Origin of the sequence: Ereboglobus sp. PH5-5 (genome assembly GCF_029504805.1) — a bacterium.
In the GTDB taxonomy this organism is placed as follows: Bacteria; Verrucomicrobiota; Verrucomicrobiia; order Opitutales; family Opitutaceae; genus Ereboglobus.
In genome coordinates this window covers 230,686-288,356 of record NZ_JAQFIT010000001.1, presented here as the reverse complement: position 1 = coordinate 288,356, position 57,671 = coordinate 230,686, and the positions used below count along the sequence as shown (strand labels likewise).

The following is a 57,671-nucleotide window of genomic DNA, read 5'->3' as shown; positions in this document are numbered from 1 at the left end:
GTTTGCTTATCCGTGCATATCCGTGTAATCCGTGGTCAAAAATGAATGATGACATCCTTCAATTGCGGCTGCGTCGCGTTTAGTTTGTGGCGACAATGAGAATTGGGGGAATTTTGAATGCAAATCACGATGGCTGGGGCGAAAAATAAACAGTAATCAGGCCATTATCTTTTTGGCGGCTATGGTTAAAATATTTCTACATTTTCATTAAGAATATGCTCCCCTTTTTCCGCATTTGTTTTCGGCGTTTTAACTCTTTGCGATCATTGTTGATCGCCATAATAATCACTCCTTCAGCAATTAAAAACAATATTACGTCCTTGATAGTTATAAATCGGATATCCTGGAATGATAAAAAAACCATCAGTCCGAAAACAGCGATTCCGAATAAAAAATACATTGCTATTCTGAATTTGATAAAATCATCGCTGCAATCAAAAATACTTTTATATTTTTTCATTTTATCAGGATCAAAAGGGAGCCGTCTCGAGTTTTGTTGATTTTCACGATCAGGGGGCGAGGCTCGTTGGCCTCGTCCGGCGGCTGAAAGCCGCCGCTCCTTGCGCAGGCGGCGGTTCGTGCGCGGGTAGTTATGTGTTCGGCTTCTTTTTGCTGAAGAGCAGGGGGACGATCAGGAGGAAGGAGAGCGTCGAAGCGATCACCCAGAAGGCCGAGGCGTGGCTAAAATCGTAGACCTTCACGCCTTCGACGATTGTTATGCGCGCGTCGATCAGCTTGCCGCTAATGATGTCCTGGCAGCCGGCGGCGATGTAACTCGCGAGGCCGACAACGCCCATCGCCGCGCCCGTGGCCTTGCGCGGCACGAGGTCAACCGCCATCAGTCCGCCGAGGAAACAGATGAGCACGCCGATGGATATGCCAAAGAGGATCATGCTGATCACGTTCACAACGATGCCGCTGCCGCCATAAAGGAAGAGGATGAGCGAGACGGTGTTGCACACCCCAAAGATGATCGCGGGCAGGCGGCGGTCGCCGCGGAAAAATTTGTCGGAAAACCAGCCCGAGAGCACCGTGCCGAAGATGCCGAGCAGCGCGTTGACGGAAATGAGGTTGGTTGATTCGACGAGGCTGTAGTCCTTTGTCTCCTGCAGGAAGAGCACGCCCCAACTGTTCACCGCGTAGCGCGCCATATACATAAACGCGCTCGACGCGGCGAGTATCCACACGCCGGGCGTGCGCAACGCGAGGCGCTGGAGCGAGGCGGTGCTTTCGGCGGGCGCGGACGCATTTTGTTGCGCGGCCTCGCCCGTGAGCACTTCGACCGGCGGAAGCTTTTGGCTTTCGGGCGTGTCGTGCATGAGCCAGATGATGACAACCACGCCCAGCACGCCCGCGAGCGCGGCGCCCCAGAAGCCCCATTGCCAGCCGACGGCGGAGACAATCAACCCGACGAGCACGAAGGACAAAAACTCGCCGAGGTTGTGGCTCAGGCTGAAGAAGCCGTAAAAGGTGCCGCGCTTTTTCAACGGATACCAGCGGGAGAGCCCGATGACCGCGCAGGGCGAGCCGACGGACTGGCCCCAGCCGCTGATCGCCCACATGGTGGCGAAGATGGCGGTGAACGCGCCGGCGGAAATGACGCCGGTGGTGAAGCCCATCACGCCCATGACGAGGTTGGCGCACGCGGAGAGCGCGAGTCCGGTCGCCATGAAGCGCTTGATGTTGGAGTGGTCGGCGATGAAGCCGTTGAAAAACTTGCCGCCCGCGTAGGCGAAGAGGAGCGCGGAACCGACGACGCCGAGTTGGCTGGCGTCAACCAAGCCGGCGTCGAGCATGGGTTTTTTGACGACGTTGAGCGTGGTGCGGCAGACGTAAAACAAGCTGTAACCGATCGTGCCCGCGAGAAACACCTGCCAGCGCAGGCGCTTGTAGAGCGCGTCCGTATTTTTGTCGTGCGGCAATTGCACGGCGGCGGGCTGGCTGACACGGAAGAAGTTGAGCAGGCGTTTGAACATTGACGATTAAGGTTTAAGTTTAAGGTGGCGGAAGCGGGGTGGTTTGAGGGGGATTTTTTGCCGGAAAGGGGACAGGGTTATGACACAGAGGGCGCGAAGGGCGAGCCAGTTGTTCGGGGAATTTTTGAGGAGTGTCGAAACTCTTTTGTTAGTCCTCAGATGTTCCGAGGCGGCTCTGCCTCAACCGAAGGAATAGCCGCAAAAAGGCGCAAGAGGCGCAAAAAAAACCATGAGGAATTTGTTCTCCCAAAAGTCATTCACTCCCAAAGGCGGGCAAACGCGAACTGGAAGGTTTTTATCTTTGCGCCTCTTGCGCCTTTTGGCGGCTAAAACGGATTGAGTGAATTATTCCCAATCGAGCACGGCGGCGATGGGGGCGTGGTCGCTGGGGCGGATGCCGTTGCGGCGGATGTCCACGTTGGCGGCGGAGGTTGGTTTCAGGCCCTTGCTCGAAAAGATGAAGTCGATGCGCGGCAGTTTTTCCCTCGGGCTGCCCGCCTCCTCGAAGGCCTCGACCAGCGCTTGCGGCGGCGAGTAGGTGACGTCCTCGAACTTGATCGGGAAACCGGTGAGGTATTTGTAGACGTAACCGTCGCCGCGGGAGTCGTTGCGCAGGGAGTTGAAGTCGCCCGTGAGGATGATCGGCGCGGACTTGTCCTTGCGGTTTTTGATGCGGTCCATGATGAGGAGTGCGGATTTCATGCGGGCCTCGGGCACGTGGACGTTGAGGTGGGTGTTGTAGAAATACACTTTTTTGCCGGTGCGCTTGCCGTTGGCGATTTCGTGGAAGAGGCCGTAGCTGACATTGCGGCGCGCGCCCTTGTTGGTGCTTTTGCCGGTCTTGGGATCAATGGGCGACCAGGTGTTTGAGCCGGGGATTTCGGGCGTGTCGGAAAGCCAAAACGTGCCGCTGTCGCCGGGGTCGATTTCCCAGCGGTCCTTGCGCCAGAAGAACATGTTGGACATTGAGATTTCCGTCGGTTTCAGCGTGTTTGGCTCGCCGTTGCACGCCGCGTAGAGCGAGCCGTAGCCGGACTTTTCCATCTCAACGGCGAGCTGGTTGACCTGGTCGAGCACGGGGTCGGGGTTGGTGGAGGTTTCCTGCGTGCCGATGAAGTCGTAGCCCGCGCCGCCTGTCCGGTCGCGCATGATTTCGAGGACGAGCGGCTTGCGTTTGACCCAAGGCTCGCACTTGGCGTTTTTTTCGGTGCTCGGGCGGGAGCCGAGGAGGTTGTAGGTGAGCACGCGCACGGGCTCGGAAAAACCGGTGAGGGCGAGCGCGACGCTCGCGAGCGCGAGCAGGGTGAGACGACGGACGGGGAGCGTGGTTTTCATAATTAAGAAAGGTTTTTTTAACCGCGGATGGACGCGAATGGCCACAGATAAAATGCAAGCGTTCGCGGACGGGACGGAGCCCGTCCCTCCAAGGCCCCGGGGCTTGCCCCGAGGCTCTTTATTTTCCGATTTGCATTTCAATAACCAGCGGCTCGTCGACCGGTTGCGCGGGGATTTCGATTACCTGTAATCCGCCTCGCCGGATGGCTTTCACGGGACGTCCGTTGGCCTTGATGTTTTTGATGCTGGCGGCGGATGTTTCGACGCGGTGGGCGCGGTTGGCGACCTTGCCGTCGAATGTCCCTCCGTTGGGCGTCACCGTCAGCGTGACTTTGTCGCCGGCGCGCTGGTAGCGCAGGGCGGTTGTCGCAAACCTGCCGTCCTCGTATTGGCGCGTGAGGCCGTCGTCCTCGTAGAGCGTGAAGGTGTTGTCGGCGCCGTCGGCGCCCGGATAGACCCGCATCACGAGCGTGTCCAGGGGCGCCGATGCCGGGCGCTCGCGGTAGGGTTGCAGCGGGAGCAGCCAGCCGCCTTTGACATACAGCGGAAATTGGTCGATGTCCTTGGCGACGGTTTTTGTCTGCCCGCCCTCATGGCGCTCGCCGGTGAAAAAGTCATACCATGCGTCGCCCGCCGGGAACCACACTTTCTGTTTTGCGATTTTGTTTTCGCCCTCGCCGGCCGATGTGATTGGCGCGGCCAGAAGCAAGTCGCCGAACATGAATTGCTGCGGGTTTTTGTAAGACTCCGGGCTGCCGCCGTGGTCGATATACATGGCCCTGTTGAGCGGCACCATCGTCCGGTGGGTTTGCCACACGCTTGAGTAAATATAGGGCATCAGCTCGGAGCGCAGGACGTAGGCTTTTTTCATCGAGGCCTCGGCTTGTTTTCCCCAAAGCCACGGGCGGCGGTCGAGCTTGGCGTCGTATTGCGAATGGATCCTCATCGCGGCGCTCATGGCTCCGAACTGCGTCCAGCGGGCGTAAAGCTCGGGGTCCTTGCCGCCGTAGAAACCGCCGATGTCGTGCGCCCAATAATAGCATCCGGCGTTTCCGCTGGTCGCCGTCAGCTCGACCTCGAAGGCCAGCACTTTCCAGTTCGCGTGGGCGTCGCCCGAGAACTGGATGGGATGCCGTTGGTCGCCCCAGCCGGCCCAGCGGCTGTAATTCGCGCCGCGCAGTCCGTTGCGTTGCGATTCCTTGTAATATAATTCGTTGAGCCAGGCCAGGTGCGTGGTCGATGTGCCGCGAACCGTCGGGTAAAGATAATCCTGCTGCCAGTCCAGCCACCAGAAGGCCACGCCCATGTCCCACGATTCCCCGTGCGCGTGCCGCAGGAATGTTTCCATGTAGCGACGGTTGCCCGCGTCGAACATCACTGTCGAGCCGTCGGCGGGGAGGCCCATGTCGGCCATGAACGCCTTATACATGGCCTCGTGGGGGCGGATGCCGTCGTGCGGGTGGTCGTTGAGGGAAATGTATATGTTGTCCTTGAGCAGATCGCCCACGAGCGCCGCCGGGTCGGGTATCAATTTGCGGTTCCATGTGTAGCCAACCCATCCGCGGTTGCTGGCGTGCCCGGTGCCGGCCGTGGCGTCCTGCGTGTGCCAGCCCATGTCGAAGACGAGATTGTCGAGCGGGAAGCCGTGCTGGCGGTATTCATCCACAATCTGCCGGTATTCGTCGGCGTTATAATCCCACCAGCGGCAATACCACACGCCGTGCACGTGGCGGCGGGTCATCGGGACGTTGCCGCTGATGCGGCCCAAGTCGGCAAGCGCGGCGCGGTAGTCGCCGCCATAGAGAAAACAATAAACGTCCTGCACATGGTCCGCGTCGCGGCGCGCGATCCAGTCGTCCTTTATGATGTCCTTGCCCGAGTCGTTGATTATATACCAGCCGTTGCGGCTCAACAGTCCCTCGTCGAGCGGGATGGGACCCGCGACGCGGTCGAGCGTCGAGATCGCGCCGCCGAGGTTGCCGCCCTTGCGATTGCGCAGGGTGAATTTTTTATCGGCTCCGTTGTGCGTGAACCACGCCTCGAAGTTGTGAAGGCCGAAGGGGAATCCGTCGTCGTGAAACTCCATGCGAAGCGCGGAGGTGGTGATGCGGTAGCGTCCCCCGCCAAGCTCCGTGACGGTGAAGTCGTCGCAACGCGCGTCGCGATGATGGGCGAACAGGGTCCGGTCGTTGAGGAACTTGGCGTCGTTGGCGTATTCCAGCCGGAACAGCGTCGGCGAAATAATGGTGACGCGTTTGTTCCCGAACGTCAGCGGATTCCCGTGCAGGGAAAGTGATGCCGCGCCCAGCAATACAAATGCTGCCGACAGGATTAGTTTTTTCATGGAAATACGCGCGCTCATGGTGTGTGTGTGACCGTTTGGAGAATTAGGGAGGATTTGTTTTTGTTGTGATTTGAAATGCAAAAAATGCGGACGGGCGCGACTGAAAACCGTGTCGCGCCCGCGGCCGGTCATTTGCGATTGTTGCCCGGCGAGATTCTCAGCAGGAGCACGCCGTGCGGGTTCACCGTGGCGGAGAATTTGTCCTTTGTCGTGGCGATGTTTTTTTGGCGCCACACGTCGCGGAGGGTTTGGGTTCCGCGCAGGCCGAGCGACTTCAGCGTGAATTCGATTTCGCTTTTTTCCGCGCCCTTGTTAAACAGGCCGACGGCCATCGAGCCGTCCTCAAGGTGCTTGGCGTAAACAACGGTGTCGCCTTTTTCCAGCACCGGCATGGCGAGCAGGCCGAGCGGGTCCTGGTTTATGTCGAGGACCTCGTCGTTGGTGAGGAGGCTGAGCGTGAACTCGTCGATTTGCGCCATGTCGCAACCGAGCAGGAGCGGCGAGGACAGGAGCGCCCAGAGGCTGATGTGCGAGTATTGCTCGTCGGCGGTGAGCTTGGTGTAGTGAAGCGTGCCGCCCGTCCAGCCGCCGACGTGGCCGACGACGAGCATGTCCGGATCGGCCCAGTGTCCGGGGCCGGAAAACGCGGCCCATTTCGATTGCGTGAAGCCGAGGGCGGAGACGCTTTTCCAGGTGTCGCGAATATCGCCGGTGGTGCGATACACGTCCGTGAGGTTCATCCATTTCGGCGCGTCGCCGTAGGGGGCGGAGTTGGAAATGCTGTAAACAATGTCGCGGTCGGTGGCGCGGAGCGCGTCGAGCATTTCCTTGGTGTGGGCGATGTCGTTGGGCGCCCAGTCGTATTTCAAATAATCAACGCCCCACTCAGCCCATTGCGCCACGTCGTTTTTGACGAAGGAGTGTTTGCCGTGCTTGTAGTGCCGCTTGCGGTCGCGCACGGGATTGCCGATGTCGAAGCGGTAATGCTCGTCGTGCTGTTTTTGTTTGATCCAGTCGTGGGTGCCGTCGGCGTTGTCGGCGTAGGAGCCGATGTAGCCCGCGTAGGTGCCGACCCAGGGGCCGGAATAGATGCCGAACTTGAGGCCGAGCGTGTGGATGTCGTCGGCGAGTTTTTTCATGTCGGGAAATTTTTTGTTCGGCTGGATGGCGTTGTGTTTTCCGCCGCGGACGCCCTGCCAGCAGTCGTCGATGTTTATGTAGGACCAGCCGTGGTTGACGAGGCCGGTGGTGACGAAGGCGCGGGCGACGGCGAGGATTTTTTCCTGCGAGACGTCGTTGCCGTAGGCGTTCCAGCTGCTCCAGCCGAGCGGCGGGGTGAGCGCGAGTTTGTCGCCGATCACGATTTTGAAATCGCGGGCGGCCTTGCCGAGCGCATTGACGGCGTGGAGTGTGACTTTGTATTCGCCGGCCGCGGCGACGCGGCCCGTGATGCGGCCGGTGGCGGAATCGAGGCTCAGGCCCGCGGGCAGGTTGTCGGCGGAAAACGTCATGGGCCGGTCGCCGGTCGCCGGGATTGTGTAAAGGAAAACCGAGCCGGGGCGCGCGCCAAACACGCGCGGGCCGTTGATGCGCGGCGTGGCGGGCGGCGGCGGCGTGAGGATGCGCGCGCGCAACGCCTCCATGTCGGGCGCGGGCGCGGTCAGCCGGCCCGGCGTGGCGGGGGCGCGCTTCCATGCCTTGCGGTCGCTGCGGCGCAGTTGCGCGCCGTCCTTTTCGATTTGAAATGTGTAGGCGCCGATGGAGAAGCGTCCGTCGCCGGTTTTGCGCCACTGGCCGCTCTTGACGTCGTCCTTCCAGCTTTCCTCCCAAGTGAAGTCGGCGTGGAATTTATACACCGAGACATTTTCGCCGCTGCGCATGTGCCAGTCGGCGTTGGTGATGACCGAGGTGATGTCGGCGGCATTTTTTGTGTCCGGCGAGGAATGCCCGGTAATGGCGAGGGCGGCGGACGCGAAGGCGAGCAGGGCAAGGTGGATAGTTTTCATAATTTAAAAAATTTATTAACCACGGATTACACGGATAAGCACCGTAGGGGCGTCGCAAGCGCCGCCCGGTTTGTCATCCGTGTAATCCGTGGTTAATATCATATTGTATTATTTGTATAATTTAAGTGAGGCTCGTGAGGTTTGACACAGACAGGAATGCCTGTGCTACCTTGACTACTCCCAATCCAGCACGGCGGCGATGGGGGCGTGGTCGCTGGGACGGATGCCGTTGCGGCGGATGTCCACGTTGGCGGCGGAGGTTGGTTTCAGGCCCTTGCTCGAAAAGATGAAGTCGATGCGCGGCAGTTTTTCCCTCGGGCTGCCCGCTTCCTCGAAGGCCTCGACCAGCGCTTGCGGCGGCGAGTAGGTGGCGTCCTCGAACTTGATCGGAAAACCGGTGAGGTATTTGTAGACGTAACCGTCGCCGCGGGAGTCGTTGCGCAGGGAGTTGAAGTCGCCGGTGAGTATGATCGGCGCGGACTTGTCCTTGCGGTTCTTGATGCGGTCCATGATGAGAAATGCGGATTTCAAGCGGGCCTCGGGCACGAAGACGTTGAGGTGGGTGTTGTAGAAATACACTTTTTTGCCGGTGCGCTTGCCGTTGGCGATTTCGTGGAAGAGGCCGTAGCTGACGTTGCGCTGGCCGCCCTTGTTGGTGCTTTTGCCGGTCTTGGGATCAACGGGCGACCAGGTGTTCGAGCCGGGGATTTCGGGCGTGTCGGAAAGCCAGAATGTGCCGCTGTCGCCGGGGTCGATTTCCCAGCGGTCCTTGCGCCAGAAGATCATGTTGGTGAGCGCGAATTTTTTCGCGACCTTGCTGTTTTCCTCGCCGGAAACGGCCGCGTGGAGCGAGCCGTAGCCCTTCATCGCGTCGGCGAGCTGGTTGACTTGGTGGAGCTCGGCGGTGGGGTGAATCGACGTTTCCTGCGTGCCGATAAAATCGTAGCCCGCGCCGCCGGTTTTGTCGCGCATGACTTCGATGACAAGGGGCATTCGTTTTTCCCACACATCGCATTTGGCGCTCACTTCCCAGCTCGGTTGGGAGGCGAGGATGTTGTAGGTGAGCACGCGCACGGGCGCGGATTGGACGGTGAGCGCGAAGGCCGCGCTCGTGAATGCGAGCAGTGTGAGGAGGATGTTTTTTTTCATGGGAAGGGTTTTGTTTTTAGCCGCAAAGGAGTGTTATTTTGTGGTGAGTTTAACGGCTTCTTTTTCGAGGGCGGGGCGGATTTTGCCGCCGTTGGGGCCGCCCCATTTGCTGATTCTTTGAACCATAAAAACCGTCACGAGGTTTTCCTTGGGCCAGATCGAGAGGTTGGTGCTGTAGGCTCCGCCGTGGCCGTATTTGCCGCCGGGTTCGCCCTTGCCGAGGTTCAGGCCGAGGCCGTAGGCGGTTTTTGTGTGCGGGGGTGTCTGGCGGCGCGTCATTTCGGCGACGGCCTTCTCGCTGAGGAGTCGTCTGCCGTTGAACTCGCCTTTGTTGAGCAGGAATTGTCCGAAGCGCGCGACGTCGCGCGCGCTCGAGAACAGGCCGCCGCCGGGGAAGGGGTGGCGGTTGGCGCGGTCGTTGAGCGGATAGCGGAGGTAGGCGTTGGGCTGCGCGGTGAGCGTGCGCTTTTTCGGGTCGCCGCGGTAGCAGGTGGCGATGCGTTCGACCTGTTTTGCGTCGGGCCAGAAAGTGGTGTCGCTCATGCCGAGCGGGTCGAGGAGGCGTTTTTGCAGGAAGTCCTCGTAGGGCATGCCGCTGACGATTTCGATGATGCGCCCGATGGTGTTGATGTCGGTGTTGGCGTAGGAGTAATCGGTGCCGGGCTCGAAGAGCAGGTCGCTGGCGGCGTAAATATCGACCAGCTTGGAAAGCGGGAGGCGGTCGAAGGTGGGTTTTTCCTCGGGCACGCTGTAACGCAGCCCGGCGGTGTGGCTGAGCAGGTGGCGGATGGTGATCGGGGTTTTCCGGTAAACGGCGGCGGGCGCGGCGGCCTGCCTGGACTCGACCTCGGGCGCGGACGGGTCGCGGGTGTAGTTGGCGATGTCGCCGAGTTTTTCGGATTCCTTGGAAACGATTTTTTGCCGCTGGGCGAACGCGGGGATGTATTTTGAGACGGGGTCGTCGAGCGAGACCTTGCCTTCGTCAACAAGCATCATGAACGCGGCGGCGGTCATGGGTTTGCTCATGGAGGCGATCCAAAACAAACTGTCCTCGCGCATGGGTTTTTTGCCGGCGATGTCGGCCAGTCCGACGGCTTCGCAGGCGAGAACTTTTTTGCCGTCGGCGGCGAGGAAAACGGTTCCGGCGATCGTGCCGTCGTCAACATAAGGCCGCGCGGTGTCGGCAAACGGCCCGGCGCGGAGCAGCGGCGCGAGCGCGAGCGCAATCGCGGCGAGAAGGGAAACGCGGAGGTTGAGGGAGTGTTTTGGGTTCATGATGTTTTTTTTATCCACAGATAACGCAGATGCACGCAGATAAATACCGGGATTCATCTGTGTCCATCTGCGTTATCTGTGGATTATTCTGTTTGGGTTGAAGTGATGCCTCGCGGGGCGAGCGGGATGGTGCCGGCGAGGTCGTTGTCGTAGATTGAAAGCATCCAGAGTATTCCCATCTTGGGATTGGCGCTTTCGCGGATGAGGCCGCGGTTGGGCATTTGGCGGACTTCCCATTCGATGCGGTCGGCGTAAACGCGGAACACGCGATAGGCGTTGGGCCACGACGCGAAGGCCGGGTTCTGGATGCTGGTGATGCCGCGATGGCGCGTGACCGCATTGCTGTGATGATGGCCGTTCAACGTGGCGACGACGTTGGGCGAGGCGGCGAGAACGGCCATGAGTTCCTTGTTCATCGCGGGCGTCTTGCCGAGGTTATAGCCGCTCACGGTCGAAATCCCGCGACGGAGGTGAAACAAATAATGCGAAATGACGATGGTGGGCGTGTCGGTGTCGGCGGCGAGGGTGTCGCGCAGCCAGTCGAGCATGTCTTCGCGATAGACCATGGTTTGGTCGGGAACCCCGGAAACGCGGTGGGGCGTAATGGGGCCGCCCTTCGCGCGCCAGTGGGAACCGTCGAGCACGATGAAGCGCAGCGGCGGGCGCGTGAAAGCGTAATCGGTTTTGTCGGGACCGTCGGGGAAGAGATGCGGAATCGTGGCGGCAATGTCGGCGCGGGAGTCGCGTCCGGTGTCGTGATTGCCGACACAGCCGTAAACGGGGAGGCCTGCGTTTTTGGTGGCGCGGGCAAGATCCTCGAACTGGCTGCGGCGGCCGTTGTCGGTCATGTCGCCGGCGATGATGGCGAAGTCCGCGCCTTCGCGCTTGAGCTGGCGGAGCGTGGATTCCAGTTGCCCGGCCGTGCGGGCGTTGAGCTTGGCGGTGGCCTTTGTGATGCGGCCAAAACCGAGGTGCGTGTCGGCGAAAAACCCGAAGGTGTGGAGCGGTTTTTCAGCGGGACGGGCGGCGGCGCGAAGTTCCAGCCGGGCAAAGGTGCCGCCGGGGCGCATGTGCGGTCCGGCGACGGCGATGTAGTGGCGGCCCTTGGTCATGCGCCAGTTGTTGAGCGGAATGGTGGCGGGCGGGCGTTCGCCGCGAAGCTCTGTTGTAATGGGGGACGGGCGTTTTTTGGCGTCGTATTTGGTTCTCCACGGGGCGGCTTTCACGCCGGGGGCGGCGATCACGGTGTCGTCGGAAAGCACGGTGACGCGCAGGCCGGGGCGGAGGTCGTCGGCGTCGGGTTCGAGTTGAATCGAGCCGGTGAGATCGAGGTCGTCCTTGGCGTCGATTGCGAAGACGAGCATGCCCTCGCTCGGAATGACGGCGGTCGCGCCGGAGGGCAGGGCGGTTTCGGCGCGGGCGGTGTCGGGGGCGAGCGCGGCGTTGCGGGCGTCGAGCGCGAGTGAACCGCCGGGGGCGATGGTTGATGCGCGTTTGTCCGCCGCGTCGTGGAGGGCGTCCTTGAGGCGGGGCCAGACTTGCGAGGGCGTTTCGGGCAGGCCGGAGACGAGCGAGAGGTCGTCGATCCAGCAGGTGCCGCGGACTCGGATGACGAGCTTGAAGTCGCGGTCGTTTTTGCGCCAGTCGCCGGCATAAACCGTGCCGCTGAGCCGGCACCATTTGCCGGGCTCGACATTGCCGAGGGCGCGGACGACGACGTAAGGTTCGCCGCTACCGTCATCGGCGGCCATGTATGCGGAGAACCTTGTTTTCGGCTCGGTGTAAACCCACACGGAAAACTCGTGGTTGGCGGAGAAGTCCAGCTTGCCGTCGAGCGCAAACGTGAGGTGGCTCCATTCGCCCTTCGACTCCGAGGTGATTCGCAGCGAGGCGCGTCCCGAGTGCGCGCGACTGGTGTCAGTGGCGATCTTGATGCGGCTGGCGCTTACGCCGGCTGGCAATCCGGTTTCGAAGCCGGCGTCGATCACCGCCTTCGCCGGAAGAAGCGGGCAAAGGGCGAGCGCGGAAGCCAGAAGGAGCGCATGGAGACTGCGGGGAGTTTTTGGGTTCATCTTGATTGAGACGCGGGGAGGCGCTTGAGGTTAAATGTTTTTTCGGGACACGGGAAACTTGGCGCGACGACGCCGGGGACGAATTGGGCGGACGCAGGGGTGCGCGGAGAGGCGCAAGGGAGGATAAAAATTTACTTTGAGGTTTCGAAACGTGGCGAGGCGCGGCCAGGGAGCAGTTCATCGCAGTTTTATAACAGGCCCGAGGTTTGATCCCCTTCAGTCATGTCAATTGTCAACGACCGGCTTGCTGGCGCGCCCGCGCCCGTTCGTGATCGCTTAGATTTTCGTGCCTTCGGTGACGACGCGGCGGCGGAAATCGGCGAGGACTTTTTGGAAGACCGGACCGGGCTTGCCGTTGCCGACTTCGCGGCCGTCGAGCTTCACCACGGGAAGCGTCTCCGCGGCGGTGCCGGTGAGGAAAGCCTCGTCGGCGTTCCAGATGTCGTAGCGGGTGAGGTTGTCCTCGCGGATGGGCACGCCGATTTCCCGGGCGACGTCGAAGATCGCGCCGCGGGTGATGCCCTTGAGCGCGCCTTGCGAGGCGGCGGGCGTGATGATTTCGCCCTTGTGGACGATGAAGATATTGTCGCCCGTGCACTCGGCGACGTAACCCTGGTCGTTGAGCATGATCGCCTCCTGCACGCCGGCCTGGCGCGCCTCCATTTTGGCGAGGATGTTGTTGAGATAGTTGAGCGACTTGATGGCGGGGCTGAACGCGGCGGCGTTCACGCGGCGCGTGGGCACGGTGACGATGTCGAGGCCCTTTTCATAATGCTCCTGCGGGTAGAGCTTGATGTTGTCCGCGATGATGAAGATTGAGGGCGCGGGGCAGAGCCAGGGCGAGAGGCCGAGGTCGCCGACACCGCGCGTGACGACGAGGCGGATGTAGCCGTCGGTGAGGCCGTTTTGGCGGCAGGTTTCGCAGGTGGCGTCGGCGATTTCCTTCCGGCTCCACGGCATCTTGAGCATGATGGCCTTGGCGGAGTATTCGAGGCGCTCGAGGTGCTCTTCGAGACGGAATACGTTGCCCGAGTAGAGGCGGATGCCCTCAAAAATGCCGTCGCCGTAGAGGAGTCCGTGGTCGAACACGGAGATTTTGGCTTCGGCCTTGTCTACAAATTTTCCGTCGAGATAGATTTTCATGGCAAAGCGAAACCATTAATAAACGCGGGCTGCGTTTGTCGAATACGGATTTTATGAACGCCGGAACGCCCCATGGACACTTTCCCCTTTTCACGTCCCCTCCTTCGCTCTTCACTCCTGCCCATTCACATGCGCATCGGCCTCGCACAAATCAACACCATCGTCGGCGACCTCGCCGGCAATCGCGCCAAAATTCTCGACGCCTATCGCGCGCTCGTCGCCCAAGGCGCGGAACTCGTCGTCTTCCCCGAGCTCGCCGTCACCGGCTATCCGCCGCGCGACCTGCTTTTCAAGCGCAGCTTCGTGCCCGACAACGAGGACTCGCTCAACGAAATCGCCGTGCAAATCGGCGCCGTGCCCGCGCTCGTCGGTTTCGTCGAAACCAATCCGTCCGCGGAGGGCCGCCGCTTTTTCAACGCCGCCGCGTTCTGCCACAATGGCGAGATCACCGCCATCGCGCGCAAATCGTTGCTGCCTTCCTACGACGTTTTCGACGAGGACCGCTACTTCGAGCCCGCCGACATCCCGCGCATCATCCACCACAACGGCCTGCGCATCGGCGTGACGATTTGCGAGGACCTTTGGAAAAACCCGGCCATCGACACGGCGCGCCTCTACCGGACCAACCCCGTCGCCACGCTCGCCGCGCAAAATCCCGACATCGCCATCAATCTCTCCGCCAGCCCCTGGCATTACAACAAGGGCTGCGTCCGCGAGCAGCTCGTCACCGACGCCGCGCGCGCAATGCGCTGCCCGCTCGTCTACGTCAACGCCCTCGGCGGCAACGACGAGCTGATTTTCGACGGCCAGTCGCTCGTGGTGGACGCAAACGGAAAGATCACGGCGCGCTGCGCGGCTTTTGCCGAAGAGCTAAAAATTGTCGATCTGTCCAATCGGACAGATCAGTCCGATCAGTCCGATAACGCGCCGTGTTCCGGCGAGGCGGGCATCCATCGGGCGCTCGTTCTCGGCCTGCGCGACTACGCGCAAAAGTCCGGCTTCAAGCGCGCGCACATCGCGCTTTCCGGCGGCATCGACTCGGCGCTTGTCGCGGTGATAGCGGTCGGGGCGCTCGGCGCGGAAAACGTCACCGGCATCTCGCTGCCCTCGGAAATCTCGTCGCAACACTCGCGCGACGACGCGCGCGCCCTCGCGCAAAATCTCGGCATCCGTTTTGAAACCATTTCCATCGCCGATGCCGTCGGCGCGTGCGAAACCGCGCTCGCGCCGACCTTCGCCGGACGCCCCCGCGATGTCGCCGAGGAAAACATCCAGGCGCGCATTCGCGGCGTGCTCATGATGGCGCTCTCAAACAAGTTCGGCTCGCTGCTTCTCACCACCGGCAACAAAAGCGAAATCGCCGTCGGCTACTGCACGCTCTACGGCGACATGTGCGGCGGCCTCGCAGTGATTTCCGACGTGTTGAAAACGCAAGTTTACGCCCTCTCGCGCTGGATCAACCGCGACCGCGAAATCATTCCGCAAAACACAATCGACAAAATCCCGAGTGCCGAGCTGCGCCCCGGCCAGGCCGACCAGGACAGCCTGCCGCCCTACGAAATACTCGACGCGTTGATACAAGGTTACGTCGAGGAAGGCGAAAGCCGCCGCGAATTGATCGCGCGCGGATTCGACGCCGCCGTGGTGAACGACATCATCCGCAAAATCGACCTCAACGAATACAAGCGCAAGCAAGCCGCCCCCGGCCTGAAAATCACCCCGCTCGCCTTCGGCACGGGCCGAAGAATCCCGATCGTGCAGAAATATGTGAGTTGATGCGCGGATTATTGAGGTAGGGCGAACCCTCCGGGTGAGCCGGAACGGTTCGAGTTACGTGCGGTGCCCGCGGCTCACCGGGACGGTTCGCCCTACCCGAGTCGTTTGTATCCATCCAGGACATGCGGCCATTTTTCAGGAGCATCGACCAAACCTGCGCGCACTGGATTCATGCGAATGTAATGCGCTTTTTCATCCAACGATTCATCACGCTGTAATCTATGGTCAAAAAAACGATCCTGCCATTTCACGCCAAACTGTTTCGTCGTGAAACTTTTCCACGCGGCGATGCGACGCGGCATGGAATTGTCAGCGCGAAATGAAATCAACCCGTGAACATGGTCGGGCATGACCAGGAACAATCGCGCGAACCATTGGTCGTGGTCATTCAGGTAGGCGACGCTTTCGAGTAAATTGTGAGCGATGGTGCCTTGGATGAGCGGGCGGGCTGCGCGGTTTTCGGCACAGATGGTTATAAAATAAATTTCACCATCACGCACCCAAGACGGAATTTCGTGACCGAGGGGTTTGCGTTGGGGCAGCGCGTTCATGGCTTGTTTTGGGTAGGGCGAAGCCTCCGGCTGAGCCGTTCGACATGCAAGCCATTTAGCGGTTTCGGCGCAGCCGGAGGCTTCGCCCTACCTTTTACCCGACGACGAGATTCAGAATTCGGCCGGGGACGTAGATTACTTTTTTGATTTCCTTGCCGGCGAGGTGCGGTTGCGCGTCGGGGTTTTCCCTGGCGGCGGCCAGGGCGGTGTCTTGCGTCGCGCCGACGGGGAGCATGATTTCGCCGCGTTTTTTGCCGTTCACTTGGATGACGACTTTTTGCTCCGTCACCACGAGTTTCGCGGGATCGTATTTCGGCCACGGGGCTTCGAGCACGGGGCCGGTTTCGCCGAGGCGCGACCAGAGTTCCGCCGTCATGTGAGGGGCGAAGGGCGCGAGGAGTTGAATGAAGGCGCGGACGGTCGCGGTGCTCACGGCGGGCGCTTTTTGGAGCGCGTTGCTGAAGATCATCATCGCCGAGATCGCCGTGTTGAAACGCAGGCCCTCGATGTCGTCGGTGACTTTCTTGATTGTTTCGTGGAGGAGTTTGACGAGTTCGTCGCTGTCCTTCGCGTCAGCGGAGATTTTCGGGTTGATGCCGCCTTCGCGCGAGATGACTTCGCGCCAGACTTTTTGCAGGAAGCGGTGCACGCCCTCGATGCCTTGCGGGTTCCAGGGTTTCATCGCCTCGAGCGGGCCAAGGAACATCAAATAGAGGCGGAGCGAATCGGCGCCGTGCGTCTTGATGATGTCGTCGGGATTGACGGTGTTGCCGCGGCTCTTGGACATTTTTTCGCCGTCCTCGCCGAGGATGATTCCCTGGTGAAAGAGTTTTGTGAAGGGCTCGTTTTGCGGAACGACGCCGATGTCAAAAAGCACCTTGTGCCAGAAGCGTGCGTAGAGGAGGTGGAGCACGGCGTGCTCCGCGCCGCCGACATAGAGGTCGGGCACTCCCCAGTATTTGAGGAGCGCGGGATCGGCGATGGCGGTTTCGTTTTGCGGGTCGAGATAGCGCAGGTAATACCAGCAGGAGCCGGCCCATTGCGGCATGGTGTTTGTCTCGCGACGGGCGCGCGCCCATTCGTCCCCGGCGGGTTTCGGCTGCGCGGCGGGAACGGCCTCGCCGGTGTCGGTGTTGAACCAGATTTCGAGCCAGTCGGTCGCGTTGGCGAGCGGGCTTTCGCCGGTGCCGCTGGGAAGATAGTTTTGAATTTCGGGCAGCGTGAGCGGGAGCGCGCGCTCGGGGAGCGGGAGCGCATACCAAGTCTGCGGATTAGTAGCGGGTAGATCAGCAGCCGCTTCGCTGCCGGAGGGATTGACTCCTGACTCCTGACTCCTGACTTCTGACTCCTTATATGTCACTGGTTGCGGCGGCAGGTCGGCTGCGCGGGTGGCGGCGGCTTTTTTGTAATCGGCCTCGCTGACCCACACGATGGGAAACGGCTCGCCCCAGTAACGCTGGCGCGAGAAGAGCCAGTCGCGCAGCTTGTAGTTCACGGTGGGTTTGCCGCGATTTTGCGCGGCGAGCTTGGCGGTGATTTTTTTCTTCGCCTCCCCGACGGGCAGGCCGTCGAACTCGGCGGAGTTGACCATGGTGCCGTCGGCCTCGAAGGAGGCTTTTTCGAGATCGACTTCCACGCCGGCGGGCGGTTGCACGACGGGGATGATGGGAAGCGCGAATTTCTTGGCGAACTCCCAGTCGCGCTGGTCGTGCGCGGGCACGGCCATGATCGCGCCGGTGCCGTAACCCATGAGCACGTAGTCGGCGATCCAGATCGGGATGCGCGCGCCGTTGACGGGATTGATCGCGTGGGAGCCGGAGAAGATGCCGGACTTGTCCTTGGCGAGGTCGGTGCGGTCGAGGTCGGATTTCGCGGCGGCCTGCTTGCGGTAGGCGGCGACGGCGTCGCGGTTTTCGGGCGTGGTGAGCGCGTCAACGAGCGGATGTTCGGGCGCGATGACCATGTAGGTGGCGCCGTAGAGCGTGTCGGGGCGCGTGGTGAAAACCTTCAGTCCCCCGGGCGACGCGGCGTCGGCGGGCGTGCCGGGTTCGAGCGAAAAAACAATTTCCGCGCCCTCGCTGCGACCGATCCACGCCTCCTGCATGCGCTTGGTGGAGTCGGGCCAGTCAACGTGCGCGAGATCGGCGAGGAGGCGCTCGGCGTAGGCCGTGATGCGGAGCACCCATTGGCGGAGATTGCGGCGTTCGACGGGGAATTTGCCGACCTCGGATTTGCCGTCGATGACCTCCTCGTTGGCGAGCACGGTGCGCAATTCGGGGCACCACCACACGGGGCGCTCGTCGACGTAGGCGAGGCCGCGCTTGAAGAGCTGGAGGAAAATCCACTGCGTCCACTTGTAGTATTTCGGGTCGGTGGTGTCGACCTGGCGGTCCCAGTCGTAGGCGAAACCGAGCGCTTTGAGCTGGCGGCGGAAGGCGGTGATGTTGGCCTGCGTGTTGGTGGCGGGATGCGCGCCGGTTTTCACCGCGTGCTGCTCGGCGGGCAGGCCGAACGCGTCCCAGCCGATCGGGTGCAGGACGTTTTGCCCCTGGGCGCGCCTGGCGCGGGTGATGATGTCGGTGGCGGTGTAGCCCTCGGGGTGTCCAATGTGGAGGCCGCTGCCGGACGGATACGGAAACATGTCGAGCACGTAGAACTTGGGTTTCGACGTGTCGTTGGAGGTGCGGAAGGTTTTGTTTTCGTCCCAGATTTTCTGCCAGTGCGGCTCAATTTGGGAGAAGTCGTAATCGGTGCAGTTCGTGGCCATTGGAAAATGAAAAACGGCGACTGTGCGGAAAATGCGCGCAAGCGTCAATGGCGGGAAATGGCGGGATTCGGGAGGGGCGCGTATTCTAAGATACACTTGCCTTGCGCCCGCGTATTCATGATCTAGTTTTCGTGTTGCCCTGGCCTCCAATAAACAAACGCATTCCCCATGTCCGCATCTTCCATTTATACTGAACCCCCTTTCTTTGGCTCACACAGAATCTTCGAACTCAGGGACGGCACGCTCACTGTTGAGACATTCACAAACGACAAAAAGAAATCCGAGACAACGATCGAACTTGTCCGGGTGTCGCTCCCGTCAATGCGCGTCAAGGGACGAAGCCCCAAGGTGCTGAAAGGAAGCGCCTCGGTGCTGCTCCTGATTGCAGTCATCGGCGTGAATGTGAATGTGATTTTTTCCGTGAATCCGACATGGATTTGGGTGGTGGCGCTGGCACTCGCCGTCCCTTTTGTTCTCGCGTTTTTTCAAGCGCTAAAAGTGCGCGATGTGGAGACATTCAAGGACGAGCATGGCGCGCCGTTGTTTGATCTCACGCATCCAACCGCGGGCGATTTGGACTTTGACTCATTCCGTGCGGCTCTCATCGACGCCATTCAAAAGAATCAGGTGTCAACTGCGCCGGCTGCGGCATCCGGAGTGCCCATGGAGCTTGATGTTGCAACCACACCGCCTCCTATTCCACAACCCGACCTTGCGCCATTCGATGCGGAGTTGTTGAAAAAAATCAAATCGGGCGCGCACTGGTTGTATTGGGTTGCGGCGTTGTCAGGCATAAATGTTTTGCTCGCGCACACGGAGGCGACATGGCGCTTCGCGATCGGGCTCGGGATCACCGAATTGATCTACGCCATCGGCCTGCAATTTGGCGCGCTTGGCACGACTGCGGGTGCGATTACCACTATCAGCGCGGTCGGTTGTCTCGTCGGCCTGGGTTACGCCGCGACGAAACATCAGGCGTGGGCATTCATTGTTGGGATCATCGCGCTCACGCTCGACACGCTTCTGCTGGTCGCACTGACCGGCGCGGAATCCATGGTGGGAATTATTTTCCACATCGTCGCCGTCGTCTGCCTCTGCATGGGCTACAAAGCGCTTCGAACTTTGCAGAAACAGCAGGGTGCCCCGGGGGCTTTGTGAGCATTGCCAGGAACAAACCGGGTGAGGTGGATATTTAGGCGGGCTCCTCTGCTTTGTGGCTGCCGTGGGAGCTTCTTGATTTTGTTGCCCATGCTCTTGGGCAAGTGGGTGGCAACCGGCCGTGATTAAGGATTTCGCGCGTTGTTCGTTAAAATGCGGACTTGGCAGTTTGCGCCAGATGGTGGTTTTGTTTTCCCAATCATGGCGCGCATGACAGTCAGGCAAATGTGGGCGGCAAAGCTGTCGGGGAAACTTTCCCCGACGGACGAGGTTACGCGCGGTGATTTTGCGCTTACTCGCGCGCCCTATGCCGGATGCATCCTCGGCATCGACCCAAGTTTGCGCGGCACCGGCCTCGCGTTGATCGAGTTTGCGCCCAAATGCGCGCCCGTGCTCCTGCGCTGCCGGACGGTCACGGTGAAGTCAAAACTGCCAATGCCCGTCGCGCTCGCCGAGATTCACCGCGCGGTAACCTCGTTCATAACCGAATCGACCGTGCCGGTGCGCCATGTCGCGCTCGAGCAGACAATCTACGTGCAGAATTTCCAGACCGCGCAAATCCTCGGCGCGGCGCGCGGCGCGGCAATCGCAGCGGCGGCATTGCACGAGCTGCCAATTTTTGAATATCCGCCGTTGCGCGTGAAGCAGGCCGTTGTCGGCGCGGGCCGCGCGAGCAAGGAGCAAATGGCGCGCACCGTCATGGGCATGCTCGGCCACGGGCGTCAGCTCGCCTACGACGAAGCCGACGCCGCGGGCGTGGCGTTGTGCCATGCGTTCACTTGGCGCGGCGCGGACTAGTCTTGCGGGTAACATCCGCGTCGCGGGCATCTTCTTTGTTTCGACGCCCGACTCCTGTATTCTGTATTCATCCGCCTTTTCCGTTGCCACGCCGCTTTTTGGGCGGCCAACATTTGCGCATGAAAAAACCTTTCTTTGCCGTTGTCCTTGCCCTTGTTCTTTTGCCGGTGTTTGCGGGGTTGCCGCTGGTCGCGCGAGTGCCCGCGAATCTTGTTGCCGATGGCATTCCGGCGATCCCGTCCGAGTTAAGGAGGGATGTTTCGCGGTATCTGGAGTTTCGCTCGGCCGTGTTCAACGGCTGGCATCCGGTGCGGCGCGAGTTGCTCGTCACCACGCGCTTTGCCGAGTCCGCGCAACTGCACCTCGTGCGCAACCCGCTCGGCCAGCGCAAGCAGCTCACCTTTCTTTCCGAGCCGGTGGCCGGCGCTTCGTATCATCCGAAAACGGGCGACTACATCCTTTTCAGCCAGGACAGGGGCGGCGGTGAATTTTATCAGCTTTATCGTTACGATTCCGACGGGCGCATCACGCTTTTGACCGACGGCAAATCGCGCAACGGCGGCGGCGTCTGGTCGCACCGTGGCGACCGCATCGCCTACACCTCCACGCGCCGTAATGGCGCCGACAATGACGTTTACATCATGGACCCCGCCGATCCCGCGCGCACGGATCGCATGCTTGCGCAAATGAAGGGCGGGGGATGGCGCGCGGGCGGATGGTCGTTTGACGACAAATGGCTGCTCGTGCGCGAATATGTTTCGATCAACGAAAGCCGCTACTACGTGGTCGATGTTGCCAGTGGGAAAATGGAACTCGTCACGCCCGCCGGCGAGGGCGTCGCGAGGGCTTCCTGGGCGGGCGCGCAATTCGCGCGCGATGGAAAGTCGATCATTGCAATCACCGACACCGGCTCGGAGTTCATGACGCTTGTGCGCTACGATCTCGCCACGCGCGCGATCACGCCGCTCACGCGGGGGCTGCGTTGGGATGTTGAGAGGTTCGAGCAAACGCCCGACGGCAAAAAGCTCGCCTACGCGGTCAACGAGGCCGGTGTGAGCACGCTGCATTTTCTCGATTTGGAAACAGGCCGCGAGCTGCCCGCGCCGCGAATTCCCGCGGGAGTAATCGGCTCGATGGAGTGGCATGCGAATGGCGTCGATTTTGCGTTCACGCTCACCTCCGCGCGCAGTCCCGCCGACACCTATTCGATCAACCTCGCGACCGGCGCGCTTGAGCGCTGGACGGAAAGCGAGACGGGCGGCTTGGACGCGGGCGCGTTTGTCGAGCCGCGGCTGATTTCGTTCAAGAGTTTTGACGGGCTTGAAATCTCGGCGTTTCTCTACCTGCCCGACTCGAAAAAGTTTCCCGGCCCGCGTCCCGTGCTCATCAACATCCACGGCGGCCCCGAGTCGCAGTTTCGTCCGCGCTTCCTGGCGCAGAACAATTATTATCTCAACGAGCTCGGCATCGCCATCGTGTATCCGAACGTCCGCGGATCGAGCGGCTACGGGAAAACCTTTGTCTCGCTCGACAACGGTTACAAGCGCGCGGACTCGGTGAAGGACATCGGCGCGCTGCTCGACGCGCTCAAGGCCGACGCGCGCCTCGACGCCGGGCGCATGGCCGTGACCGGCGGCAGCTACGGCGGGTTTATGTCGCTCTCGACGATGATTCACTACGGCGACCGCATGCGCTGCGGCATCGATGTCGTGGGCATTTCGAACTTCCTTACATTCCTGAAAAACACACAGGACTACCGCCGCGATCTGCGCCGCGCCGAATACGGCGACGAGCGCGACCCAAGAATGCATGCGTTTCTTGAGCAAGTTTCGCCCACCACGAGCATCTCGAAAATCAAGAAGCCCATGCTCATCGTGCAGGGCAAAAACGATCCGCGCGTGCCCGCCTCCGAGGCGGAGCAGGTTCTCGCCGCGCTCCGCGCCCAGGGCAACCAAGTCTGGTATCTCATGGCCAATGACGAGGGCCACGGCTTCAAGAAAAAGGCCAACATCGACTACCAGTTCCTGACAACGATTCTGTTTTTGAGGGAAAATCTGCTGGGGCAATAATGACGCGCGAAATGTGCAAGGGCTTGCGTCGCCCGTCAAATTGCGTCGCAATGCGGCCTTGCACCAAGATATGAGCGACGCCACCGAGACCATACGCATCCAGAAATACATCGCCGATGCCGGCGTGTGTTCGCGGCGCGCCGCGGAAACGCTCATTCGCGAGGGCGAAGTGTGGGTCAACGGCGCCTGCGCCACCATCGGCCAGCGCATCACGCCCGGCGTGGACAAAGTCACCGTCTCCGGCTCGACCATCCGCGTCGCCGCCTCGCCGCGCGTCACGCTCGCCGTGCACAAGCCGCGCGGCCTCATCTGCTCCAACTACGACCCGCATGACGCCGACACGATATTCACCGTGCTTCCGCGCGAGTTTTCCAAGCACCGCTTTTTCTGCGCGGGCCGTCTCGACAAGGACAGCGAGGGGCTTGTCATCCTCACCACCGACGGGGACCTCGCGCACCGGCTCATGCATCCGAGCAACGTGGTCGTGAAGCACTACCTCGTGTTGCTCAAAAAACCTTTTCCCGCCGCGAAAAAAAATCTGCTCACCAAGGGCATCGTTTACGAGGGTGAGCGGCTCAAGGTCGAGCGCGTCCGGTTTCTCGCGCCCAACTCCGCCGGGGATTCCGCGCAGCTCGACGTGCAGATGCACCACGGAAAAAAACGCGAAATCCGCCTCCTCTTTTCCACGCTCGGCTTCGACGTGAAACGTCTCAAACGCTATCAAATCGGCGCGTTTCCGCTGAAGGGAATTCCGGTGCGCGCGGTCAAGCCGCTCACGCCGCGCGAAATCGAAAAACTTTTCAAGATTCCCGCGCCCGCCGCGGAAAAAAGCAAAAAAACGCCCCTCAAAAACCGGCCTTCAAGGAGTAAAAAACAATGAAACACATCACGCGCATCGTCTTCATCCCCGCACTATGCGCGGCGTTTGCCGCCGCGCTCAATGCCGCGCCGCTTGCCGGCGACACGCCCGTCCATGCCAGCCCCGATTATGCCGCGCCGGTTATGCTCACCCTGAAAGCCGGCGACGAGCCCTCGCCCGCCACCGCGGCCTCCGCGGTCGCCCTGCCCGAAGGCTGGCAGGCGATCTCCATCACCGCCGCGCTCGATGTGTGGGTGCGCGACAGCGAGCTGAACAAGGAGCTCGACGTGAAACCCGGCGTCACATTGCGCGCCGAGCCCAAGCTCGATGCCGCGTCCCTCGGCACGATGGCCGCGGGCGACATCACGGAATTGCGCGGCATCCAAGGCAAATGGGTGCAGATGCACATCATCAAAAAATCGACCGGCTACATTAACACAGACGCGCCCACGCCTCCCGCAACCGCACCGGCGGCGCCCGCGCCCGCGCCGGAAACAACGCCGCCGCCAGCCGCTCCGCCCGCGCCCGCGGAGACGCAAGGCGTGCAACAAGCCGGGACCGTTCCCTACGCGCCGCACCAGACCGCCGCGCCCAAGGATCAGCGTCCGCTTTCCGTTTCCACGCAGGGCGGCGCTCAATTGCCGCAACAACAAACCCGTTCCGGCGCGGCAACCACGACGACAACCGCATCCACGACCGCGCCCACGCCGATGGGCGGCGGGCGCACTTACGAGGCCAAGCCGGCCGATGCCGGCAGCGCCGCGGTGCCGCGCACGTTTGAGGGCACTTTTGCGTCGACACGCCGCGCCTTCATGCCTCGCCGCCCGTATGAGTTTCAACTCACTGCCGCGGACGGCACGCGCCTCGCCTACCTCGACCTGGGCAAGATCGTCGTGACCGAGCAATTTGAAACCTACATCGGGCGCACCGTGGTTGTGAACGGCTCCATCGCGGGCGTTCCCAACACCCAGGATATTGTGATCAAGGCCGAGACGCTGCAGGCAAAGTGAGGAAATTTTGGGTTCCGGATTTTCGATTTCGGATCGCGCCAGCGTCCGGGGAAAATCCAATGGCGCGGGAACGCCCCCAATCCAAAATTGAAAATCGAAAATTCAAAATTTTATGAAACTGATCGACGGAAACCAAATCGCTCAAACCATCATCGCCGAACTCAAGGCCGAGGTGTCCGCCATCGACGGACGCAAACCCTGCATCGCGCTCGTGCGCGTGGGCGACGATCCCGCATCGATCTCCTATGTGCGCAAAAAGGAAAAGACATCCGCCGAAATAGGAATCACCAGCCGCGTGATTTTGCCGCCGGTCACCATTTCTCAGGACGAGCTTTTCGCGCTGATCGACCAGCTCAACGCCGATCCGGAAGTCGATGGCATTCTTGTGCAATCGCCGCTTCCCGGGCACATCGACGAGGTCGCGGTGTTCCGGCGCGTTTCGCCCGAGAAGGATGTCGATGGTTTCAACACCATCAACCTCGGCAAGGTCGCGCAGGAGGATCCCACCGGCTTTGTGGCCTGCACGCCCGCCGGCATTATGGAAATGCTCGCGCGCTCCGGCGTGGACCTGAAGGGCAGGCACGTCGTTGTGCTCGGCCGCTCGCTCATTGTCGGCAAACCCGTCGCGCTTCTCGCCCTCCAGAAAAAAGCCGGCGCCAACGGCACCGTCACCATTTGCCATTCGCAGACGGCGAACCTTCCCGAAATCACGCGCCAGGCCGACGTGCTCATCGCGGCGATTGGCCGCGCGGAGTTCGTCACCGCCGACATGGTCAAGCCCGGCGCCGTGGTGATCGACGTGGGCATCAACCGCGTTCCCGACGCCACGAAAAAAACCGGCTACCGGCTCACCGGCGACGTTGCCTTCGCGAGCGTCGCGCCGCTGTGCAGCCAGATCACGCCCGTGCCCGGCGGCGTCGGCCCGATGACCGTCGCAATGCTCATGAGCAACACCGTGAAAGCATGGAGGCTGTCGCAGAAGAAATGACAGGCCGTGCAAAAAATGCGTGCGCGCGGAGGGGCGATCTCCAGGTCGCCCGACGCGACGAAGTCGCGCCCGGCAGTAAGCTTCGAGCAAAAGCGGCAGTTTGCCAAACCGCCGTTCCGACACGCGATCTGTCGATTGAAGAGAGGGAAGTGAGGGAACGGATCGAAGCCGGACTTCGTGACAGCGAGGCCGGGCGTGTTTATACGTCGGCTCAAATACGCGAATATCCCAAGTTGGCGCGTTGAAAAAAACGAAGACGAATCCATGCGCCGCTTTTTTTCGCCAGACATTCCCGAGTTGATGGACGTCACGCAGAGCGGCGATGCGACCGCGCTCGAAAAAGACCTCGACGATCTTGAAAGCCTGAACGCGAGGTTTGGCGGGCACGAAATCATCCAGCAGTTCCTTCCGCTCTGGATTCGCAAATCCGAAAATCTTTCCGCGCCTGAAACCCAATACCGCATTCTCGATCTCGCCACGGCTTCGGGCGATATTCCGCGCATGATTGCCGATTGGGCGCGGGCGCAAGGCATCAAGGTGCGGATCGACGCGGTGGACTTTAACCCGCTCACAATCGGCATCGCGCGCAAGCGGAGCACGGCGTATCCAGAAATCAACTACATCGAGGCCGACATCCTCAAGTTCGAGCCCGGCGGCGGCGCCTATGATGTCGTGATCTGTTCCCAGGCGTTGCACCATTTCAGCGAGGACGATGCCGTGCGCGTGCTCCGGCTTTGCCGCGAGGCGTCGCGGGGGAGCGTGCTTGTCTCCGACTTGCTGCGTTGCTGGAAGGGGCGTTTTGCGATCTGGCTGCTCACGGCGACGGTTTACCGGCGCGCCATGATGAAATACGATTCGCGCCTGTCGGTGCGTCGCGCGTTCACGGAAAACGAGATTTGCGAACTCGCGCGCCGCGCCGGTTGGAGTCAATTTGAGCATCGAACCTACTTTCCCGTCCGCCAGGCATTCTGGATGCGCGGCGCGCGGGAAAACCCGAAACCTTCCAGCGCATGAATTCTTTTACCCGTGAAAAAATCCTCGTTGTCGACGACCAGCCGGTCAACGTCCAGCTGCTCAAGCGCAAGCTCGAGCGCGAGGGGCTGCAGGTGGCGACCGCCCACTCCGGGCAGGAGGCGCTTGATGTGGTGGCGCGGGCGCGGCCCTCGTTGATTTTGCTTGATGTCATGATGCCCGACATGGACGGCATCGAGGTCTGCCGTCGCTTGCAGGCGGCGGAGGGCACGCGCGCCATTCCCGTTATTTTTGTCACGGCGCGCGGCGCGCGCGAACACAAGATCGAGGGGCTTTCGATGGGCGCGGTCGATTACATCACAAAGCCGGTTGACCTCGACGAAATGGTGGCGCGCGTGCGCACCCAGTTGCGCCTCATCAGCATCAATCGCGAGATGGCGGATTTGCAAAAGCGCCTGGCCGAGGCGCGGCGCGCGGCGTTGATCGGCGCGGTCACGCAGGGCATCGCTCACAACCTGAACAACATGCTCGCCGTGGTGCTCGGCTACGTCGATTTGATGAAGCTCCAGTATAACAAGCCGGAGCTCGTCAAGGGCAACGCGGCCAATGTCGAGAGCGCGGTGAAGCGCATCGCCGGGGTTATCAAGCAACTCAACCAGCTTGTTGTGAGGACGCGTCCGCCGGCGACCCGCGTTCCCCTGCAAGCGCTCATCGGAAACAGCATCGCGCGTTATCAGGACGCGTTTGGAATCACCGCGCCGGTGGCTGTTTCGAATCCGCTGGGCGACTTGGAGGTCGATGTGCACGTGGAGTCGTTCGAGGATGTTTTGGGCAAGCTGCTGGTCAACGCATGGGAAAGTTACGGGTTGCCCGGCGCGGATGCGGACGGTGCAAGTGCGCGTCCGATTACGATTGCAACCAGCCTTGCAAAACTGGCGCACGGCGGGGATGCGTTTCAGATCAGCGTCGAGGATCAGGGGCGTGGCATTTCGCCGGAAATCCGCGACCACATGTTCGAGCCTTTTGTGAGCACAAAACAAAACGTCGGCGTGGGCATGGGCCTGAGCATCGCGAGGCACACGTTGCGCACGCTCGGCGGCGACTTGACCCTGGCCGACCGCGAGGGCGGCGGCACCGTGGCGACGCTCGTCTGCCCTGTCCGGCAGGGGGAGTGATCGGGGTGGCGCCCGGTGATTACCGCTCCGTTTTGCGGTTGTTTTTGTTGCAAGGCCTCGCAAGTTTGCGCGCATGGCATTAAATCAAGGCGAACAACAGCTTCTCGACTACATACGGGCAAACCCCGAGGAAAAATCCTACTGGGAGCAAAAGGTTCGCAGCGTGGCCGCCGCGCAGCCCGACGATTATCTGACGGCGGAGGCTTTGGGCAGGGAATTGCGCGCCTATCTTGTCGAGCGCGCCCGCGTGGTGAGGCAACTGGAGGATGTTTCGACCGGCATGAGCATGCGCAACCTGGCGGAATACTTGATACTCATCTGGACGGAGCCGCGACCGAAGAAGAAAAAAGCCGGGGATCAGTTCACTTTGTGGCGCGACGGCGCTCAGTTTTAGTTTAAAAACTATGTTAAACTCATGCGCGGGGCGCGGACTAATTGGCATTTAAATGATTCGATCCGCTGATGGGAGTCGAAGGATTAGGCATTGTAATTAATTGATTATAAATTAATTAATCCCGACTGCTGTTTCTTTGTGGCAAAAGGTTTGTCGGGCCGTTCAAACGAGTGTTTGAGTTTTTTGGAAAAAGCGCCGGATTATTTTGAAACATTTTGCGGGAGGCTGCGTCTTACTCTGCGTAGGTAGTTCAGATTTCTCCCGCATAGCGGGAGATTTGGGGTAACAAAGAAAGCAATGGGCGGTCCGCTTAGGGGTAGGCGGGCCGCCCTCTTTGTTTGCCCGCGCCGTGAGAATGTGAAAAAAGTGTTCAAACGAGCGTTTGAGACGATTGTTTGAGGCCGCGAAAAAAATCTTTAATTTTTTTGAATCCTTTTTGGAGAGGCCGCGTCTTACTCTGCGTAGGTAGTTCAGATTTCTCCCGCATAGCGGGAGATTTGGGGTAACAAAGAAAGCAATGGCGGTCCGCTTAGGGGTAGGCGGGCCGCCTCTTTTTTTGAAAAGTGAATTCCGCGTTCGACAAATGCGCGCACCTGTGCTGACTTGTTCACATCTTATCCACACCAATGGAAAGCCTGAGCCGGGCGAAAGCCCCAAAATCACAGTTGCTCAAGGAGCCCAAGACGAGGGCTAAGACCTTCGTTTTGGATACCAACGTCCTCCTGCACGATCCACAGTCGATCTTCAAGTTTGAGGACAACAACCTCGTCATTCCCGTGGAGGTTTTGGAGGAACTGGACACCATCAAGACTGAACAATCGACCGAGCGCGGGCGCAATGCGCGCCGTGTTCATCGAATCCTGCAGGAGTTGCTGCCGGATGCGCATTCGATGGACGAGGGCGTGCGATTGCGAAACGGAGGCTCATTGTCCGTGATCATAAACCACTACATGGTCGACCAGCACTTTGCGGGGGCGAATCCGGCGATGCTGCGCTTGCAGGCCGTGCTTCCCGACTTGTCCAAGAAGGACAACCGAATCATCGCCTGCGCGCTGTATGTGCAGGAGCAGTTTCCGCCGCCCGTGATCCTTGTGACGAAAGACGTGAACGTGCAGCTCAAGGCGCGCGCCGTCGGACTGGAGTCGCAGGATTATCTCAACGACAAGGTGCCCGAGGCCCTCGCCGAGGCGCGCGAGGACGCATATCGCGAGATTCCCGTCACCATTTATGAAATGCAGCGGTTCTGCTCGGAGGGCCGTTTCGATTTGGGTGCCGAGGCGTCGCGCGGGCTCGCCCTCAACGACTATGTGCTGCTGCGTTCCGAGGTGGACAAAACCATGCCCGCGCGCGTGGCGGGTGTGGAGGCCGACGGCTCGTGCACGGTCGGACGCCTGCGCATTCCCGAAAGCGTGCGCGCGCCCGGCGGCATTCCAATCCGCCCGCGCAATCTCGAACAGCAGTTTCTCATGGACGCGCTGCTTGATGATTCGGTTTCGGTTGTCACCTGCTTTGGCAAGGCGGGCACCGGCAAGACGCTGCTTTCAATCGCGTGCGCGCTGCATCAAACGCAGGACGCCTGCTCGCGCTACGACGGCGTCTCGATTTCGCGTCCCGTGATCGCGGTCGGCAAGGAGATCGGGTTTCTGCCCGGCGACCTTGAGGAAAAAATGAAACCGTGGCTCCAGCCGTATTTCGACGCGCTCGAAGTGCTCATCCCCTCGAAGCCGCCGAAGGATCCGCAGTTTGCGGTGAAAAAAGTCTCAAAGAAAAAGAAGACTAAGCACGACGCCCGCGCCCACGCGATGGAGATGTCACCTGTTGCGCAGACTGCGGGCGCTTCCGGCGGCGGAAGCGGAAACGGCGGCGGCGCGACCGCCGGAATAATAAAACCCTACGAGCGCCTGATTCGCAACGGCATGGTGGAAATCGAGGCACTGTGCTTCATCCGCGGGCGTTCGATTGCGAGGCGGTTTTTCATATTGGACGAGGCGCAACAACTCACGCCGCACGAGGTGAAAACGGTGATCACCCGCATTGCGGAAGGATCTAAAATCGTGCTCATCGGCGATCCGGCGCAGATTGACAACCCGTATGTGGATTCGCGCAGCAACGGCCTTGTCTATTGTCACAACCGGATGCGCGGCCAGTCGCTCGCCGCGCACGTGACGCTGACCAAGGGCGAACGCTCCAAGCTCGCGGAGCTGGCGGCGGATTTATTGTGAAGCGTGGCTGCGTTTACGCCGGATGCGCGAGGCCGCTGTGCCGCCGCGCAGATTCTTGTGTCGCCATTCGCACAAACGCGCCAAAGCATTGTCGAAAAGCAATTCAGCCGCCGTGAGCAAAAACTCAAAACATCAAACACCAAACTCCAAACAACGCGCCGTCTCCTCCGTGGCAGCGACGCCTGCCGCCCTCGGTTTCCGCATGCCCGCCGAGTGGGAACCGCAGGATGCCGTCTGGCTTTCGTGGCCGCACAAACGCGCGTCGTGGCCCGGACAATTCCGCCCCATCCCCTACGTCTTTGCGCAAATCGTCGCTCACATCAGCTATCGCGAAAACGTCCGCATCAACTGCGCCGCCGCACTCCAGTCGCGCGCGAAAAAACTCTGCGACCGCGCCGGAGCCGACATGTCGCGCGTGTTCTTCTACAATCACCCGACCAATGACGCATGGTGCCGCGATCACGGGCCGATTTTCGTGAAAAACGACCGCACGGGCGAAGTCGCCGTCACCGACTGGATGCACAACGCTTGGGGCGGCAAATATCCGCCCTACGATCTCGACAACACCATCCCGCCGCTCGTCGCGAAAAAACTCAAGATGCGCCGTTTCGTAAAAAACGTCGTTCTCGAAGGCGGTTCGATTGATGTCAACGGCAATGGCATGCTCCTCACCAGCGAGCAATGCCTGCTCAACAAAAACCGCAACCCGCAGCTCACGCGCGAGCAGATCGAGCAAAACCTCCGCGACTACCTTGGCGTGAGCACGATCCTCTGGGTGGGCGACGGCATTGTCGGCGACGACACCGACGGACACATCGACGACATCACGCGTTTCTACAAACCCAACGGCTTCATCACCGTCGTCGAGCCAAACAAGCGCGACGCCAACCACGCCATCCTCGCGGAAAACACCGAGCGCCTGCGCTCCATGCGCACGCCGTCGGGCAAAAAGTTCGACATCGTTGAGTTGCCCATGCCGAAGCCCTTCGCGTTTCAAGGCCAGCGCGTCCCGGCGAGCTACGCGAATTTTCTCATCATAAACGACGCCGTGCTCGTGCCCACATTCCGCCAGCCAAAGCGCGACGGCGCGGCGTGCGAAATCATCGCCGGTTGTTTCCCGGACCGCGAAATCGTCCCCGTCGATTGCTACGAGCTCATCTGGGGGCTCGGCACTTTGCATTGCATCTCACAACAACAGCCCGCCTGAAAATTGCCCGTCACAAACCAACGCATAATTTTTATATGAAACAAATCAGCTTGTTACTCGCAACGCTTGCGCTCCTTTTGGGCGCCGGCTGCAAATCCAATATCGCAAACCTTCGCGAGCACATCAATCCCACCTACCACGATGTGATTGTCGAAACTGACGAGGATGCCGCGTTTGCCGCGGCCCGCACCGCGCTTGTCCAGATGGGCTACAAGATCACGAGCAGCGGGGTTGCGCAGAAAAAAATCGAGGCCATCAGCGCGATCAGTTCGGGCGACATGGGGCGCGCGGCGCGTCAGGTGAGCGCCAGTGTGCGCTTCGGTGTCGCGCCGGACAACACCACTGCAATCCAAATCCTCTTCATCGAGATTCTGGAGGACAGCGGCATGAGTCGCGACGGCATGGCTACCAAGCAGCCGTTGAGAGAAAGCGGGCTTTACGGCGTGTTTGAGAAATACGTGAACGAGGCACTGAAGGCCGGGAAGTGAAAATAAAAAAAGCGCGCCGGTGATTGGCGCGCTTTTGGTTGGTTGGAAAATTGGCAGTCTGCGCCACGTCTTTATGCGCCGCCGGCGACGGCGTTGCTCTTCGGTTTGAAGGTCTGGCGGATCGTCGCCTTGATGTAGTCGCGGTTCATGCGGGCGATGAAGTCGTGGCTGATGAGCTTCGGGCACGCGGCGCTGCATTCGTATTGGTTGGTGCAGCTTCCGAAACCGAGTTCGTCCATCTTGGCGACCATGGCGAGCACGCGGCGGTCGCGCTCGGGCTGGCCTTGCGGGAGGAGGCTGAACTGCGAGACTTTGGCCGCGACGAAGAGCATGGCGCTGGCGTTTTTGCAGGCCGCGACGCAGGCGCCGCAGCCGATGCATTGGGCGGCGTCCATGGCGAGGTCGGCGTTGTCCTTCGAGATCGGGGTCGCGTTGGCGTCGGCTCCGGCTCCGGTGCGCACGCTGATGAAGCCGCCGGCCTGCTGGATTTTGTCGAACGCGCTGCGGTCGGTGATGAGGTCCTTGATGACCGGGAAGGGTTTTGCGCGGAAGGGCTCGACGGTGATGACCGCGCCGTCGGCGAAGCTGCGCATGTAGGTCTGGCAGGTGGCGATGGCTTTGTGCGGGCCGTGCGGCTTGCCGTCGATGACGAGGTTGCAGGTGCCGCAGATGCCTTCGCGGCAGTCGTGCGCGAACGCGATGGGCTCCTCGCCTTGCGTGACGAGGCTGTCGTTCACAACGTCGAGCATTTCGAGGAACGACATGTTCGGGTTGCAGTTCTTCGCCTGATACTCGACGAACTTGCCGGGCTGGTTCGGTCCGGCCTGGCGCCAGACGCGAAGGGTCACGTTGATGTTTTTTTCGGATGATTCGGCAACCATGGGAGTGTGTTTGTTAAATGTGTTTGGTTGTGCGTATGCCCTTTTGGCTTATTTGTAGGAGCGAACGCTCATCTGGGTGAATTCGTAGTTGAGCGGTTCGACGTTGCGGAGCGGGTCCTTGCCGTCGCCTTGGTATTCCCAGGCGGCGACGTGGCCGAAGTTGGCGTCGTCGCGTTTGCATTCGCCGTCCGGATATTGGTATTCCTCGCGGAAGTGGCCGCCGCAGCTTTCCTCGCGGGCGAGGGCGTCGCGGCACATCAGTTCGCTCAGTTCCATGTAGTCGGCGACGCGGCTGGCGTTTTCGAGCGACTGGTTGAGGGTCGCGCCCGAGCCGGGCACGCGGACGTTTTGCCAGTATTCGGCGCGGAGTTCGGGGATGAGCTTGATCGCCTTCTGGAGCGATTCCTTGGTGCGGGCCATGCCGCAGTTTTCCCACATGATGAGGCCGAGGCGCTTGTGGAAGTGCGAGACGGGTTCCTTGCCGTTGGCGCCGAGGAGGCGGTCGTTGATGCCGCGGACGTTTTGCTCGGCTTGCGCGAACTCGGTGGCGTCGGTTTTCGGACGGGAGCCGGGTTTCTGAGTGGCGAGGTAATTGCCGATGGTGTAGGGGATGACGAAGTAGCCGTCGGCGAGGCCTTGCATGAGCGCTGAGGCACCGAGGCGGTTCGCGCCGTGGTCGGAGAAGTTCGCCTCGCCGAGAACGAAGAGGCCGGGGACGTTCGACATGAGGTTGTAGTCAACCCAGAGGCCGCCCATGGTGTAGTGCACCGCGGGGTAGATGCGCATGGGTTGTTTGTAGGCGTTTTCGTTGGTGATTTCGTGGTAGATGTCGAAGAGGTTGCCATAGCGTTCGCGCACGCCGTCCTCGGTGAGGCGCTGGATGGCGTCGGCGAAGTCAAGGTAAACGCCGCGCTTGCCGGGGCCAACGCCGCGGCCTTCGTCGCACATGCGCATCGCCGCGCGCGAGGAGACGTCGCGTGGGGCGAGGTTGCCGAAGCTCGGATAGATGCGTTCGAGATAGTAGTCGCGCGCTTCCTCGGGGATTTGGCTGGCGGGTTTGTCGCAGTCGGCGGCGTTTTTCGGAACCCAGATGCGTCCGTCGTTGCGGAGCGACTCGGACATGAGGGTGAGTTTCGACTGGTAATCGCCGGAGACGGGGATGCAGGTGGGGTGGATTTGCGTGAAGCAGGGGTTGGCGAAGCAGGCGCCGCGTTTGTAGGCGCGCCAGGCGGCGGTGGCGTTGGAGCCGCGCGCGTAGGTGGAGAGGTTGAAGACGTTGCCGTAGCCGCCGGTGGCGAGGATGACGGCGTCGGCGGACCAGCGGCGGATTTCGCCGGAGACGAGGTTGCGGGTGATGATGCCCTTGGCCTGGCCGTCAATGACGACGAGGTCGGACATTTCCTCGAAGGGGTGCACTTCGACCGCGCCGCGTCCGGCCTCCTTCATGAGCGCGGAGTAGGCGCCGAGGAGGAGTTGCTGGCCGGTCTGGCCGCGGGCGTAGAAGGTGCGCGAGACTTGCGCGCCGCCGAAGGAGCGGTTGGCGAGCAGGCCGCCGTATTCGCGGGCGAAGGGCACGCCTTGCGCGACGCATTGGTCGATGATGTTGACGGACACTTCGGCGAGGCGGTGGACGTTGGCCTCGCGGGAGCGGTAGTCGCCGCCCTTGATGGTGTCGTAGTAGAGGCGGTGGACGCTGTCGCCGTCGTTCTGGTAATTCTTAGCGGCGTTGATGCCGCCTTGAGCGGCGATGGAGTGGGCGCGGCGCGGGGTGTCGTGAAACACGAAGCATTTCACCTTGTAGCCGAGTTCGGCGAGGGTGGCCGCGGCGGAGGCGCCCGCGAGGCCGGCGCCGACGACGATGACTTCGTATTTGCGCTTGTTGGCGGGGTTGACGAGCTTGAGCGCTTCGGACTTGTAGGTGCTCCACTTGTCGGCGAGCGGGCCTGTGGGAATCTTGGATTCGAGTTTGGCCATGGTAAAAAAATTAGGAGTTAGAAATTAGGAATTAGGAAGTGAGGTTTCGGTGGTGCGGGAGCGCGTCGGTTATTTTTGCGCGGGGGTTTGCGTGGCGCCGGCGGAGCATTGGATCGCAGCGGCCTTGGCGGCGGTGGTGCCTTCGGCGGGCTTGGCGACTCCGCTGACGATCAGGCCGGGCATCGCGAGATTGCCGAGCAAGTAGACAAAGGCGAAAAGGCCGACGATGCCGCGCAGCAGGCAGGACCATTTATGGTTGCGCCAGCCGAGGGTCTGGAAGAGCGACTCGACACCGTGCCAGAGGTGCATGGCGAGGAGGGCGACGGCGAGCATGTAGAAACCGGCGACAACCGGGTTCATAAAGCCGAGGAAAACCATGCTGTAAACGTCGTGGACGGACTCGCCCTTGTTTGCGAGGGGGATGCCGAATTCCTTGACGTTGTCGGTCATTTCCCAGTGCGGAAGCGCGTCCTTGAACACGCCGCCCGTGCCTTGCACGCCAACCGTGAAATGCAGGATGTGGTAGATGATGAACGCGAGCACCACGAGGCCGGTGAGGCGCATGTAGCGCGAGGCCGTGGTGGCGGCGAGCCACTTGTTGCGGTCGTATTTTTCGGGGCCGCGAGCCTTTTTGCTCTCAACCCAAAGTGTGACGGCCGCCCAAACGTGGATCACCACGCAAAGCAGCAGAAAGCCGCGAACGGCCCAGAGTGCGAGCCCGAGTCCCTGAAGGAAATGGGCGTAACCATTGATGTGGTCGGGATGCAGGAATATCTGCAAATTGCCCACCATGTGGCCTGTGACGAAGCCGGTGAGCACGAGGCCTGTCAGGGCCATGAGGAATTTTCGACCTATTGAGGATGTTACGAGGTTGGCGATGGGAGTCATCGTTTGATGTGGGTGGCTGGTTCAGAGAAAAGGTTTTGCCCGCCGGCGACACTGCGCGGGAACGGTGGTTTCCGGCAAAGGTCGGACGGCGGGCTGATACAAGGGAAGAATTGGAACGCGTTTTGTCGAGGCTTCGTTCTCAAAAAAGAGGATTTTTTTGCTTAAAAATCGAGACTGGGTCTTAATAGCGAGATTGTGATCGTTTGCTAAAAACTTTTCAGGGGAGGGCCGCTTTGGTTCGGCACGCATGGGGTAAGTGCATCAGGCTCGTTTGGGGCTGGTGAATTGCGGGGGGGCGGGGAAGGGCGGCGCGGCGCGACAGTCACAATGGGCAACTGTTCGCGACTATTCGAATCGTTGAATGTGCAAATGCCGTGATTGCATTGCGGCTGGGGATTGTTCCAGTTTGGCGTGATGTCGTCTTTTCAACCCAGCACCGCAGTGCGCGCGCAACTTCTCACCCGGCTTTGCTACGGGTCGATGATGGCGCTGTCCATCGGCATGAATTTGCTGCCGGTGTTTCTCACGGAGTTGAGCGTGGAGTTTGGCGGCGAGGCGGGGCTGTCAAAGGAACAGCTCGGGCGCTTGAGCGCGTGGTGTTTTTCGGGGCTGGTCACGGGGATTCTTATCACGGGGCCGCTTGCGGACCGTTGGGGCGCAAAACTGTTTGCGTTGCTCGGCAACGTCGCCACGGCGGCGAGTCTCGCGGCGATGGCGTGGGCGCCCAGTTACGGGTTGTTGTGCGGCGCGCTGTTTTCGATGGGGCTGGGCGCGGGCATGACAGACATGATTCTCAGCCCGATTGTGTCGGTGCTCAACCCCGAGCGTCGCACGGTGGCGCTCAACTGGCTGCATTCGTTTTATTGCGTGGGCGCGGTGATGACAATTGGCGTGGGAACCGTGACGCTGAGCATCGGGCTCGGCTGGTCGGGAACGTGCCTGCTCCTGCTGCCGCTGCCGCTCGTGCTGGCGGCGATGATGGCGCCGTTGCGTTTTCCGTCGATGGTTGGCGATGGGGAGGACAAGTCCCGGCGCGACTCCGTCGCCCAAAAAGCGCGCATGCCGATGAGCCAGTTGGTGCGCCGCGGATGGTTTGTCGTCGCGATGGCGGCGATTTTTCTCGGCGGCGCAACGGAGGCGGGCATGGCGCAGTGGCTGCCGCTCTACGCGGAAAAGAGTCTCGGCTATCCCGTGTGGATCGGCGGCTTGTCGCTGTTGTTATTTTCCGTGGCGATGACCGCCGGGCGCATGATCGTGGGCATGGCGGGGCGGCGCATGGATCCGTTTGTGATGATGGCGTGGGGGTGCGGATTTTCGGTGGTGCTTTTCTGGATCGGAGCGTTTTTCCCGAGCGCGCCGGTGGCGTTGCTCGCGTGCATCGCGGCGGGGTTCACCGGGAGCTGCCTCTGGCCGACAACGCTTGCGGTGACCGCGGACCGCTACCCGAACGGTGGCGCGAGCATGTTTGGCATGCTGGCCGCGCTCGGCAACGCGGGCGGCATCTTCATGCCGTGGCTCGTGGGAATGATTGCCGACTGGCGCGACCTGCACTGGGGGCTGGCGATTTCCGCCGTGGCACCGTTCATCATGGTGCCGATGATACTGTGGATGCGGCGGGCAAAGGCGTGACGGTTTTCCGGTTTGCCTCGCGAGCATGATGCCGCCACGAATGTCCGTCATGAACCAAGCATACGAAAACCCGTTCTTGACCGCCTCCGAAGCCGCCGCTTCCGAACGCGCACTGTTCATCAGGCGCACCTACATTCATCTCGCCGGCGCGCTGATCGCCTTTGTCGCGCTCGAAGCCGCGTTGCTCAAGCTGCCGGGAATCGAAAAACTTATCGCCCTGATGATCGGCGGCTACGGCTGGCTGATCGTCCTCGCGGCATTCATGGGCGTTTCGTGGCTTGCGGACAAATGGGCGCGCTCGGACGCGTCGCCGTCGGCGCAATACCTCGGGCTTGGCGTTTATATTGTGGCCGAAGCGATTATATTTTTGCCGCTGCTTTATATCGCGGCTTACTACAGCGACCCGACGATTATTCCGACCGCGGGCATTATCACCGGGCTGCTTTTCGCGGGGCTCACCGCGACGGCCTTCATGACGCGAAAAGATTTTTCGTTTTTAAGAAGCATCCTGACAATCGGCGGGTTTGTTGCGATGGGTGTTATTATATGCAGCATTGTGTTCGGATTCACGCTCGGCCTGCTCTTCTCGGCGATCATGGTGTTTTTTGCAGGCGGCTCGATTCTTTATACAACGTCCAATATCATTCATCATTACCGCACCGACCAGCACGTTGCCGCTTCCCTCGCACTGTTCTCCGGCGTGATGCTGCTGTTCTGGTATATCCTGCGAATCCTGCTTCTGCGCAGCCGGAATTAAAGCGTGGCGCGGATTGCCAAATGCAATCTCGCAACTGCTCGAAACCATCAAGATAGTATGAGCAAAGTGATCAAAGTAATGTTTGGTTGCCTTGTTGTCGCGATCTTGGGCGGTTGCATGCAGTTTCCCGTGTCTGCGCCTCATAAAAAAACAGGCGGAGAAACATACGAGGCCTCAAAGGAGCGCATTGAAAGGAGCGCATTGAAAGGGGCGATAAACCAAAAAGAAAAAGATAATAATGTTTCTTTTGGGGCGGCGCGGATATGTTTCGGATATTGTTTCTGAATAATAATAACTTCGAATTGGATTGGTTTCACGGGTGATAAACCGGGGGCGCTTGCAATACCCCTATAGTATTTATCAGCGAAATTCGTGTAATCCGTGGTTAAATAATAAAGATTATTAAATTGGACAGTTTGTGCACATGCAGGTTTCGGGCGGAGCGACAGTCCGCCAATGTTTGTGCTACTTTGTTTTCAAATCAAACCCATCGTTCGCAAATGTCTCCCCGTTCACTATAATCTCGATTTCATGCCGTCCTGCGTAATGGGTGCGGGTGGTGAAATTTTCGATGCGCTGGTTGCGGGTGATTGTAATTGTTTCCCTTGGCGCAAGCGTGAGGGTTTTCAGCTTGAAAACCTTGCGCGTGGTGTGGCCGGCTTTTTTCACATAGTGCATGGCGTAATCAACCACGAGCCGTTGCGACTTTTTCGCGGTCGATTTGAGCGTGAATGAAAAGCCCAGGCGTTCGCCGAGTTTGAGTGTGCGCGGAGTGATCTTGAAATCGTCGATTTGCACGCGGGCTTTTTCGCCCGCGCCGATAACGGCAAGCGCGCGGCGGTCGCCTTTTTTGATGAGGGTGCGCAGTGCGTGTTTCACGATCCAGATGGTGTGCTCGTTTTCAAGCGGCCAGTCCTTGATGCGCGCGAAGACCCAGTCGGGATTGTCCTTGGTGATGTCGTTGAGGTGGTTGGCGACGGATTTGCGCACGTAGAGGCTCGAGTCGGCTCGGAGGTTTTCGAGGATTGGCGCGACGGGGGCGGGATTTTGCACGAGCGAATCGAGCCGAAACGACCACGGGAGACGCGGGCGGCAGCCTTCGCTTGAGAGACGGCGCACGTGCTCGTCGGGGTCGCGCGACCATTTTTGCATGATGGCAAGCGCGCGCGGCTGGTCGCGGCGAATGAACTCGCGCACGGCAAACTCGGACGAACCGAAGGGCGTGAAAAATTTCAGCGCGTCCATCGACATGTCGAAATCGCGCGGGGCGGTTCCGTGGAGGGCGACATAGTCGGGAAACACAAGCATTGCGAAACTGGGAGCGAGGGCGGGCGCGAGCGCGCGGAGCGTGGCGAGTGTTTTGCGGTAGTTGGTTTCGGCGTCGGGCAGCGTGGCGTGGAGCGACTCGGTCATGCGGCGCAGGCGTTGCATGAGCGAAAGGTTTTCAAAGTCGCGGAAGGAAAGCGCGAGAAAGCGTTTTGCGTCGAAGCGTTTTTCGATGAGGGAAAGTTCCCTGGCGACGAGGCGGAAGCGGTCGGTGTTGAAGAGCGTGTCTTTGAGCGCGGGGGCGGACATGTGTGGAAATATGTGCGAGGTTGTTTGGAATGGATGTTTTTTGCCACGGAGGGCGCGGAGGGGCCCGGGGAAATTTGTTAAAAGTCGCCGATGTGTTATGCCTCAAGTTGTCAGCCATTCAGCAGCGGCAAATCCGCCAGCGTCAGCGGCCGTCCGAGGTGGCGCTGGTGCAGGGCGCACATGGAGAGAAAAATCTGCGCGGTTGTGAATGTGTCGCCCTCGGCGGTGTGGCGTTCGAGCGGGGCGATTTTGCATTGCGCGCACACTTCCTCAAGCGAGGGCTCATGCTGGCCGGGGTAGGCGGTTTTGGCGAACGCCTCGATTGACGTCATGGCAAACGCCGCCGTGTCGAGCGTGGGGTTGCGCAATGCGGCGCGGTAGTGCCGCTCGAGCGAGGCGTTGAGCATGGCGATGTCGAAAAGGATGTGGTGGCCGACAAGAATCGCGTCGTGGATGCGGGGCAGAAATTCGAGCAGCACCTCGGCCTCCGGCTGGCCGCCCGCGGTTTGCGAGGGCAGGATGCCGTGAATCGCAACGGCTTTGTTGATCGGGGCGTCCTCTTGAAAGACTGTCCATGAACGCGATTTTGCGATGCTCAGGCGGCCTTTGCCGACCTCGGCAATGGCGAGCGAGAGTATGCGGTTGGCCTGGATGTCGAAACCGGATGTCTCGCAATCGAGAATGACAAATCGCGCGTCCGCGACGGGTGTTTTCCGCGACGGGCGGGGCGAGGTTGCCTCGCGATAGGCGGCGACAACCGGGTTTGAGGGCGGGCGTTTCCAGAATTTCCAGGTCATGGCGGGGGGAGTTGAATTTTCGATTTTCGATTCTCGGTTTGGCAGACTGTCGGCCTGCGGCCTCCAAACGATTGCGCGCTACCGCGCGAAAACGAAATCGTAATGGAGCAGAAGCTCCCAATCGAAAATCGGGAATCGAAAATCGAAAATTTTCTCATGTCATGCGTCCGTCGATTGAGAATTGAAACTGCACGGCGTGCTGCACGGTGCGCACCACGTCGAACACGCTGGAGAGTTGCGCGCGCTCGATTTTGGTGAGCGTGGCGGGATCGAGGGTGCGACCCGAGTCGCCGCGTCGCAGGCCGTTGAGTGTGCGCAGGCCGAGGAGGAAATCGTAGGCGTCGCGCGCGAGGGAGGCGAGTTCAGCGCGCTCGGGCACGACGCGGCGAAGCTCCTCCCAGCGTCCGCCGGTCGAGTAGCGCCGGTTGAGTTTGTGGTGAAGCGAGAAGAGGCGCGCGGCGTCGCGAAGCGGTCCCATGCCGCGGTTTTTCAGGTCGAACTCGCTGCTGCCGCCAACGCCGAGTTTTTCAATGACGAAGCGGCCGATGAAATTGAGCGGGGGGGTGTTGTCCACGATCGTTTGCGCGAGGCGGCGCTGGAGCGCGGTGTCGGCGGAGGCGGTGGCGAAAATCCTTTCGCGGAGTTTGTCGCACAGGGCGCGATCGCCGGTGACATGGCGCAGATCGTAGAGGATGGTGGCGCGCAGGAGCCCGTCGCCGTCGATGTCGGCGTTGAATGAGGCGATCTCATCGACCCACTCGTCCGCCGTGCGGCACCAGCGAGGGTTGAGCGCCATGACACCGCCCTGGCAGCGGGCGAAGCCGGCGGCGACGAGCTTGTCGATCACGCGCGCGGCGAGGCGCGTGAAAATGGCGCGCGCGGCCTCGTCCTCCTCATGCGTTTTCGAGGGGGCGAAGACGATTGCGTTGTCCATGTCGGTGCGCAGGATTTGCTCGCGGCGCCCGTCGCTGCCGACCGACATCCACGCCCACGCCACGCCGCGCGGAAGCGGGACGCCCTCGGCGCGCAGCTCGTCGGTGGAGAGTTCGACCAGTCGCTGCGTGAGCTCGTCGTAAAGCTCGGCGCAGATTTGGCCGACGTAGATGGCGGAGACGCCGGCGTCGAGGTAGCTGCGGGCGATGTTCTCGATCTCGTCGCAAAGCTCGCGGAAGCGCGCGTTTGACTTGGCGAAACGAATTTCGCGCAACAGACCCGCGGGATGGTGGCCGGTTTGCGCGAGCAGGTCCTTGTGCGTGCAGACGTCGAGCGCCTTGGTGTTGGGCGTGCCGTCCTCGGTGACGCAAACCTGCCCGATGCGTTCGCGCAGCATGATCAGCATCGCAGCGGTGGCGCTGGAGTTGGGCGAGACGGTGCAGACGGGTTTCGCCATGATGCGCGAGACGGGCTCGGTTTTGGGCATTCCGTCAACGACGACGTTTTTGACGAGCGCGTTGCTGCTGACGATGCCGAGCGGACGGCGCTCGGAATCGACAACGAGAATCGACGGCACGCGCTTCGAGGAAATGAGCGATGCGGCTTGTCCGATCTCGGCGTCGGGACCGCATGTGAGCAGTCGCTCGATCGGACGCGGCTGGATGATTTGCGCGCCGTCGAGATGCGACTGGAGGATGTTTTTTGCGCGGCCCGCCATGTGCGATTCGGTCGGTTCGTCCGAGTAGTGAATCTGGCTGCCTACGCGCACGGCCCAGGAGAGGTGGCGGCGCACATAGTTTCGAGCCTCGTCGTTTTTTTCGAGCATCGCGCGGAGCATCGTCCATGGAAGGCCGTAGAGCATGGAGTCCTCGACTGCCTGCGCGCTGACGCGACAGGCCTCGTTGCGCACCAGCGCGCTCAGGCCGAGCACGTCGCCGACATCGCGCACATCGACGCGCTCGGACTGCCCCTCGTTGTCCCAGATGTATTCGACGCGGCCCTGCGCGAGAAAGAGCACCTCGCCGGAGGGTTTGGCGCCCTGCCGCCAAATGTAGTCGCCCATCGGCACGACCCAGACCTCGGCCTCGGCGGCGAGCCCGGCGACAGATTCCGCGGGCAGCATGGAAAAGGGAGGGAAGCGCATCAGCGCGTCGGCGATGCGTCCGGGAATCATATTTTTCGGCGCGGACATGGATTAATAAATGCGCGGAGCAAAAGCCAGCTTCCCCTCAAACGCGAGCCTGCGAATTGAGGCGCCACGCGCGGAACAAACCGGTTTCATGGCGAACCCTCGCCGTGGCATTTGTTTGTCAATGTGAACAAGGGTCAAATCCAGCAGGTGCTGCCCAACTCGATGCAGGCCATGCCGGATGGCGGCGCGATCACGATTTCGACCGGTGTATCCGAAAAATTAATACACGCGGACGTGGCCGGCGACGGGCCGGGGCTGGCAATCGCGAAGCGCACCATGCCCGGCCATCACGGCGGGATCACGCTGCTCTCGACTGGAAAAAACGGCGCGGCGTTCCGGATTGGGCTGCCGCGCCGGATTTTATTTCAGGTCTTTACCGTCCGCGGCGCAGGCGGCTTGTGGCTTTGGGCGGCGTGGCGGCGGTTTGGGCGGCCTCGTCGAACAGCGCCGAGTAGATGTAGTTGAAGCCGTCGAGTTTTTTGCGCTCGATGCTCGAGTTTATGAAGCGTTCGATCGAGCGCGCGTCGCGCACGTCGTCCTCGGTCACGAGCGTGAAGGCGTCGCCGGTTTTTTGGGCGCGCCCGGTGCGGCCGATGCGGTGCACGTAGTCCTCGGGGTTTTCGGGCACGTCGTAGTTGATCACGTGCGACACGTCGGCGATGTCCAGGCCGCGCGCGGCGATGTCGGTGGCGACGAGAATCTCGTATTTCCCGGACTTGAAGCCCGAGAGCGCCTCGAGGCGTTCGCGCTGGTTGCGGTCGGAGTGGAGCACCCCGACCTTGCGGCCCGCGCCGCGGAGGCGGCCCGCGATGCGGTCGGCGCCAAACTTTGTGCGGCTGAAAATGATGATGCTGTGGTAGTCGGTGCGCTTGAGCAGTTCGTCGAGCAGGTCGGCTTTTTGCGAGGCGACGACGGGATAAAACGCATGCGACACGGTTTCGGCGGGCGAGCGTTGCGCGCCGATTTTCACCTCGACGGGATCGTTCAGCGCCCACGAGGCGAGCTGTGCGATTTCAGGCGGGAGCGTGGCGGTGAAGAAGAGCGTTTGGCGGGCATTGGGGCATTTTTGCACGATGCGTTTCACGTCGGGCAGGAAGCCCATGTCGAGCATGCGGTCCACTTCGTCGAGCACGAGAATTTCGATGCTGTTGAGGTTCACGGTGCCTTGCTCCATGTGGTCGAGCAGGCGGCCCGGGGTCGCGGCGAGGATGTCGACGCCGCGCTGGAGGTCGTCTCGCTGTTTTCCGTAGCCAACGCCGCCGTAGACGATCGTCACGTCGAGGTCGGTGTATTCGCTGTATTCCTTGAAGGCTTCCTCGACTTGGAGCGCGAGTTCGCGCGTGGGTTCGAGCACGAGGCAGCGGAGGCGCCCGTGCGAGCCGAGGCGTTGCAGGATGGGCAGCGCGAACGCGGCCGTCTTGCCCGTGCCGGTTTGCGCGGAGCCGGTCACGTCGCGTCCGGCGAGGACGTGCGGGATGGCTTGCGCCTGGATGGGCGTGGGCTCGACATAGCCTTTTTGCGCGACGGCGTAGGCGATGCGATCGTTGAGCCCGAGCTTGGTGAACGAAGTGTCCTGCGGGGGCACCTCGGCGATTTGTTTTGGCGGTCCGCTGCGCAGGGGCGGTTCGTAAACGGCCTCGCGTTTTGGCTTGGGCCCTCCTCGTTGCAGCGCGCCGCCCTTGCCGCGACGGCGCGGCTCGGTGTTGCGCGTTTCGCGAGAGTCATGCGAACGGCTTTTGCGTTGCTGCGCGGGCGCGGGGGCGCCGTCCGTTTTGTGACGGGGTTTTGTATTGCGGCCACGCTGTTGCGTTTTGGAATTGGCTTTGCCGGCGGTCTTGGAGGAGGCCGGTTTTTTGGACGAAGGCGCGAGTGCTTTGCGCAGCTTCGACATGATCTTTCTTAGCATATTGTTGGTGTTAAAGGATGAAGCATCTACCAAAGCCACTGGGTTTGACAATCTTGTATATTTGCCCGCCCGGGATGCCGTGACGGGCGAGAAACGAAAATAATTATGCTGTTACCAGGCGGGGATTTTTAACGTCTCAATCATTTATTGTGGCGGTTCGGGATGAAACAATGTCTGACTCTCCACTTCGCAAAATACTTGACCCAAAACACATCGCCTTGACTGACGACGAAAACAACCCCGCCCAAAATTTTCCGATGCCGCGCCGGATGCGCGCGGGCCCGGCCCGGCTCATGGTTCTATCAATCGTGTTGATGCTGTGCGCGGCGGGGCCGTCGCTCCGTGCGCAGGCGCTGCAGCCCGATCTCAACAAACTCAGCGACGACACCATCATCACGCTCGACGAGCTCGTCGTTAGCAGCGAGCGCGATCCCGCCGATGAAAATTACGATTCCACCGGAATGGGCGGTCCTGACGCGGAGTTGGAGGAGGCGCCGTTTGCCGACGAATTGACCGCGAGCGAGTCGCGGAACCCGGAGGAATTTGATGTCGAGATCACCAACGAGCTCGAGCTTGCGTCCGGGGCGAGTCCCGTTGATCTCGTCACCGCGGTGAACCGCGTCAACCTTCGCGGATTCCCCACGCCGCGCCTGCGCAACGGGTTTTCGCAAACGGGAATCCCCGAGATAATAAACGTCAACCACACCCAGCTCATTCAGGGCCCGATCATATCCGTGACGGGACGCGCCGCGCCGGGAGGCATCCAGAACTACATCACGGGGCGTCCGCTGGGGCGCTCGCGCGTCATGCTTTACGCGATGGGCAACAGCGTGAACGTGCGCGATGTCCGCTTTGATGAAAGCACGCCCATCATTCAGAAAAAACTCTGGCAGCGCGTGGCCGCCGGCTGGCGCCAGACAAAGGGCCCCATGAGCTTCGCGCACATTCGCACGCGCTATTTGAACGCGCAGCTCACATACAAGCACAGCCGTTCCACCAGCATTATGTTTTCGGTCGATTACCTCGAATTGGACGGAAATCCCTCCTCCGGCATTCCCGAGTATCGCGAAAAACTTTTGGGTAAAATCGTCGGCCCGTATCTGCCGCTCGCCACGTTCAATGCCTTCGGCCCGAACGCCTCCGTCGACAAGCAGCTTCTCTCCACAACACTCCAGGTCGAGACACGGCTCACCCGTCGCGTTTCCATGCGCGCCAATCTTTTCGCCTACGACCGGCGCACGACCGACGACCGCTACACCACCGGCCAGTATATCATCGAGGACGATAGGTATTCGAATCAACGATACACGGGCAAGTTTGGCGGCACGCGTTACCCGCGACGCATCGAGCAGCCGATGCGCGCCCTCATCGGCAGCGTCGAGGCCACCGCGCGCCTTCTGGCAGGCAGGACGGACAGCAAGGTCACCCTTCGCGTCGAGCACACGCACTCCTCCTATAAACGCATCGACCGCAGGGTGCGCTCCGCCAATTCGCTTCCCGCCGATGTGCGCATATTCGATCCCTATGCGCCGAACTATTACCGTCCGGAGTTTTCCGAGGAGGCTTACGACTACTTCATCACCAACCGCCGCGAGGCCGCCGACTACACCAGCATCGCGCTCAGCGACCGCACCGCCTTCTGGCGCGGCAAGCTCGTCGCCACCGCGGGCGGGCGCATCGACGTCATGTCGATCGACATTCACGACCGCCGTCCCAACGCTGCCCAGGAAAACGTCCACAGCAACGTGACCAAGTTCACCTGGCACGGCGGCGCCAACTACGTCGTGCGCCCGGGGCGGTTGCTTTTCTTCGCGGGCATAAGCAAGGCCGTCGAGCCGTCAACGCGTGTTGACGCGCGCACCGGGGATTTGCAGGGCAACGAAAGCACCTTCGGCTACGAAGCCGGACTCAAGGGCATGTTCTTCGACAAACGCCTCGGCGCCACGCTTCTTCTTTTTCAATATTACAACCAAAACATCTCGCGTGGAAACCCGCTCTACAACGACCCGGTGGATGATGCCGACCACACGCAGCCCCAGCTTCTCAGCGCGGTCGAGGAGCGTTTCACGGGCGGCTCGCTCGACCTGAAGGCCACCCTTGCGCGTGGCTTCACGATCACCTCGCGCATCGCCTACATCGATCCGATCACAACCAAGTCGCCGGACTTCCCCGGCGAGGTTGATCGCGTCGTCACCCGCATGCCCAAGACGACCATCGGAGTGACCGCGCGCTACACTTTTCAAAAGAGCGCGCCCAAGCTGCTCGCGGGGCTGAGCACGAGCGTAACGCTCACTCACGTCAGCGATTTTGTCGCGCACTACGGCAATTACGCGCGCGAGTATCTCGACTATCCGAGCAACACCCTCGTGAGCCTGTCCATTTCTCGCACCTGGCTGTTTGGAGACAAAAAACGCCCCATGCGGCACACGCTCAGCGCGAGCGTGCGCAACCTTTTTGATCGCGACCAGTTGAACACCCTTCATCGCATCGGCCAGCAGCGCGCCCTGACCCTGAGTTACCGGTTTCTTTGGTGATTCTGGTGATGGGGAAATGCGATCAAAACCCGCGCAGGAAATAATAGGCGCGCCCGTTTTCCTTGAATGTTCGCACAATCACAAACCCGACCTTGCGGTAGCATGCAATCGCGCGCGCGTTTTCAATCTGCGTGCACATGCTGAAAAACCGCGGCCGATATTTGTGCCGCAAGAAATCAACCGTCAGCCGGAGTGCCTGCGCGCCCACGCCTTTTTGGAGAAAGGCTGTTTCACCAATAAGAATATCCAGATCAATGCCGCCTTCGGGAATGTCGTTGAGTCCGGCTTCATCCAGCTCAGCGCGGTCTAACACATGCCAATGCACATACTCGGCCAGCATCTTATCGATGAGGATGATTCGGCTGCCGCCGTTTGATTTCGTGCTCGTTGCTTCGTCGAGCGAAGTTTCGCCCCACCATTGAACGACATGCGGGCGTCTCAACCATGAGGAGAGTCGTCCCGCGTGTTCAGCGTCGCGATAATCCACAAGCGTTACGCTATTAGTTTCAATTTCCATTTGGGGCTTTTGTTTTTCAATAAAGGTTTCGAGATCATTGCGCGTAGTCAAAGTATTCGCGTGCAGGGGCTGCCATTGCTTCGTCATTTTTCGGCGTGCTCGTTTTTCGCAACTCTTGACGAGACCGCCCGCGCGCCCAATCTCGCAGTCCTTATGGTTATAAAGCCCAAAGTTCGCGGATTCATTTGTGTCACGGCGCACCCGACCGGCTGTGCCGCCCACGTGCAGCAACAGATCGACCATGTGCTCGCCAAAGGCCCGATCAAAAACGGCCCGAAAAAAGTGCTCGTTATCGGCTCATCGACCGGTTTCGGCCTCGCCTCGCGCATCACGGCGGCCTTCGGGGCCGGCGCCGACACGCTGGGCGTTTTCTTTGAGCGCCCCTCGGACGACGGACGCCTCGGCACACCCGGCTGGTATAACACAATCGCGTTCACCAAGGCCGCGCGCGCAGCCGGACGTTATGCGAAAAACATAAACGGCGACGCCTATTCCGACGCGATCAAGCAGCAAGCAATCGACACCATCAAGGCCGACCTCGGCCAGGTTGACCTCGTCGTTTATTCGCTCGCCTCGCCCCGCCGCCAGCATCCGCGCACCGGCGTTGTTCACAAATCCTGCCTCAAGCCCATCGGCGCCTCCTACACCGCGAAAACCGTGGACACCGACAAGGGCGTCGTTTCCGACATCACCCTCGAACCCGCCACCGGCGCCGACGTTGACGACACCGTCGCGGTCATGGGCGGCGAGGATTGGGAAATGTGGATCGACGCGCTTCTCAAGGCCGGCGTGCTCGCGCCCGGCGCCACCTCGGTCGCGTTTTCCTACATCGGCCCCGAAGTCACCTGGCCCATCTACAAAAACGGCACCATCGGCATGGCCAAGATCGACCTTGAGCGCGCCGCCAAAAAAATCGACGCCACACTCAAGGCGCACGGTTACGGACGCGCCTTCATCTCTGTCAACAAGGCGCTCGTCACACAGGCCAGCTCGGCAATCCCCGTCGTGCCGCTCTACATTTCGATCCTCTACAAGGTGATGAAGGCAAAGGGTCTTCACGAGGGATGCATCGAGCAAATGCAACGCCTCTTCGCCACGCAGATGTATAACGACTCCGCGCTCACATTCGACGACGGCGGACGCGTGCGCGTTGACAACCTGGAGATGCGCGCCGACGTGCAGGAAGAAACCGCCAGGATTTGGCCGCATGTCACCACTGAAAACCTCGACGAGCTTACCGACATGGCCGGCTACCGCAGCGAGTTCCTGCGCCTGTTCGGTTTCGGCCTGCCCGGCGTCAACTACGAGGCCGCGGTCGAACCGCACCAAACGATGCCGGAATAATAACAGGGTGGGGCGCGCCCGTCCCGCCGTAGAGCTGTTTTATGCGCGCAGTCGTCCAAAGAGTCACATCAGCCAGCGTCACCATTGATGGTGAGGTTCGCGGCGAAATCGGCGCGGGGCTGGTGATTCTCCTTGGGATTGCCGAGGGCGACACGGTCGATGACGTATGCTGGCTTGCCGAAAAGTGCGCCGCGCTGCGCATTTTTTCCGACGATGCAAACGCGATGAACCGCTCGCTCGTTGACACCGGCGGCGGCGCGCTCGTGATCAGCCAGTTCACCTTGATCGCGAGCTGCCGCAAAGGCTCGCGCCCCTCGTTTCATCGCGCGGCGAAACCCGCCGGGGCTCGTCCGCTCTACGAGCAATTCCTCGCCCACTTGAGCGCCGTGCTTGGCCGCCCCGTCGCATGCGGCGAGTTCGGCGCGATGATGCAGGTCGCGCTCGTCAACGACGGCCCCGTGACAATCGTGGTTGATTCGCGGGAGTAGAAAAAAGGACGCCGGCCGCATTCCAAATGGAATGCGCGCCCCTGCTATTTTGTTCCGCCGGTTATCCGTGGCCGAACGTGATCACAAACAGGTTTTCGCAACCCGCGCGGCGCAGCACCCGTGCGCAACTGTTGAGTGTGGAGCCGGTGGTGAACACGTCGTCAACAATCACGTGCTTCGCGGCGGCGTCCACGCGCGCGCCGCGGACCAGCGAGAACGCGTCCTTCAGGTTTTTTCGCCGGGTGGCGCGATCGAGCGCGGTTTGTGAAACCGTGTCCACCACGCGCCGCAAAAGCATTTTCACGCGCGTTCCCGACGCCTCGCCCCCCGCCGCGCGCGCAAGGCATTCCGCGACAAGGCGCCCCTGGTTGTAGCCGCGCTCGCGCTCCTTTCGGGGATGCAGCGGCACCGGCACGAGCGTCGCGCCGCGGGCGAGCTCCAGCACGCGCGGCGAGCGGCGCAAAATAGTCTCGATGTCGCGCAGCACATAACGCGCGCCATGATATTTCAGCTCGTGAATCAGCGCCCTTGCCGCGCCGCGAAACAGCACCGCCGTGCGCCCCTCGTTGAAAGCCGGCGCCAAATCCTCGCAGTGCTCGCACACGCGCTCGCCCGCCAGCTCCCCGTAAAACGGATGCCCGCACGTCGAGCAGCATGGCTCGCCGACAAACTCGATCCGCGCCTCGCACTTTGCGCAAACATGCCGAAGTGCACCCAAGTTTTCACCATGCCCGACAATGCCGTCGCAGTGCGCGCATATCGGAGGGAACAGCGTCTCGCTTAATCCGCGCACAAGATGTCCGGGGGTAAACGGCATGCCGCAAAGCACGCCACCAAACGGCCCGGGCATCAAGCCCATTCAAGCCGGCGGATGCCCGGCGCGCCCCAATCGGTCAGTCATTTCCATGGCGGCTTTATCTTTGCCGCAGCGCGCGGGCGAACGCCTCCAGGCTGTCCGCGTTTTTTACGCCGGGCGAAATCTCAACGCCGCCGCTCACGTTGACAAAACGCGCGCCGCTTTTGTTCACGGCCTCGCCCGCGTTGTCGGCAGTCAGCCCGCCGGAGAGTATCCACAGGTTGTCCGGATGCGCCTCGCGGTGCCGCGCGAACTTTTGCCAGTCGCCGGAGTCGCGCGTGTTTTCGCCCGCGCAAAACGGATCCAGAAGAAAACCGTCGGCCAGCGGCAGCCATTCGCCGGGCACGTCCATTTCGGGCGGAAGCTCCGGCGCGAGCCACAGGTGCCGCGCGCCGACCGTGCGCGACCATTTCTCAATCTGCTCAAGCGGCGTCGTGTGTTTGAGGTGGATTTGCGCGAGGGAAAACCCGATCGCCAGCGCATGGCGCAACTCCTCCTCGCGGGGTTCCGTCATGACGGCGATTTTTTTTCTGTAGGGCAGGTGCGTGACAATGTTGTGATAAACCTCCACCGGCACGTGGCGCGGCGATTTCGGACTGAGGTCGAACCCGAGAAAATCCGCGCCGACCCGGTCCGCCGCCTCCGCGTCAATGAGCGACGTGATTCCGCAAACCTTCACCTGAATGCCGTTTATCATGGGGAAACATTAACCCCGCGCGGCCCGAATTTCACGGATAAAATATATGCCCGGCGAACATCATGCGGGCAAAAGGACGATTTTCCATTTGCTCGACTTCAATCATAAACGCATGTTTTGTTTTCACAATTCCCCGCATCGAAATGCACCAGCCAATTGACCAATACGCCGCCAAGCTGTCCGCCGGCAAACGCGCATCCGTTTATGACGGCACCAAATCCGGCTATGACGCGCGGCTTCGCTCGCTCAACACTTCCTACCCAACCCCGGATCATCTCCGCCGGCTCGCCGGACGGATCAAGCAGCACACAATCGAAAACCTCGACACCTACCTGCCGCAAGTCGAGGCGCGCCTGCGGGCGAACGGCGTGAGCGTGCACTGGGCGGTTGACGGCGGCGAGGCGTGCGCGCACGTGCATCGCATCATGGAGGCGCGCGGCGCGAAAAAAATGGTGAAGGCCAAAACGATGGTGAGCGAGGAAATCCACCTCGCTGACTATCTTGAAAAGCGCGGCATGGAATGCCTGGAAACCGACCTCGGCGAGTTCATCATCCAAATCGACCACGATCATCCGTCGCACATCGTCAAGCCGATCATCCACAAAAACCGGCGTGAAATCGCGGCGTCGTTCGAGAAAAACGGACTCGGCTCCTACAACGACGATCCCGGGGTGATCACGGCGCGCGCGCGTCAGTTTTTGCGCCACAAATATCTGGCGGCCGACGTGGGTTTGTCGGGGGCCAATTTTGTCTCGGCGGAAAGCGGCCGCATCGTGCTTGTGACAAACGAGGGCAACTCGCGCTTTTCGATTGCCGCGACAAAGGTTCACATCGCGCTCGTGGGCATTGAAAAAATCGTGCCGCGCGACCGCGACCTCGGCGTGTTTCTAAACCTGCTCGCGCGCTCGGCGACGGGGCAGCAGCTCACCTCCTACACCGAGTTCATCGGCGGCGCGCGCTCGGCGAACCAGCCCGACGGACCGGAGGAAATGCACGTCATCTTCGTGGACAACGGGCGCGCGCGCGTGCTCGCGGACGACTGCCGCGCCATTCTCCGCTGCATCCGTTGCAGCGCGTGCCTGAACGTCTGCCCGGTTTACCGGCAGGCGAGCGGCCACGCTTACCGCGCCGTTTATCCGGGGCCGGTCGGCGCGGTGCTTTCGCCTTTGCTCGCCGGGGACAATTTTCCCGAAATGGCCGACCTGCCAAAGGCGTCCTCGCTTTGCGGCGCGTGCAACGAGGTCTGCCCGGTCAACATACCAATACCCGATTTGCTGCTGCGGCTGCGGGATCGCGGCAAGCGCGAGCACAGCAAAGTCGCCGCCGCCGACACGCCGCCGATGGGCGCGTTCGGCACGCTGGCGAATCATCCATCGCTTTGGAAAGCCGCCATGAAAACGGGAGGCCTGTCGGCACTGTATCCGGCGTTCCTGATGCCGTCCTACGGAAAGGCGTGGGTGCGCACCCGTGGCATGCCCAAATGGCGCGGTGGAAAATTCCGCGCATGGATGAAAACTCGCAAACAACAAGCCTCGAAATAACCCTTCCAGCCATGACTGCTTCCCGTGATGCCATTTTAAAGCGCGTGAACGACGCGCTCGCGCCGCTCAAGGAGCGCGCGCCGTATCCAGAATTTGACGACGACGTGGCGGTCATGCCCGCGCTTGATCGCAATGGCGATTTGTGGGCGGCGTTTTGCGAGCGCGCAAAGCTCGTGCACGGCACGCCCCTGTCGGGCAAGCCGGCGGTGCTCGCCGACTGGCTGCGCGGGCAAAACCTGCATCACGGTTATTGCGACCCGGAATTGCTGTCGCTGTTTGGCGAGGCGCTGGCTGCGGCGGGTTGCGCGGTTGAGACGGTGTTTGATCGCGCGCGGGTCGATGAGTATCAGTTTGGCATCACGCGCGCGGAGGCCGCGATTGCGGAAACCGGCACGCTGGTGCTGACGGACGCGACGACTTCGAGCCGTCTCGCCGCGCTCGCGCCGTGGACGCATGTGGCGGTGTTGAGGCGCGGGCAGATTTTTGCGGACGTGGCGGATGCCCTGAAAAAAATGCCCGCCGACCCGAACGTAATCTGGTGCACCGGTCCCTCGCGCACGGCCGATGTCGAGGGGATTTTAATCGAGGGTGTCCACGGCCCCGGCGTGCAAGTGGCGTTTCTGCTGGAGTGATTTTTTTGCGAGGGGCCTCGCAAGCGCGCGCCTACTTTTGCAGGACGTGATAGTTTGCCATCGAGATGCCGCTGAGCATGGCGCCGATGATGCCGAGGAAACCCTGGTCGGTGCCACAGAGATACACGTTGTCCAACGCGGTGCGACCCGGCCGGTTTTTTACGGGCGAGCCGTAGATCGCGCCGGCGGCGTGCCCGGTGAACTTCGTGATTGTGAGCGGCGTGAACATGTCGGTTGCCACGGTCGCGGATTCGAGCGCGGCGGGTTGCGCGAGTGGCGGAAGGAACCGTTTTGCACTCGCGGCGATGTCGCCGAACCAGCGTTGTTTGGCGGAGCGATATTCGCCGGGGCTGTCGGAAAGGGTTTTCCAAAGGTCGTGATTGGCGAGGCAGGTGCAGCGGAAAAGCCCCTCGGGAAGTTGTTCGCCGTCGGGGTAGGCGAAGTTGTTTGGAAAACAAATCACGCCGCTGCGGGTGTCCACTTGCGCATGTTCGGGGCGCTCGTAGTTGAAGCGCGGGGAGTCGTTGAAAAAAATGATCGTGTCGTCGCCCCAGCCGAAGTCGGCGGGTTGTCGGTTGAGCACGGTGATGGTTTCGACGTAGCTCAAGCGGCCCTCGGGGATTTTCGATTTTCGATTCTCGATTTTCGATTGGGCGCTTCCGCGCCAATCCGAAAATGGAGCGGCAGCTCCACCAATCGAAAATCGAGAATCGAAAATCGAAAATTCAATCAACGCCTCCGTCTCCACCGCGCCGATGCTGCTGAGGATGTGCGTGGCGGTGATCTCCTCGCCATTGTCGAGCACGAGCGCGGCGGCGCGGTTTTCACGGGTGATGATTTTTTTCACCCCGCACTTCATGCGTCGCTCGCCCCCGGCGGCGCGGTATTTTTCGAGAAGCACCCGGATGATCACGCGCACTCCGTCGAAGGGGCGCGCGAAACCCTCGAAGAAGAGCGCCTTGAACATGATCACAAACTGGCTCCACTCCATATCGCGCTCCTGCGCGCTGCCGTAATACATGACGGGGCAGAAGAGCACGTCCTCGAGAAGCGGATCGGTGATGTGCCGGCGCACGATTTCGCGCGCGGAAACGGGTTTTGCGTCGAGCGACACTTCGTTGTGCGCGCGGACGGCGGCGACAAGCGCGCGGAAGCCGTCGATTTGCGAGGGGAAGTTTTGAGCGACCTCGTTTTCGAAGACGGCGAAATCGTTTGTGAACCGGAGCGAAACCGAGCCGGCGGCGCCGCGCGGACCGAAGGTGACCCGCGATTGTTTTTGCTCGCAGAGGGCGAACTCGTCGCGGTCGATGCGGAGCTGGCGGAGAAGCTTGGTGAGCGGCGTGCCCTTGACGCCGGGGCGCACGTAATTGGTGACTGCGTGCAGGCCGACATCGTATTTGCGCCCGGCGATGGAGTAGAAGCCGTTGAGCCCGCCGGGGGCGTTATGGCGCTCGAAGATGCACACGCGCTTGCCAAAGTGCGCGAGGCGTATGCCGGCCGCGAGACCGGACATGCCCGCGCCGATGATGGCGACGTCGTAATGTGTGTGCGTGCTCACTGTTCGGGATGAAATTTGAGCCCACAAAAACGAATCGCCCCGCAAACCGCCAGTCTGCTTTTGCGGAAACGAGCGCTTGTCGGCGGGGCGGGGATGAGCCCGTGCGTCCGGAGGGCTTCGCGCTTGCATAGATTTCGTTTTTGGCGCGTGATGTGCCGCAAAACCCGTCATGAAAAATCCCCAATGCTTGATTGCCCTGATTATCGCAACACTGCTGGTCGCATTGAGCGGCTGCCAGTCGTCTTCTCGGAATGCGTCGTCAAATGATTCGTTGGATCAACCGGTTCCGTTGCGCGAGGCCATGCTCAAGGGAGAATACAGTATGATTGAAGCTACAGACACACCGCCAAAAGCGGCGGAGATTTACACCAGCCCCCATTACCCTTTGAAGCTCCAGCGCCAAAAAATATCAGGCGAGGCGATAATTGTTTTCATAGTATCGGAGAAGGGGAAACCGGAGCAGGTGCAGGCAATTAGAGCAACCCATGCGGGGTTCGCGGAAGAAGCGGTGAAGGCTGTCAAACTATGGCGTTTCACGCCGGCCACCAAGAACGGCAAACCCGTAAAGTGCAAAATGCAGGTGCCGATTGCTTTTCATCTGAACAATTAAAACGCAATTAGTTTCGCGCGGCCGTTGTTCTTGAGACAGGAAAAAGGAGGGCTTGCCTCGTGTCGCCCAAAGTCTCCGGTCTTGCGCTTGGCTGACTGGAGCATCAGTTTCGCGTCAATGAGTTTCGGCAGACGGGCACTTTCCTCGGGGGAGGCGGTTGTTGATCGCGTGTTGTGCGTGGTCGGCGCGGTGCTGTTTTCACAGGCGCCCGAGTTCATGCAGCAATACTTGCAACGGCTCGGGGGGCATCTCGACGAGGCCCGGCGCATGCTCGCTCAATACGAGGGGATCGCGATGCAGGCGAATTTGTCGCTCGATGATTTTATCGCGCGCACGGGCTCGAATGCGGACACCGTGGTGGCGAGGCACGCGGAGGTCATGCGGGGCGTGGTTGATCGCGTGCAGGATTTGTCGGCGGCGCAGGCGGCGATTCAGGATGCGTCGATGTTCACGCGGCCGTTCGCATTTTTGCGGCATATCGACTGGGAGGTCGCCTCGAACACTTGGGCGATTTTTAAACCCGCCGTGCCGACGACTGGCGAGGGGCTGGCGTATGCGGTCGCGGGCATTGGCGTGATACTCGGGTTTTATTACGGTTGTATCCATTTTCCAATTACGCGTTGCTGGCGCAGGCGCAAGGAGCGCAAGGCGGCGCAACTGGCGGAAGCGCAGCAAGCGCGGGCGGATGGCGATGAGGCGCAGGAGGCTCGCGACGACACCGGCCGGCTCGACGGGATTTTGTGATGCCGGGAGCGCCGAGCGCGCTGAGCGTTTCGAATGACAACCGCGGCGGCCTCGGCGAGGCCGCCCTGCCTACGCGGCCACGCTATTTCTAAAAATGCCCCGGATTCATGCCGGATCTGGGCTTTGCGTTTCCGCTGCCGCGCGCACGGCTTGGGTGAAGCGGTCGATATCCTCCTCGCGCGTGTCCCACGAGCACATGAGGCGGTAGCCGTTTGCGCCAATGAAATTGTAGAAGTGCCAGCCTTGTTGCTGGAGCCTGGCGGCGACGGGCGCGGGCATGTCGACAAAGAGTGCGTTGGCCTCCGGCTCGATGATCGGTGTGATGCCGGGGATTTCGCGCAGGGCGGCGGCGAGGCGCTTGGTCATCAGGTTTGCGTGCGCGGCGTTGCGCAGCCACGCGCCGTCCTTGAGCATGCCCACCCATTGCGCGCTGAGGAAGCGCATCTTGGAGGCGAGCTGGCCCGCCTGTTTGCAGCGATAGTCGAATTCCTTCGCGAGTTGTGAATCGAAAAATACGACGGCCTCGGTGGTGGTCATGCCGTTCTTGGTGCCGCCGAGGCAGAGCACGTCGACGCCGGCGCGCCAGGTGATGTCGGCGGGGGCGGCGCCGGTGCGGTATTCGAGCGCGGAGGCGGCGTTGGCGAAGCGCGCGCCGTCCATGTGGATGTGGAGTCCGTGGCGCTTGGTGACGGCGGTGAGCGCGCGGATTTCCTCAACGGTATAGACGGTGCCCCATTCGGTGCTTTGCGTGAGGGAGAGCACGCGGGGTTTGGGGTAATGGATGTCGGTGCGCTTGTGGATGAGTTTTTCGACGGCCTCGGGCGTGAGTTTACCCCCGGGGCCGCTGCCGACGAGGAGTTTGGTGCCGTTGGAGAAAAATTCGGGCGCGCCGCATTCGTCGGTTTCGACGTGCGCGTAATCGTGGCAGATCACGCTGTGGTAGCTCTGGCAGAGCGAGGCGAGGGCGAGCGAGTTTGCCGAGGTGCCGTTGAACACGAAGAACACCTCGGCGTCGGGTTTTTCAAAGACGCCGCGGATAAGGTCGCACGCCTTTTGCGTCCATGCGTCCGCGCCGTAGGAGGGCAGGCGTCCGGTGTTGGCCTCGGCGAGCGCGATCCACGCCTCGGGGCAGATGCCCGAGGTGTTGTCGCTGGCGAAGTGATGGTCGTGGATGATGCCGGCGTCGTTTTGCGGGGCGCCGGGGGTGCGATTTTGTGACATGGGGAGGATGCGGTTAACGACAAAGGCGCAAGGACGGCGGGTTGCGGGGACCGCGGTTTTGCGCCTTTGCCATGGGAATGTTAAGTTTTTTGCCCAATGCCCGTCACAGGAAAATGTAGCCGCCGAGTATCAGGATGGGCAGGAGGATGGGCAGGCTGTATTTGAGGATGTATCCGAAGAAGGTGGGCATTTTCACGCCGGAGCTTTCGGCGATGGATTTGACCATGAAGTTGGGGCCGTTGCCGATGTAGGTCATGGCTCCGAAGAACACCGCGCCGAGGCTGACGGCGGTCACGAGGTGCGGCTTGTGCTCGAGGAGCAGGTGCGTGGCGGCCTTGACGTCATCGCCGACCGCGGCAAAGGCGGCGGGCTCGGCGGCGGCGGCGCTGGCCTTGGCGAGTTCGAAGAAGCTCGCGTAGGTGGGGGCGTTGTCAAGAACCGAGGAAAGCCCGCCGGTGGTGAAGTAATACTGCCAGGCGTGGACGAAACCGAAACTCTCGCCGTGTTGCGAGAGATACATGAGCGCGGGCATCATGGTCATGAAGATGCCCGCGAACAGAAAGCCGACCTCCTTGATGGGGCCGAAGTTGAAGACGTTTTCCGCGTGGATTTTTTTCGGCGTGATAACGTAGGAGAGCACCGCCGCGGCAATCATCACGATTT

The 57,671-nt window shown here is 61.0% G+C and carries 47 protein-coding genes (1 of these 47 running past the window's edge); 23 read left to right on the top strand and 24 right to left on the bottom strand.

Features of this window, described 5'->3' with window-relative positions; genetic code table 11:
• Window positions 1–590: 590 nt before the first annotated feature.
• From M2103_RS01010 to ilvE, 8 genes are all read right to left on the bottom strand, one after another.
• A complete protein-coding gene (locus tag M2103_RS01010; RefSeq protein ID WP_277508158.1) occupies window positions 591–1,976 on the bottom strand; it encodes an MFS transporter in 1,386 nt (461 codons plus the stop codon).
• Window positions 1,977–2,321: 345 nt separating this feature from the next.
• Complete coding sequence (locus M2103_RS01005; protein WP_277508156.1) at window positions 2,322–3,311, bottom strand: endonuclease/exonuclease/phosphatase family protein; 990 nt, start codon at window positions 3,309–3,311, stop codon at window positions 2,322–2,324.
• Window positions 3,312–3,429: 118 nt separating this feature from the next.
• Window positions 3,430–5,655, bottom strand: a complete 2,226-nt coding sequence (locus tag M2103_RS01000) for a TIM-barrel domain-containing protein (RefSeq protein WP_277508155.1) — start codon at window positions 5,653–5,655, stop codon at window positions 3,430–3,432.
• 128 nt (window positions 5,656–5,783) lie between these two features.
• Window positions 5,784–7,661: a putative Ig domain-containing protein gene (locus M2103_RS00995; RefSeq protein WP_277508154.1), complete on the bottom strand. Its 1,878-nt coding sequence runs from the start codon at window positions 7,659–7,661 to the stop codon at window positions 5,784–5,786.
• Window positions 7,662–7,835: 174 nt separating this feature from the next.
• On the bottom strand, window positions 7,836–8,810 hold the full coding sequence (locus M2103_RS00990; protein WP_277508153.1) for an endonuclease/exonuclease/phosphatase family protein: 975 nt from the start codon (window positions 8,808–8,810) through the stop codon (window positions 7,836–7,838).
• Window positions 8,811–8,843: 33 nt separating this feature from the next.
• Window positions 8,844–10,085, bottom strand: a complete 1,242-nt coding sequence (locus M2103_RS00985; protein ID WP_277508151.1) for a serine hydrolase domain-containing protein — start codon at window positions 10,083–10,085, stop codon at window positions 8,844–8,846.
• An 83-nt stretch (window positions 10,086–10,168) separates the two neighbouring features.
• The gene (locus M2103_RS00980) at window positions 10,169–12,157 is read right to left on the bottom strand and encodes a metallophosphoesterase (protein ID WP_277508149.1); all 1,989 of its coding nucleotides are present in this window, start codon (window positions 12,155–12,157) and stop codon (window positions 10,169–10,171) included.
• 276 nt (window positions 12,158–12,433) lie between these two features.
• A complete protein-coding gene (gene ilvE, locus M2103_RS00975) occupies window positions 12,434–13,300 on the bottom strand; it encodes a branched-chain-amino-acid transaminase (protein WP_277508147.1) in 867 nt (288 codons plus the stop codon).
• Window positions 13,301–13,429: 129 nt separating this feature from the next.
• On the opposite strand from ilvE, the gene M2103_RS00970 reads away from it, so the two are divergent.
• Window positions 13,430–15,076 carry an NAD+ synthase gene (locus M2103_RS00970; protein WP_345783529.1) on the top strand — a complete coding sequence of 549 codons (1,647 nt, stop codon included), beginning with the start codon at window positions 13,430–13,432 and terminating at the stop codon, window positions 15,074–15,076.
• A 92-nt stretch (window positions 15,077–15,168) separates the two neighbouring features.
• On the opposite strand, the gene M2103_RS00965 is transcribed toward M2103_RS00970, so the two are convergent.
• Together M2103_RS00965 and leuS are read right to left on the bottom strand one after the other, a co-directional pair.
• The gene (locus M2103_RS00965) at window positions 15,169–15,627 is read right to left on the bottom strand and encodes a transposase (RefSeq protein ID WP_277508145.1); all 459 of its coding nucleotides are present in this window, start codon (window positions 15,625–15,627) and stop codon (window positions 15,169–15,171) included.
• A gap of 94 nt (window positions 15,628–15,721) precedes the next feature.
• Complete coding sequence (gene leuS, locus M2103_RS00960) at window positions 15,722–18,394, bottom strand: leucine--tRNA ligase (RefSeq protein WP_277508144.1); 2,673 nt, start codon at window positions 18,392–18,394, stop codon at window positions 15,722–15,724.
• Window positions 18,395–18,562: 168 nt separating this feature from the next.
• Here leuS and M2103_RS00955 point away from each other — a divergent pair, with 168 nt between their 5' ends.
• From M2103_RS00955 to M2103_RS00900, 12 genes are all read left to right on the top strand, one after another.
• The gene (locus M2103_RS00955) at window positions 18,563–19,552 is read left to right on the top strand and encodes a hypothetical protein (protein WP_277508143.1); all 990 of its coding nucleotides are present in this window, start codon (window positions 18,563–18,565) and stop codon (window positions 19,550–19,552) included.
• A 210-nt stretch (window positions 19,553–19,762) separates the two neighbouring features.
• Complete coding sequence (locus M2103_RS00950; protein WP_277508142.1) at window positions 19,763–20,350, top strand: crossover junction endodeoxyribonuclease RuvC; 588 nt, start codon at window positions 19,763–19,765, stop codon at window positions 20,348–20,350.
• Window positions 20,351–20,469: 119 nt separating this feature from the next.
• The gene (locus tag M2103_RS00945) at window positions 20,470–22,419 is read left to right on the top strand and encodes a S9 family peptidase (RefSeq protein WP_277508140.1); all 1,950 of its coding nucleotides are present in this window, start codon (window positions 20,470–20,472) and stop codon (window positions 22,417–22,419) included.
• 70 nt (window positions 22,420–22,489) lie between these two features.
• A complete protein-coding gene (locus tag M2103_RS00940; protein ID WP_277508138.1) occupies window positions 22,490–23,299 on the top strand; it encodes a pseudouridine synthase in 810 nt (269 codons plus the stop codon).
• Entirely contained in the window at window positions 23,296–24,288 is a 993-nt protein-coding gene (locus M2103_RS00935) for an SH3 domain-containing protein (RefSeq protein WP_277508137.1), read from the top strand. Before M2103_RS00940 ends, M2103_RS00935 begins: the two co-directional genes overlap by 4 nt.
• Before the next feature lie 112 nt (window positions 24,289–24,400).
• On the top strand, window positions 24,401–25,276 hold the full coding sequence (folD, locus tag M2103_RS00930; protein ID WP_277508136.1) for a bifunctional methylenetetrahydrofolate dehydrogenase/methenyltetrahydrofolate cyclohydrolase FolD: 876 nt from the start codon (window positions 24,401–24,403) through the stop codon (window positions 25,274–25,276).
• A 264-nt stretch (window positions 25,277–25,540) separates the two neighbouring features.
• Window positions 25,541–26,290, top strand: coding sequence for a methyltransferase domain-containing protein (locus tag M2103_RS00925; RefSeq protein ID WP_277508134.1), 750 nt, complete (start codon window positions 25,541–25,543; stop codon window positions 26,288–26,290).
• Window positions 26,287–27,423: a response regulator gene (locus tag M2103_RS00920; RefSeq protein WP_277508133.1), complete on the top strand. Its 1,137-nt coding sequence runs from the start codon at window positions 26,287–26,289 to the stop codon at window positions 27,421–27,423. The genes M2103_RS00925 and M2103_RS00920 overlap by 4 nt, the downstream gene beginning before the upstream one ends.
• Before the next feature lie 73 nt (window positions 27,424–27,496).
• Complete coding sequence (locus M2103_RS00915; protein ID WP_277508132.1) at window positions 27,497–27,817, top strand: hypothetical protein; 321 nt, start codon at window positions 27,497–27,499, stop codon at window positions 27,815–27,817.
• A 626-nt stretch (window positions 27,818–28,443) separates the two neighbouring features.
• Window positions 28,444–30,039 (top strand): PhoH family protein, encoded by a 1,596-nt coding sequence (locus tag M2103_RS00910; protein ID WP_277508131.1) that lies wholly within the window; start codon window positions 28,444–28,446, stop codon window positions 30,037–30,039.
• A 202-nt stretch (window positions 30,040–30,241) separates the two neighbouring features.
• Complete coding sequence (locus M2103_RS00905; protein ID WP_345783528.1) at window positions 30,242–31,246, top strand: agmatine deiminase family protein; 1,005 nt, start codon at window positions 30,242–30,244, stop codon at window positions 31,244–31,246.
• 35 nt (window positions 31,247–31,281) lie between these two features.
• Complete coding sequence (locus tag M2103_RS00900) at window positions 31,282–31,734, top strand: hypothetical protein (protein ID WP_277508129.1); 453 nt, start codon at window positions 31,282–31,284, stop codon at window positions 31,732–31,734.
• A gap of 71 nt (window positions 31,735–31,805) precedes the next feature.
• Here M2103_RS00900 and M2103_RS00895 read toward each other — a convergent pair whose 3' ends face one another.
• The 4 genes from M2103_RS00895 to M2103_RS00880 form a co-directional block, all read right to left on the bottom strand.
• Window positions 31,806–32,588 carry a succinate dehydrogenase/fumarate reductase iron-sulfur subunit gene (locus tag M2103_RS00895; RefSeq protein WP_343215370.1) on the bottom strand — a complete coding sequence of 261 codons (783 nt, stop codon included), beginning with the start codon at window positions 32,586–32,588 and terminating at the stop codon, window positions 31,806–31,808.
• 75 nt (window positions 32,589–32,663) lie between these two features.
• Window positions 32,664–34,589 carry a fumarate reductase/succinate dehydrogenase flavoprotein subunit gene (locus M2103_RS00890; protein ID WP_277508127.1) on the bottom strand — a complete coding sequence of 642 codons (1,926 nt, stop codon included), beginning with the start codon at window positions 34,587–34,589 and terminating at the stop codon, window positions 32,664–32,666.
• Between the two features lie 69 nt (window positions 34,590–34,658).
• Window positions 34,659–35,477: a succinate dehydrogenase cytochrome b subunit gene (locus M2103_RS00885; RefSeq protein ID WP_277508126.1), complete on the bottom strand. Its 819-nt coding sequence runs from the start codon at window positions 35,475–35,477 to the stop codon at window positions 34,659–34,661.
• A gap of 21 nt (window positions 35,478–35,498) precedes the next feature.
• Entirely contained in the window at window positions 35,499–35,726 is a 228-nt protein-coding gene (locus M2103_RS00880) for a hypothetical protein (RefSeq protein ID WP_277508125.1), read from the bottom strand.
• 192 nt (window positions 35,727–35,918) lie between these two features.
• Here M2103_RS00880 and M2103_RS00875 point away from each other — a divergent pair, with 192 nt between their 5' ends.
• From M2103_RS00875 to M2103_RS00865, 3 genes are read left to right on the top strand one after another with little or no spacing between them, the layout of a single operon-like run.
• Complete coding sequence (locus M2103_RS00875; RefSeq protein WP_277508124.1) at window positions 35,919–37,106, top strand: MFS transporter; 1,188 nt, start codon at window positions 35,919–35,921, stop codon at window positions 37,104–37,106.
• 49 nt (window positions 37,107–37,155) lie between these two features.
• On the top strand, window positions 37,156–37,863 hold the full coding sequence (locus M2103_RS00870) for a Bax inhibitor-1 family protein (RefSeq protein WP_277508123.1): 708 nt from the start codon (window positions 37,156–37,158) through the stop codon (window positions 37,861–37,863).
• A 57-nt stretch (window positions 37,864–37,920) separates the two neighbouring features.
• The gene (locus M2103_RS00865; RefSeq protein ID WP_277508122.1) at window positions 37,921–38,148 is read left to right on the top strand and encodes a hypothetical protein; all 228 of its coding nucleotides are present in this window, start codon (window positions 37,921–37,923) and stop codon (window positions 38,146–38,148) included.
• A gap of 180 nt (window positions 38,149–38,328) precedes the next feature.
• Here the strand turns inward: M2103_RS00865 and M2103_RS00860 are convergent, their stop codons facing one another.
• From M2103_RS00860 to M2103_RS00845, 4 genes are all read right to left on the bottom strand, one after another.
• The gene (locus M2103_RS00860; protein ID WP_277508121.1) at window positions 38,329–39,438 is read right to left on the bottom strand and encodes a DNA alkylation repair protein; all 1,110 of its coding nucleotides are present in this window, start codon (window positions 39,436–39,438) and stop codon (window positions 38,329–38,331) included.
• Window positions 39,439–39,548: 110 nt separating this feature from the next.
• Window positions 39,549–40,235, bottom strand: a complete 687-nt coding sequence (locus tag M2103_RS00855) for a 3'-5' exonuclease (RefSeq protein ID WP_277508120.1) — start codon at window positions 40,233–40,235, stop codon at window positions 39,549–39,551.
• Window positions 40,236–40,389: 154 nt separating this feature from the next.
• Window positions 40,390–42,360, bottom strand: coding sequence for a DUF294 nucleotidyltransferase-like domain-containing protein (locus M2103_RS00850; protein WP_277508118.1), 1,971 nt, complete (start codon window positions 42,358–42,360; stop codon window positions 40,390–40,392).
• Between the two features lie 373 nt (window positions 42,361–42,733).
• Window positions 42,734–44,266 (bottom strand): DEAD/DEAH box helicase, encoded by a 1,533-nt coding sequence (locus tag M2103_RS00845; protein ID WP_277508116.1) that lies wholly within the window; start codon window positions 44,264–44,266, stop codon window positions 42,734–42,736.
• Window positions 44,267–44,484: 218 nt separating this feature from the next.
• Between M2103_RS00845 and M2103_RS00840 the strand changes: the two genes are divergently transcribed.
• The gene (locus M2103_RS00840) at window positions 44,485–46,800 is read left to right on the top strand and encodes a TonB-dependent receptor (protein WP_277508115.1); all 2,316 of its coding nucleotides are present in this window, start codon (window positions 44,485–44,487) and stop codon (window positions 46,798–46,800) included.
• 22 nt (window positions 46,801–46,822) lie between these two features.
• Here M2103_RS00840 and M2103_RS00835 read toward each other — a convergent pair whose 3' ends face one another.
• Window positions 46,823–47,560 carry a GNAT family N-acetyltransferase gene (locus M2103_RS00835; RefSeq protein ID WP_277508114.1) on the bottom strand — a complete coding sequence of 246 codons (738 nt, stop codon included), beginning with the start codon at window positions 47,558–47,560 and terminating at the stop codon, window positions 46,823–46,825.
• Here M2103_RS00835 and fabV point away from each other — a divergent pair.
• Both fabV and dtd read left to right on the top strand, forming a co-directional pair.
• Complete coding sequence (fabV, locus tag M2103_RS00830; RefSeq protein WP_277508113.1) at window positions 47,471–48,661, top strand: enoyl-ACP reductase FabV; 1,191 nt, start codon at window positions 47,471–47,473, stop codon at window positions 48,659–48,661. The two genes, M2103_RS00835 and fabV, sit on opposite strands and share 90 nt — an antisense overlap.
• Window positions 48,662–48,702: 41 nt before the next feature.
• A complete protein-coding gene (dtd, locus tag M2103_RS00825) occupies window positions 48,703–49,149 on the top strand; it encodes a D-aminoacyl-tRNA deacylase (protein WP_277508111.1) in 447 nt (148 codons plus the stop codon).
• Between the two features lie 61 nt (window positions 49,150–49,210).
• On the opposite strand, the gene M2103_RS00820 is transcribed toward dtd, so the two are convergent.
• The gene (locus M2103_RS00820; RefSeq protein ID WP_277508110.1) at window positions 49,211–49,966 is read right to left on the bottom strand and encodes a ComF family protein; all 756 of its coding nucleotides are present in this window, start codon (window positions 49,964–49,966) and stop codon (window positions 49,211–49,213) included.
• A 97-nt stretch (window positions 49,967–50,063) separates the two neighbouring features.
• Window positions 50,064–50,702, bottom strand: coding sequence for a phosphoribosylanthranilate isomerase (locus M2103_RS00815; protein WP_277508108.1), 639 nt, complete (start codon window positions 50,700–50,702; stop codon window positions 50,064–50,066).
• Window positions 50,703–50,845: 143 nt separating this feature from the next.
• Between M2103_RS00815 and M2103_RS00810 the strand changes: the two genes are divergently transcribed.
• Both M2103_RS00810 and M2103_RS00805 read left to right on the top strand, forming a co-directional pair.
• A complete protein-coding gene (locus M2103_RS00810; protein ID WP_277508107.1) occupies window positions 50,846–52,243 on the top strand; it encodes a LutB/LldF family L-lactate oxidation iron-sulfur protein in 1,398 nt (465 codons plus the stop codon).
• Between the two features lie 11 nt (window positions 52,244–52,254).
• Entirely contained in the window at window positions 52,255–52,875 is a 621-nt protein-coding gene (locus M2103_RS00805; RefSeq protein WP_277508105.1) for an LUD domain-containing protein, read from the top strand.
• Window positions 52,876–52,906: 31 nt separating this feature from the next.
• On the opposite strand, the gene M2103_RS00800 is transcribed toward M2103_RS00805, so the two are convergent.
• Window positions 52,907–54,433: an FAD-dependent oxidoreductase gene (locus M2103_RS00800; RefSeq protein ID WP_277508103.1), complete on the bottom strand. Its 1,527-nt coding sequence runs from the start codon at window positions 54,431–54,433 to the stop codon at window positions 52,907–52,909.
• A 169-nt stretch (window positions 54,434–54,602) separates the two neighbouring features.
• On the opposite strand from M2103_RS00800, the gene M2103_RS00795 reads away from it, so the two are divergent.
• Both M2103_RS00795 and M2103_RS00790 read left to right on the top strand, forming a co-directional pair.
• On the top strand, window positions 54,603–55,043 hold the full coding sequence (locus M2103_RS00795; protein WP_277508102.1) for an energy transducer TonB: 441 nt from the start codon (window positions 54,603–54,605) through the stop codon (window positions 55,041–55,043).
• Window positions 55,044–55,160: 117 nt separating this feature from the next.
• Window positions 55,161–55,787: a DUF2937 family protein gene (locus M2103_RS00790; RefSeq protein WP_277508101.1), complete on the top strand. Its 627-nt coding sequence runs from the start codon at window positions 55,161–55,163 to the stop codon at window positions 55,785–55,787.
• Between the two features lie 105 nt (window positions 55,788–55,892).
• Here the strand turns inward: M2103_RS00790 and M2103_RS00785 are convergent, their stop codons facing one another.
• Both M2103_RS00785 and M2103_RS00780 read right to left on the bottom strand, forming a co-directional pair.
• On the bottom strand, window positions 55,893–57,008 hold the full coding sequence (locus M2103_RS00785) for a low specificity L-threonine aldolase (RefSeq protein ID WP_277508100.1): 1,116 nt from the start codon (window positions 57,006–57,008) through the stop codon (window positions 55,893–55,895).
• A gap of 103 nt (window positions 57,009–57,111) precedes the next feature.
• Window positions 57,112–57,671, bottom strand: the end of a protein-coding gene (locus tag M2103_RS00780; RefSeq protein WP_277508099.1) for a sodium:proton antiporter. Its footprint extends 808 nt past the window's final position; the window shows 560 of its 1,368 coding nt (coding positions 809–1,368); the start codon falls outside the window, past its right edge; its stop codon occupies window positions 57,112–57,114.

Excerpts from the sequence above, each read along its gene's own strand:
- M2103_RS00865 (WP_277508122.1), top strand. The coding sequence starts at position 37,921 with ATGAGCAAAGTGATCAAAGTAATGTTTGGTTGCCTTGTTGTCGCGATC.
- M2103_RS00885 (WP_277508126.1), bottom strand. The coding sequence starts at position 35,477 with ATGACTCCCATCGCCAACCTCGTAACATCCTCAATAGGTCGAAAATTC.
- M2103_RS00970 (WP_345783529.1), top strand. The coding sequence starts at position 13,430 with ATGCGCATCGGCCTCGCACAAATCAACACCATCGTCGGCGACCTCGCC.
- M2103_RS00955 (WP_277508143.1), top strand. The coding sequence starts at position 18,563 with ATGTCCGCATCTTCCATTTATACTGAACCCCCTTTCTTTGGCTCACAC.
- folD (WP_277508136.1), top strand. The coding sequence starts at position 24,401 with ATGAAACTGATCGACGGAAACCAAATCGCTCAAACCATCATCGCCGAA.
- M2103_RS00920 (WP_277508133.1), top strand. The coding sequence starts at position 26,287 with ATGAATTCTTTTACCCGTGAAAAAATCCTCGTTGTCGACGACCAGCCG.
- leuS (WP_277508144.1), bottom strand. The coding sequence starts at position 18,394 with ATGGCCACGAACTGCACCGATTACGACTTCTCCCAAATTGAGCCGCAC.
- M2103_RS00990 (WP_277508153.1), bottom strand. The coding sequence starts at position 8,810 with ATGAAAAAAAACATCCTCCTCACACTGCTCGCATTCACGAGCGCGGCC.
- M2103_RS00870 (WP_277508123.1), top strand. The coding sequence starts at position 37,156 with ATGAACCAAGCATACGAAAACCCGTTCTTGACCGCCTCCGAAGCCGCC.
- M2103_RS00785 (WP_277508100.1), bottom strand. The coding sequence starts at position 57,008 with ATGTCACAAAATCGCACCCCCGGCGCCCCGCAAAACGACGCCGGCATC.
- M2103_RS00890 (WP_277508127.1), bottom strand. The coding sequence starts at position 34,589 with ATGGCCAAACTCGAATCCAAGATTCCCACAGGCCCGCTCGCCGACAAG.
- M2103_RS01005 (WP_277508156.1), bottom strand. The coding sequence starts at position 3,311 with ATGAAAACCACGCTCCCCGTCCGTCGTCTCACCCTGCTCGCGCTCGCG.
- M2103_RS00790 (WP_277508101.1), top strand. The coding sequence starts at position 55,161 with ATGAGTTTCGGCAGACGGGCACTTTCCTCGGGGGAGGCGGTTGTTGAT.
- M2103_RS00985 (WP_277508151.1), bottom strand. The coding sequence starts at position 10,085 with ATGAACCCAAAACACTCCCTCAACCTCCGCGTTTCCCTTCTCGCCGCG.
- dtd (WP_277508111.1), top strand. The coding sequence starts at position 48,703 with ATGCGCGCAGTCGTCCAAAGAGTCACATCAGCCAGCGTCACCATTGAT.
- M2103_RS00940 (WP_277508138.1), top strand. The coding sequence starts at position 22,490 with ATGAGCGACGCCACCGAGACCATACGCATCCAGAAATACATCGCCGAT.
- M2103_RS00950 (WP_277508142.1), top strand. The coding sequence starts at position 19,763 with ATGACAGTCAGGCAAATGTGGGCGGCAAAGCTGTCGGGGAAACTTTCC.
- M2103_RS00900 (WP_277508129.1), top strand. The coding sequence starts at position 31,282 with ATGAAACAAATCAGCTTGTTACTCGCAACGCTTGCGCTCCTTTTGGGC.
- ilvE (WP_277508147.1), bottom strand. The coding sequence starts at position 13,300 with ATGAAAATCTATCTCGACGGAAAATTTGTAGACAAGGCCGAAGCCAAA.
- M2103_RS00935 (WP_277508137.1), top strand. The coding sequence starts at position 23,296 with ATGAAACACATCACGCGCATCGTCTTCATCCCCGCACTATGCGCGGCG.
- M2103_RS00820 (WP_277508110.1), bottom strand. The coding sequence starts at position 49,966 with ATGCCGTTTACCCCCGGACATCTTGTGCGCGGATTAAGCGAGACGCTG.
- M2103_RS00810 (WP_277508107.1), top strand. The coding sequence starts at position 50,846 with ATGCACCAGCCAATTGACCAATACGCCGCCAAGCTGTCCGCCGGCAAA.
- M2103_RS01010 (WP_277508158.1), bottom strand. The coding sequence starts at position 1,976 with ATGTTCAAACGCCTGCTCAACTTCTTCCGTGTCAGCCAGCCCGCCGCC.
- M2103_RS00915 (WP_277508132.1), top strand. The coding sequence starts at position 27,497 with ATGGCATTAAATCAAGGCGAACAACAGCTTCTCGACTACATACGGGCA.
- M2103_RS00980 (WP_277508149.1), bottom strand. The coding sequence starts at position 12,157 with ATGAACCCAAAAACTCCCCGCAGTCTCCATGCGCTCCTTCTGGCTTCC.
- M2103_RS00855 (WP_277508120.1), bottom strand. The coding sequence starts at position 40,235 with ATGACCTGGAAATTCTGGAAACGCCCGCCCTCAAACCCGGTTGTCGCC.
- M2103_RS00815 (WP_277508108.1), bottom strand. The coding sequence starts at position 50,702 with ATGATAAACGGCATTCAGGTGAAGGTTTGCGGAATCACGTCGCTCATT.
- M2103_RS00910 (WP_277508131.1), top strand. The coding sequence starts at position 28,444 with ATGGAAAGCCTGAGCCGGGCGAAAGCCCCAAAATCACAGTTGCTCAAG.
- M2103_RS00860 (WP_277508121.1), bottom strand. The coding sequence starts at position 39,438 with ATGTCCGCCCCCGCGCTCAAAGACACGCTCTTCAACACCGACCGCTTC.
- M2103_RS00850 (WP_277508118.1), bottom strand. The coding sequence starts at position 42,360 with ATGTCCGCGCCGAAAAATATGATTCCCGGACGCATCGCCGACGCGCTG.
- M2103_RS00805 (WP_277508105.1), top strand. The coding sequence starts at position 52,255 with ATGACTGCTTCCCGTGATGCCATTTTAAAGCGCGTGAACGACGCGCTC.
- M2103_RS00905 (WP_345783528.1), top strand. The coding sequence starts at position 30,242 with ATGCCCGCCGAGTGGGAACCGCAGGATGCCGTCTGGCTTTCGTGGCCG.
- M2103_RS00965 (WP_277508145.1), bottom strand. The coding sequence starts at position 15,627 with ATGAACGCGCTGCCCCAACGCAAACCCCTCGGTCACGAAATTCCGTCT.
- M2103_RS00795 (WP_277508102.1), top strand. The coding sequence starts at position 54,603 with ATGAAAAATCCCCAATGCTTGATTGCCCTGATTATCGCAACACTGCTG.
- fabV (WP_277508113.1), top strand. The coding sequence starts at position 47,471 with ATGGTTATAAAGCCCAAAGTTCGCGGATTCATTTGTGTCACGGCGCAC.
- M2103_RS00925 (WP_277508134.1), top strand. The coding sequence starts at position 25,541 with ATGCGCCGCTTTTTTTCGCCAGACATTCCCGAGTTGATGGACGTCACG.
- M2103_RS00880 (WP_277508125.1), bottom strand. The coding sequence starts at position 35,726 with ATGCGTGCCGAACCAAAGCGGCCCTCCCCTGAAAAGTTTTTAGCAAAC.
- M2103_RS00945 (WP_277508140.1), top strand. The coding sequence starts at position 20,470 with ATGAAAAAACCTTTCTTTGCCGTTGTCCTTGCCCTTGTTCTTTTGCCG.
- M2103_RS00995 (WP_277508154.1), bottom strand. The coding sequence starts at position 7,661 with ATGAAAACTATCCACCTTGCCCTGCTCGCCTTCGCGTCCGCCGCCCTC.
- M2103_RS00835 (WP_277508114.1), bottom strand. The coding sequence starts at position 47,560 with ATGGTCGATCTGTTGCTGCACGTGGGCGGCACAGCCGGTCGGGTGCGC.
- M2103_RS01000 (WP_277508155.1), bottom strand. The coding sequence starts at position 5,655 with ATGAAAAAACTAATCCTGTCGGCAGCATTTGTATTGCTGGGCGCGGCA.
- M2103_RS00845 (WP_277508116.1), bottom strand. The coding sequence starts at position 44,266 with ATGCTAAGAAAGATCATGTCGAAGCTGCGCAAAGCACTCGCGCCTTCG.